The sequence below is a fragment of the Streptomyces sp. NPDC079167 genome (genome assembly GCF_040686735.1).
Classification (GTDB): domain Bacteria; phylum Actinomycetota; class Actinomycetes; order Streptomycetales; family Streptomycetaceae; genus Streptomyces.
In genome coordinates, this window is the sequence record NZ_JBFBLO010000002.1 from 512465 (window position 1) to 567659 (window position 55195).

56 protein-coding genes and 1 pseudogene (2 of these 57 cut by a window edge) are annotated in these 55195 nt (G+C 71.3%); 28 read left to right on the forward strand and 29 right to left on the reverse strand.

The window, feature by feature from the left end:
- Positions 1 to 42 carry the 3' end of a TetR/AcrR family transcriptional regulator gene (locus tag AB0P41_RS06495; protein WP_356714488.1) on the forward strand. Its footprint begins 612 nt before the window's first position, so 42 of the gene's 654 nt are visible here — the last part of the coding sequence; the start codon falls outside the window, past its left edge; the stop codon is at positions 40 to 42.
- Positions 43 to 62: 20 nt separating this feature from the next.
- Here AB0P41_RS06495 and AB0P41_RS06500 read toward each other — a convergent pair whose 3' ends face one another.
- Positions 63 to 692, reverse strand: a complete 630-nt coding sequence (locus AB0P41_RS06500) for a dihydrofolate reductase family protein (RefSeq protein ID WP_365930481.1) — start codon at positions 690 to 692, stop codon at positions 63 to 65.
- Between the two features lie 183 nt (positions 693 to 875).
- Between AB0P41_RS06500 and AB0P41_RS06505 the strand changes: the two genes are divergently transcribed.
- Positions 876 to 1331 carry a hypothetical protein gene (locus tag AB0P41_RS06505; RefSeq protein WP_365930482.1) on the forward strand — a complete coding sequence of 152 codons (456 nt, stop codon included), beginning with the start codon at positions 876 to 878 and terminating at the stop codon, positions 1329 to 1331.
- A 73-nt stretch (positions 1332 to 1404) separates the two neighbouring features.
- The gene (locus AB0P41_RS06510) at positions 1405 to 2241 is read left to right on the forward strand and encodes an aldo/keto reductase (protein WP_356714491.1); all 837 of its coding nucleotides are present in this window, start codon (positions 1405 to 1407) and stop codon (positions 2239 to 2241) included.
- 6 nt (positions 2242 to 2247) lie between these two features.
- Here the strand turns inward: AB0P41_RS06510 and AB0P41_RS06515 are convergent, their stop codons facing one another.
- The 3 genes from AB0P41_RS06515 to allB form a co-directional block, all read right to left on the reverse strand.
- The gene (locus tag AB0P41_RS06515) at positions 2248 to 2577 is read right to left on the reverse strand and encodes a putative quinol monooxygenase (protein WP_356714492.1); all 330 of its coding nucleotides are present in this window, start codon (positions 2575 to 2577) and stop codon (positions 2248 to 2250) included.
- Positions 2578 to 2664: 87 nt separating this feature from the next.
- Entirely contained in the window at positions 2665 to 3780 is a 1116-nt protein-coding gene (gene alc / locus AB0P41_RS06520; RefSeq protein WP_365930484.1) for an allantoicase, read from the reverse strand.
- Between the two features lie 3 nt (positions 3781 to 3783).
- Positions 3784 to 5127 (reverse strand): allantoinase AllB, encoded by a 1344-nt coding sequence (gene allB / locus AB0P41_RS06525; protein WP_356714494.1) that lies wholly within the window; start codon positions 5125 to 5127, stop codon positions 3784 to 3786.
- A 333-nt stretch (positions 5128 to 5460) separates the two neighbouring features.
- On the opposite strand from allB, the gene AB0P41_RS06530 reads away from it, so the two are divergent.
- The gene (locus AB0P41_RS06530) at positions 5461 to 6264 is read left to right on the forward strand and encodes an IclR family transcriptional regulator (protein ID WP_356714495.1); all 804 of its coding nucleotides are present in this window, start codon (positions 5461 to 5463) and stop codon (positions 6262 to 6264) included.
- 48 nt (positions 6265 to 6312) lie between these two features.
- On the opposite strand, the gene AB0P41_RS06535 is transcribed toward AB0P41_RS06530, so the two are convergent.
- Together AB0P41_RS06535 and AB0P41_RS06540 are read right to left on the reverse strand one after the other, a co-directional pair.
- Positions 6313 to 6993, reverse strand: a complete 681-nt coding sequence (locus AB0P41_RS06535) for an ABC transporter ATP-binding protein (protein ID WP_356714496.1) — start codon at positions 6991 to 6993, stop codon at positions 6313 to 6315.
- Positions 6990 to 8069, reverse strand: a complete 1080-nt coding sequence (locus tag AB0P41_RS06540) for an FtsX-like permease family protein (RefSeq protein ID WP_365930486.1) — start codon at positions 8067 to 8069, stop codon at positions 6990 to 6992. Before AB0P41_RS06540 ends, AB0P41_RS06535 begins: the two co-directional genes overlap by 4 nt.
- Before the next feature lie 110 nt (positions 8070 to 8179).
- Between AB0P41_RS06540 and AB0P41_RS06545 the strand changes: the two genes are divergently transcribed.
- Positions 8180 to 9403 (forward strand): sensor histidine kinase, encoded by a 1224-nt coding sequence (locus AB0P41_RS06545; protein WP_365930488.1) that lies wholly within the window; start codon positions 8180 to 8182, stop codon positions 9401 to 9403.
- On the forward strand, positions 9400 to 10032 hold the full coding sequence (locus tag AB0P41_RS06550; protein WP_365930490.1) for a response regulator transcription factor: 633 nt from the start codon (positions 9400 to 9402) through the stop codon (positions 10030 to 10032). Before AB0P41_RS06545 ends, AB0P41_RS06550 begins: the two co-directional genes overlap by 4 nt.
- Before the next feature lie 44 nt (positions 10033 to 10076).
- Here the strand turns inward: AB0P41_RS06550 and AB0P41_RS06555 are convergent, their stop codons facing one another.
- Entirely contained in the window at positions 10077 to 10397 is a 321-nt protein-coding gene (locus AB0P41_RS06555; RefSeq protein WP_356714500.1) for a DUF5955 family protein, read from the reverse strand.
- Positions 10398 to 10588: 191 nt separating this feature from the next.
- On the opposite strand from AB0P41_RS06555, the gene AB0P41_RS06560 reads away from it, so the two are divergent.
- The 4 genes from AB0P41_RS06560 to AB0P41_RS06575 all read left to right on the forward strand — a co-directional run bounded on the left by AB0P41_RS06560 (position 10589) and on the right by AB0P41_RS06575 (position 14729).
- Positions 10589 to 11194 carry a nucleotidyltransferase family protein gene (locus AB0P41_RS06560; RefSeq protein WP_356714501.1) on the forward strand — a complete coding sequence of 202 codons (606 nt, stop codon included), beginning with the start codon at positions 10589 to 10591 and terminating at the stop codon, positions 11192 to 11194.
- A 255-nt stretch (positions 11195 to 11449) separates the two neighbouring features.
- Positions 11450 to 13069: a malate synthase A gene (aceB, locus tag AB0P41_RS06565; protein ID WP_356714502.1), complete on the forward strand. Its 1620-nt coding sequence runs from the start codon at positions 11450 to 11452 to the stop codon at positions 13067 to 13069.
- 192 nt (positions 13070 to 13261) lie between these two features.
- Positions 13262 to 13678 (forward strand): hypothetical protein, encoded by a 417-nt coding sequence (locus tag AB0P41_RS06570; protein ID WP_365930492.1) that lies wholly within the window; start codon positions 13262 to 13264, stop codon positions 13676 to 13678.
- Positions 13679 to 14066: 388 nt separating this feature from the next.
- Entirely contained in the window at positions 14067 to 14729 is a 663-nt protein-coding gene (locus AB0P41_RS06575; RefSeq protein WP_365930494.1) for a lysophospholipid acyltransferase family protein, read from the forward strand.
- Positions 14730 to 14753: 24 nt separating this feature from the next.
- On the opposite strand, the gene AB0P41_RS06580 is transcribed toward AB0P41_RS06575, so the two are convergent.
- From AB0P41_RS06580 to AB0P41_RS06590, 3 genes are all read right to left on the reverse strand, one after another.
- Positions 14754 to 16100: a hypothetical protein gene (locus AB0P41_RS06580; RefSeq protein ID WP_365930496.1), complete on the reverse strand. Its 1347-nt coding sequence runs from the start codon at positions 16098 to 16100 to the stop codon at positions 14754 to 14756.
- Positions 16101 to 16191: 91 nt separating this feature from the next.
- The gene (locus AB0P41_RS06585; protein WP_356715269.1) at positions 16192 to 16785 is read right to left on the reverse strand and encodes a QsdR family transcriptional regulator; all 594 of its coding nucleotides are present in this window, start codon (positions 16783 to 16785) and stop codon (positions 16192 to 16194) included.
- Positions 16786 to 16870: 85 nt separating this feature from the next.
- Positions 16871 to 17308: a DUF2267 domain-containing protein gene (locus AB0P41_RS06590; protein WP_356715271.1), complete on the reverse strand. Its 438-nt coding sequence runs from the start codon at positions 17306 to 17308 to the stop codon at positions 16871 to 16873.
- A 283-nt stretch (positions 17309 to 17591) separates the two neighbouring features.
- Between AB0P41_RS06590 and AB0P41_RS06595 the strand changes: the two genes are divergently transcribed.
- A complete protein-coding gene (locus AB0P41_RS06595; protein WP_365930498.1) occupies positions 17592 to 18197 on the forward strand; it encodes a GPP34 family phosphoprotein in 606 nt (201 codons plus the stop codon).
- Positions 18198 to 18212: 15 nt separating this feature from the next.
- On the opposite strand, the gene AB0P41_RS06600 is transcribed toward AB0P41_RS06595, so the two are convergent.
- Complete coding sequence (locus tag AB0P41_RS06600) at positions 18213 to 19205, reverse strand: fibronectin type III domain-containing protein (protein WP_365930500.1); 993 nt, start codon at positions 19203 to 19205, stop codon at positions 18213 to 18215.
- 116 nt (positions 19206 to 19321) lie between these two features.
- Between AB0P41_RS06600 and AB0P41_RS06605 the strand changes: the two genes are divergently transcribed.
- On the forward strand, positions 19322 to 19930 hold the full coding sequence (locus AB0P41_RS06605; protein ID WP_365930502.1) for a TIGR03086 family metal-binding protein: 609 nt from the start codon (positions 19322 to 19324) through the stop codon (positions 19928 to 19930).
- Positions 19931 to 19995: 65 nt separating this feature from the next.
- On the opposite strand, the gene AB0P41_RS06610 is transcribed toward AB0P41_RS06605, so the two are convergent.
- Complete coding sequence (locus AB0P41_RS06610) at positions 19996 to 20679, reverse strand: alpha/beta hydrolase (protein ID WP_356715279.1); 684 nt, start codon at positions 20677 to 20679, stop codon at positions 19996 to 19998.
- A 64-nt stretch (positions 20680 to 20743) separates the two neighbouring features.
- Between AB0P41_RS06610 and AB0P41_RS06615 the strand changes: the two genes are divergently transcribed.
- Positions 20744 to 21544: a chitosanase gene (locus tag AB0P41_RS06615; protein WP_365930504.1), complete on the forward strand. Its 801-nt coding sequence runs from the start codon at positions 20744 to 20746 to the stop codon at positions 21542 to 21544.
- Between the two features lie 95 nt (positions 21545 to 21639).
- The gene (locus tag AB0P41_RS06620) at positions 21640 to 22506 is read left to right on the forward strand and encodes a chitosanase (RefSeq protein WP_365930506.1); all 867 of its coding nucleotides are present in this window, start codon (positions 21640 to 21642) and stop codon (positions 22504 to 22506) included.
- A 62-nt stretch (positions 22507 to 22568) separates the two neighbouring features.
- On the opposite strand, the gene AB0P41_RS06625 is transcribed toward AB0P41_RS06620, so the two are convergent.
- From AB0P41_RS06625 to AB0P41_RS06665, 9 genes are all read right to left on the reverse strand, one after another.
- Positions 22569 to 24029, reverse strand: coding sequence for a nucleobase:cation symporter-2 family protein (locus AB0P41_RS06625; protein ID WP_356715284.1), 1461 nt, complete (start codon positions 24027 to 24029; stop codon positions 22569 to 22571).
- Positions 24030 to 24257: 228 nt separating this feature from the next.
- The gene (locus AB0P41_RS06630; RefSeq protein WP_365930508.1) at positions 24258 to 25646 is read right to left on the reverse strand and encodes an 8-oxoguanine deaminase; all 1389 of its coding nucleotides are present in this window, start codon (positions 25644 to 25646) and stop codon (positions 24258 to 24260) included.
- Between the two features lie 45 nt (positions 25647 to 25691).
- Positions 25692 to 27092, reverse strand: a complete 1401-nt coding sequence (locus AB0P41_RS06635; RefSeq protein WP_365930510.1) for a nucleobase:cation symporter-2 family protein — start codon at positions 27090 to 27092, stop codon at positions 25692 to 25694.
- 64 nt (positions 27093 to 27156) lie between these two features.
- Entirely contained in the window at positions 27157 to 28080 is a 924-nt protein-coding gene (gene pucL, locus AB0P41_RS06640) for a factor-independent urate hydroxylase (RefSeq protein ID WP_365930512.1), read from the reverse strand.
- 6 nt (positions 28081 to 28086) lie between these two features.
- Entirely contained in the window at positions 28087 to 28479 is a 393-nt protein-coding gene (gene uraH / locus AB0P41_RS06645) for a hydroxyisourate hydrolase (RefSeq protein WP_365930514.1), read from the reverse strand.
- Positions 28480 to 28529: 50 nt separating this feature from the next.
- Positions 28530 to 29036, reverse strand: coding sequence for a 2-oxo-4-hydroxy-4-carboxy-5-ureidoimidazoline decarboxylase (gene uraD / locus AB0P41_RS06650; RefSeq protein ID WP_356715295.1), 507 nt, complete (start codon positions 29034 to 29036; stop codon positions 28530 to 28532).
- A gap of 154 nt (positions 29037 to 29190) precedes the next feature.
- Positions 29191 to 29568: a helix-turn-helix domain-containing protein gene (locus tag AB0P41_RS06655; RefSeq protein WP_356715297.1), complete on the reverse strand. Its 378-nt coding sequence runs from the start codon at positions 29566 to 29568 to the stop codon at positions 29191 to 29193.
- The gene (locus AB0P41_RS06660) at positions 29565 to 29816 is read right to left on the reverse strand and encodes a hypothetical protein (protein WP_365930516.1); all 252 of its coding nucleotides are present in this window, start codon (positions 29814 to 29816) and stop codon (positions 29565 to 29567) included. The genes AB0P41_RS06655 and AB0P41_RS06660 overlap by 4 nt, the downstream gene beginning before the upstream one ends.
- A 115-nt stretch (positions 29817 to 29931) precedes the next feature.
- Positions 29932 to 30774, reverse strand: coding sequence for a GntR family transcriptional regulator (locus AB0P41_RS06665; protein WP_365930518.1), 843 nt, complete (start codon positions 30772 to 30774; stop codon positions 29932 to 29934).
- A 249-nt stretch (positions 30775 to 31023) separates the two neighbouring features.
- Here AB0P41_RS06665 and AB0P41_RS06670 point away from each other — a divergent pair, with 249 nt between their 5' ends.
- From AB0P41_RS06670 to AB0P41_RS06705, 8 genes are all read left to right on the forward strand, one after another.
- The gene (locus AB0P41_RS06670) at positions 31024 to 32289 is read left to right on the forward strand and encodes an extracellular solute-binding protein (protein WP_365930520.1); all 1266 of its coding nucleotides are present in this window, start codon (positions 31024 to 31026) and stop codon (positions 32287 to 32289) included.
- Positions 32290 to 32419: 130 nt separating this feature from the next.
- A complete protein-coding gene (locus tag AB0P41_RS06675; protein WP_356715429.1) occupies positions 32420 to 33298 on the forward strand; it encodes a sugar ABC transporter permease in 879 nt (292 codons plus the stop codon).
- Complete coding sequence (locus AB0P41_RS06680) at positions 33295 to 34134, forward strand: carbohydrate ABC transporter permease (RefSeq protein ID WP_356715306.1); 840 nt, start codon at positions 33295 to 33297, stop codon at positions 34132 to 34134. The genes AB0P41_RS06675 and AB0P41_RS06680 overlap by 4 nt, the downstream gene beginning before the upstream one ends.
- A gap of 52 nt (positions 34135 to 34186) precedes the next feature.
- Positions 34187 to 35749, forward strand: a complete 1563-nt coding sequence (locus tag AB0P41_RS06685) for a beta-N-acetylhexosaminidase (RefSeq protein ID WP_356715308.1) — start codon at positions 34187 to 34189, stop codon at positions 35747 to 35749.
- Positions 35750 to 35782: 33 nt separating this feature from the next.
- A complete protein-coding gene (locus AB0P41_RS06690; protein WP_365930523.1) occupies positions 35783 to 37213 on the forward strand; it encodes a cellulose binding domain-containing protein in 1431 nt (476 codons plus the stop codon).
- A 157-nt stretch (positions 37214 to 37370) separates the two neighbouring features.
- Positions 37371 to 38210 carry a TIM barrel protein gene (locus AB0P41_RS06695; protein WP_356715312.1) on the forward strand — a complete coding sequence of 280 codons (840 nt, stop codon included), beginning with the start codon at positions 37371 to 37373 and terminating at the stop codon, positions 38208 to 38210.
- Between the two features lie 44 nt (positions 38211 to 38254).
- Positions 38255 to 39148, forward strand: a complete 894-nt coding sequence (locus AB0P41_RS06700; protein WP_356715314.1) for a 2-hydroxy-3-oxopropionate reductase — start codon at positions 38255 to 38257, stop codon at positions 39146 to 39148.
- Between the two features lie 185 nt (positions 39149 to 39333).
- A complete protein-coding gene (locus AB0P41_RS06705) occupies positions 39334 to 40791 on the forward strand; it encodes a catalase (protein WP_365930525.1) in 1458 nt (485 codons plus the stop codon).
- A 267-nt stretch (positions 40792 to 41058) separates the two neighbouring features.
- On the opposite strand, the gene AB0P41_RS06710 is transcribed toward AB0P41_RS06705, so the two are convergent.
- A complete protein-coding gene (locus tag AB0P41_RS06710) occupies positions 41059 to 41496 on the reverse strand; it encodes a DUF6083 domain-containing protein (protein WP_365930527.1) in 438 nt (145 codons plus the stop codon).
- Between the two features lie 210 nt (positions 41497 to 41706).
- Positions 41707 to 43491, reverse strand: a complete 1785-nt coding sequence (gcl, locus tag AB0P41_RS06715) for a glyoxylate carboligase (protein ID WP_356715320.1) — start codon at positions 43489 to 43491, stop codon at positions 41707 to 41709.
- A 258-nt stretch (positions 43492 to 43749) separates the two neighbouring features.
- Between gcl and AB0P41_RS06720 the strand changes: the two genes are divergently transcribed.
- Both AB0P41_RS06720 and AB0P41_RS06725 read left to right on the forward strand, forming a co-directional pair.
- Positions 43750 to 44487: a hypothetical protein gene (locus tag AB0P41_RS06720; protein WP_365930529.1), complete on the forward strand. Its 738-nt coding sequence runs from the start codon at positions 43750 to 43752 to the stop codon at positions 44485 to 44487.
- 71 nt (positions 44488 to 44558) lie between these two features.
- Positions 44559 to 44780 carry a hypothetical protein gene (locus tag AB0P41_RS06725; protein ID WP_104784478.1) on the forward strand — a complete coding sequence of 74 codons (222 nt, stop codon included), beginning with the start codon at positions 44559 to 44561 and terminating at the stop codon, positions 44778 to 44780.
- Between the two features lie 22 nt (positions 44781 to 44802).
- Here the strand turns inward: AB0P41_RS06725 and AB0P41_RS06730 are convergent, their stop codons facing one another.
- Positions 44803 to 46410: an AMP-binding protein gene (locus AB0P41_RS06730; protein ID WP_365930531.1), complete on the reverse strand. Its 1608-nt coding sequence runs from the start codon at positions 46408 to 46410 to the stop codon at positions 44803 to 44805.
- A complete protein-coding gene (locus AB0P41_RS06735) occupies positions 46407 to 48083 on the reverse strand; it encodes an AMP-binding protein (protein ID WP_365930532.1) in 1677 nt (558 codons plus the stop codon). Before AB0P41_RS06735 ends, AB0P41_RS06730 begins: the two co-directional genes overlap by 4 nt.
- Positions 48084 to 48198: 115 nt before the next feature.
- Between AB0P41_RS06735 and AB0P41_RS06740 the strand changes: the two genes are divergently transcribed.
- Complete coding sequence (locus AB0P41_RS06740) at positions 48199 to 49050, forward strand: helix-turn-helix transcriptional regulator (protein WP_365930534.1); 852 nt, start codon at positions 48199 to 48201, stop codon at positions 49048 to 49050.
- Positions 49051 to 49074: 24 nt separating this feature from the next.
- Here the strand turns inward: AB0P41_RS06740 and AB0P41_RS06745 are convergent, their stop codons facing one another.
- Entirely contained in the window at positions 49075 to 50193 is a 1119-nt protein-coding gene (locus AB0P41_RS06745; protein ID WP_365930536.1) for a winged helix DNA-binding domain-containing protein, read from the reverse strand.
- Positions 50194 to 50298: 105 nt separating this feature from the next.
- Between AB0P41_RS06745 and AB0P41_RS06750 the strand changes: the two genes are divergently transcribed.
- Positions 50299 to 51168: a DMT family transporter gene (locus tag AB0P41_RS06750; protein ID WP_365930538.1), complete on the forward strand. Its 870-nt coding sequence runs from the start codon at positions 50299 to 50301 to the stop codon at positions 51166 to 51168.
- 9 nt (positions 51169 to 51177) lie between these two features.
- Here AB0P41_RS06750 and AB0P41_RS06755 read toward each other — a convergent pair whose 3' ends face one another.
- Together AB0P41_RS06755 and AB0P41_RS06760 are read right to left on the reverse strand one after the other, a co-directional pair.
- Positions 51178 to 52209 (reverse strand): glutathione S-transferase C-terminal domain-containing protein, encoded by a 1032-nt coding sequence (locus AB0P41_RS06755; protein WP_365930540.1) that lies wholly within the window; start codon positions 52207 to 52209, stop codon positions 51178 to 51180.
- Positions 52206 to 53702 carry an MFS transporter gene (locus AB0P41_RS06760; protein ID WP_356715336.1) on the reverse strand — a complete coding sequence of 499 codons (1497 nt, stop codon included), beginning with the start codon at positions 53700 to 53702 and terminating at the stop codon, positions 52206 to 52208. Before AB0P41_RS06760 ends, AB0P41_RS06755 begins: the two co-directional genes overlap by 4 nt.
- Before the next feature lie 122 nt (positions 53703 to 53824).
- On the opposite strand from AB0P41_RS06760, the gene AB0P41_RS06765 reads away from it, so the two are divergent.
- On the forward strand, positions 53825 to 54229 hold the full coding sequence (locus AB0P41_RS06765; RefSeq protein WP_356715338.1) for a VOC family protein: 405 nt from the start codon (positions 53825 to 53827) through the stop codon (positions 54227 to 54229).
- 82 nt (positions 54230 to 54311) lie between these two features.
- Here AB0P41_RS06765 and AB0P41_RS06770 read toward each other — a convergent pair.
- Positions 54312 to 54458: pseudogene (locus tag AB0P41_RS06770) on the reverse strand (helix-turn-helix domain-containing protein); the annotation flags it as partial.
- Positions 54459 to 55009: 551 nt separating this feature from the next.
- Here AB0P41_RS06770 and AB0P41_RS06775 point away from each other — a divergent pair.
- Positions 55010 to 55195: the 5' end (the start) of an endonuclease/exonuclease/phosphatase family protein gene (locus tag AB0P41_RS06775; RefSeq protein ID WP_365930542.1), read on the forward strand. 2229 nt of this gene lie beyond the right edge of the window; 186 of the gene's 2415 nt are visible here — the first part of the coding sequence; it begins with the start codon at positions 55010 to 55012; its stop codon lies off the right edge, out of view.

A 55195-nucleotide genomic window follows, 5' to 3' on the forward strand; every position in this document is an offset into this window, starting at 1 on the left:
ACCGACCCTTCCGCGCTGCCGGCTGCCCCCGTGACGACGTAGCCGCCGCACGTCGGGCCGTGTCACACACCGGGCGGGTCGAAGTCCCCGAACCGGGCAGGCCCGGCGGGCCGGTAGGTGTGGATCGCGATGCCGCTTCCGGTGGTCCGGGCAGCGGTCAGCTCGAACGCCGTCGGCTGCCCGCCCTCCGCGAAGAGCCGCCTGCCGCCGCCCAGGTAGACGGGGTGGACGAGCAGGTTCATCTCGTCGACGAGGTCGTGCGCCATGAGCGACTGCGCGAGGGTCCCGCTGCCGTGGATCTGCAGTTCGCCCTCCGCCGTCCGCTCCTTGAGCCGGGCGACCTCGGCCGGTACGTCATGGGAGATCACCGTGGTGTTCTCCCACTCCGGCTCGGTCAGGGTGGTGGAGACGACGTACTTGGGCAGGGTGTTGAGCCGTGCGGCGATCGGATCCTCCGGATCGGTGACCCGGGGCCAGTACCCCGCGAAGATCTCGTACGTGCGCCGTCCGAGAAGGTAGGCGCCCGACCGGTCGAAGACCTCGGTGATGAAGGTCCCCATCTCCTCGTCCGCGAAGAAGGGCACCTGCCAGCCGCCGTACCCGAACCCGCCGCTGGTGTCCTCGGCCGTACCTCCGGGCGCCTGCATCACGCCGTCGAGCGACACGAACACGTTGAGAATCAGTTTCGCCATGGTCCCGCTCCTTCGCCTCGCGCCAGGGGTCGTGGGCCCCGGCGGTCCCTCTGCTTCCACCTGTTCTGACACCACTTTCGGGCGAAATTCATCGGTACGCCCGGCGAGGCCCCGTCGCGATCCCACGGTCACAGATCGACTACATCGCCGACATCTCGCACACGCCTTCGATACACAGAGCGCATGCGCACCCCACACATCTCTCGTGCCGTACTCTCCGCGCTCGTCGCCCTGGCCGCACTGACTGCCTGCACCCAGGAGCCGGAGGCGAGGTCCGAAGCCGTACCGTCCTCGTCCCCGCCCGCCGCCTCCCCCACCGCACCGGTGGACACGGGGGCACTGGAGTCGTCCGTACGCGCGTATGTGACGGCCTACTACGCGCCCGACGCCGACGCCGCCTACGCGCTTCTCTCCACGCGCTGCCGCAAGGACGTGTCCGAGGCGCAGTTCGAGGCGCTCGTCGACCGGGCGACGCAGACGGCCGAGCAGATCGGGAAGACGTACACCCTCCAGCGGCTCTCCCTGGACGACGTCCATCCGGAGAACGCGGTGGTGACCTACGGCGTCGGCGACCCGAAGTACGACGAGAGGTCGACCTGGGCCCGGGAGGACGGCGTCTGGCACAACGACACCTGCTGAGGGCACCTCGCGCGCCGGGGCCGGCGGCCCGTCCTACGCTGGCCGGGACGGTACGCGAACGAAGAGGGAGACCATGAGCCCGACACCGACCCCGGTCCGCAACCTCCACGACGGCAGCACCGTGCCCGCGGTGGGCCTCGGCACCTGGCCACTGGACGACGCCGCGGCCGAGCAGGCCGTCGCCGGGGCGCTGCAGCTCGGCTACCGCCTCGTGGACACCGCGCTGAACTACGGGAACGAGACCGGCACCGGCCGCGGCATCGCGAGCTCCGGAGTGCCGCGGCAGGACGTCTTCGTCACGACCAAGGTGCCCGGCCGTCACCACGGCTACGAGGAGACGCTGGCCTCCTTCGAGGAGTCTCGCGGCAAGCTCGGCCTGGAGTACGTCGATCTGTATCTGATCCACTGGCCGCTGCCCCGGGTGGACAGGTACGTCGACACCTGGAAGGCGATGATCAAGCTCCGTGAGGACGGCCTCGTACGCTCCATCGGCGTCTCCAACTTCACTGCGGAGCACCTGGACCGGCTGGAGCGGGAGACGGGTGTGCTTCCCGTGGTGAACCAGATCGAGATGCATCCGCTGCTGCCGCAGGCGGAGCTGCGGGCGGTGCACGACGCGAAGGGCATCGTCACGGAGAGCTGGAGTCCGCTGGCCCGGGGGCGCCAGGTGCTCGAGGCGCCCGAGGTGGTCGCCACCGCCGCGGCCCATGGTGTGACGCCGGGCCAGGTCGTGCTGCGGTGGCACACGCAGCTGGGGGCGGTGCCGATCCCGAAGTCCGCGGATCCCGGGCGGCAGCGGGAGAACCTCGACCTGTTCGGCTTCGAGCTGACCCGGCGGGAGCTGGATCTGATCGGGGCCCGGCCGCCTCACCGCTTCGGCGGGGACCCCGACACGCACGAGGAGTTCTGACCTCGGTCACCGGTTGCGCGGGGTGACCTCCGACATGCGGGACCAGTCGTCCCCGGGGATCTCGACGTTGATGATCTCCGGCACCTCGCTGACGAGCTCCGACATGGTGTCGATCGCCTTCTTGAAGTGCGCGGAGTTCACATGCGCCGCACCCGCCTCCTGCGAGGCGAACGCTTCGAGCAGGACGAACTGGTCCGGGTTCTCGACGCTGTAGGACCAGTCGAAGAAGAGGTTGCCCGGCTCCTGGCGGGTGGCGAGGGTGAAGTCCTCGACGGCCGGGAGCCAGTTGTCACGCTCGGCGGTACGCACGGTGAACTTGACGGCGATGAAGATCATGGCGACTCCTGGTCGGGGCGACGGCGTCCCGACCAGGGTCCCATATCCGTACGGCCGGGCATGAACCGGCACACCAGCCCCGGGCCGTCAGCCGCCGAGCGCCTCGTGACGGGCGGTCAGCCGCGCCGCCCCCTCCTCGGTGAGCGAGCCGAAGAGCCGCAGCCGGGAGATCCCGCCGTCCGGGAAGATGTCGATCCGGACGTGCGTGGAGCGCGCGGGCTCCGGCAGGACGAAGCGGTGGTTCGTGTCGGGCTGGAGCCGGGTGCGGGGCAGGATCTCCGACCACTCGCCGTCCTCGCCGTCCCTGACCGAGATCTCCGCCCAGCCCGCCGCGTTGCCCTTGAGGTACGCCGTGTCGATCTCGACCGCCCGGATCTCCGACTGCTCCGCCAGCCGGTAGCGGATCCAGTCGTTGCCCTTGTCGCGCCGGCGGCGGGTCTCCCAGCCGTCGTCCATCTTGCGGGAGCGGCCCGGCGCGATGGTGTTGGTGGCCGGGGAGTAGAAGCGGTCCGAGGCGTCCTCGACCTGGCCGCCGTTCTCCAGGGCCGCCAGGTCGAACGTACCGAGCGCGGTGAGCCAGGCCGGGTCGGGGGCCACCTCGCCGTGGACGCGCAGGCGGGCTATGCCTCCGTCGGGGTGCTGGTTCACCCGGAGGTGGGTGAACCGCTGCCCCGCGTCGACGGCGAAGCCGTTGGCCGCGTGACCGCCGACGGGCGTACGGGGAACGAGTGTCGTCCACCTCACGCCGGGCGCGAGAAGGTCCTCGGGGGACGGGGAGCCGGGCATCGAGGCCGCCTCGACGGAGACCGACTGCGGGTAGTTGCCGCGGAAGTGAGCGGTGTCGACGATCAGCCCTCGCACCACCCCGGGAGCGCCGAGGCGCACGAGGGCCCAGTCGTGGTCCTCGTCGGTGGGGTGCGGCTCGGCGGCGCCCGTACCGCGCCGGCGGCGGGTCTCCCAGCCGTCCATGATCTTGCCCTTGTGTCCGAAGCGCTCGGGGTCGAACTCCGCGGGCCCCGGCTTCAGCAGGTTCTCGCGCTCGGCGAAGAACTCGTCGTTGGCGGCGATGACCCCTGCGCCGAGACGCCGGTCGGCGAGGTCCACGAGGTGGCTGAAGGGGAAGTCGGCGGTGCGGTAGTCGGCGTACGGGTCGCCTCCCCCGTACGGGCTCGCGTCGCCGGTGAAGCGCGGTGTCGCCGTCATGGGTCAGCGGTTCCTTTCGAGGAGGCGGCCGGTGGGTTCGGCGAGTACGCCGTCGGCCGCGATCCGCGTGCCGCGCAGCCAGGTGGACCGGACGACGCCGTGCAGGGTCTTTCCCGCGTAGGCGGTGACCTGGTTGCGGTGGAAGAGTCCGGCCGGATCGACGGTGAAGGTCTCGTCGGGGGCGAGAACCGCGAAGTCCGCGTCCCGCCCGGCCTCGATGGCGCCCTTACGGGTGAGCCCGGCGAGGTCTGCGGGGGCGGCGGACATCCAGCGGGCCACGTCGTCGAGGGTGTGGCCGCGCCGGCGTGCCTCGGTCCAGATGGCGGGCAGGCCCAGCTGCAGCGAGGAGATCCCTCCCCAGGCGGAGGCGAAGTCCGGGGTCTTGAGGTCCGTGGTGCAGGGCGAGTGGTCGGAGACGACGCAGTCGATCGTGCCGTCGGCGAGGCCGGCCCAGAGCGCGTCCTGGTTCGCGGCCTCCCGGATGGGCGGGCAGCACTTGAACTCGGTGGCCCCGTCGGGGACTTCCTCGGCGGTCAGGGTGAGGAAGTGCGGGCACGACTCGACGGTGACGCGTACGCCCTCGCGCTTGGCTGCGGCGATCAGCGGCAGGGCGTCGCTGGAGGAGAGGTGCAGGACGTGTACGCGGGCGTTCAGTCGCTTGGCGTGGGCGATGAGGCCCTCGATGGCGGTGTTCTCCGCGTCGCGGGGGCGGGAGGCGAGGAAGTCGGCGTACTTCTCCCCGCTCCGCTGCGGGGCCTCGGCCAGGTGGTGGGGGTCCTCCGCGTGCACGATCAGGAGTCCCCCGAAGCCCGCGATCTCGGCCATCGAGCGGGCCAGCTGCTCCTGGTCCAGCTCGGGGAACTCCTCGACGCCCGAGGGCGAGAGGAAGCACTTGAAGCCGAAGACCCCGGCCTCGTACAGCGGGCGCAGGTCCTTCGTGTTGGAGGGGATCGCACCGCCCCAGAATCCGGTGTCGACATGCGCCTTGGGGCCGGCCACGCCCTGCTTGACGCGCAGGTGCTCGACCGTGGTGGTCGGGGGGAGGGAGTTGAGCGGCATGTCGAGGAGGGTCGTGATGCCGCCCGCCGCCGCGGCGCGGGTGGCGGTCCAGAAGCCCTCCCACTCGGTGCGGCCGGGGTCGTTCACATGGACGTGGGTGTCGACGAGGCCGGGCAGCAGGACGTCGTCCCCGAAGTCCTCGACGCGGGCACCGCCGGGCACCTCGGTGTCGTACGGCAGGACCGCCTCGATCTCGCCGCCGGCGACGAGGACCGCCGCCGCGCGGGTTCCCTCGGGGGTGACCACGCGCGTCGAGCGGAGTACCTGCTTCTTGTCCACTCCGGACACCTGTGCTCCTCACGCAGACTTCAACGATTTGTTGAAGGAGTCTTCACTCGGGACAGCGGCCCGTCAAGACCCCTCCTCGCCTGCCGGCGGGCTGGTGGAGCGTCCCTGGCATCGATTGGATATTTCCACGAAGTAGAAGTTCTTTTTCGACAGGCGAAACGTAGGATAGGCCATGAGCGGCACCACCGCGCTTCGTGCCGAACGCGGCCCGGACCGCCGACACCAGGACAAAACAGGTCCTGACCGGCAAGGACGCCGCACCGGGAGCAGTGGGCCGATCGGGAACAGCCCGGTAGGCTGCTGCCTTGCCTCCGCTTCGAAAGGACCGTTGACGTGCCGCCGTCCCACGCCAGCACATCCGACTCCAAGCCCGCCGGTCCCAGCGGCGGCGTGCAGTCCCTCGAGCGCGCCTTCGATCTCCTGGAGCGCATGGCGGACGCCGGGGGCGAGGTCGGGCTCAGCGAGCTCTCCGCGAGCAGCGGACTCCCCCTCCCGACCATCCACCGGCTGATGCGCACCCTGGTCGTCTGCGGCTACGTGCGCCAGCAGCCGAACCGGCGTTACGCGCTCGGCCCCCGCCTGATCCGCCTCGGCGAGTCCTCGGCCCGCCTGCTGGGCACCTGGGCGCGGCCCTACCTCCAGCGGCTGGTCGAGGAGACCGGCGAGACGGCGAACATGGCGCTGCTCGACGGGGACGAGATCGTGTACGTCGCGCAGGTGCCCTCGAAGCACTCGATGCGGATGTTCACGGAGGTCGGCCGACGGGTGCTCCCCCACTCCACCGGTGTGGGCAAGGCCCTCCTCGCGGACACCCCGGCGGACGAGGTGCGGGCCCTGCTGGCCCGTACGGGCATGCCGGCGGCCACCGAGAAGACGATCACCACTCCCGACGGCTTCCTCGACGCGCTCGAACAGGTGCGGAGGGCGGGCTACGCGGTGGACGACAACGAGCAGGAGATCGGGGTCCGCTGCCTCGCGGTCTCGGTGCCGGACTCCCCCACCTCGGCCGCCATCTCCATCTCAGGGCCCGCGGGCCGGGTGACGGAGACGGCGACCGAGCGGATCGTGCCGATCCTGCAGCAGATCGCGAAGGAGCTCTCGGAGGCACTGGCCAGCAGCGGCGGCGCGGCGGGCTGAACCTACCGGGGCGGCCCGACGGGCTGAGCTTCTCAGAGCGGCGGCCCCTCAGGCCGGGGCGAGCGCCGAGAGGCGTCCGTCCTCCATGCTCACCGTGGTGTCCACCCGGTCCAGGTGCGCCCGGTCGTGGGTGACCATGACCGTGGCCGTCGAGCGCTCCCGGGTCAGCCCGAGCAGCAGGTCGAGGACCGCCGCGCCGCGTTCGTGGTCGAGCGCGCTGGTCGGCTCGTCGACGAGCAGCACCGCGGGTTCGTTCATCAGGGCGCGGGCGATGTTGATCCGCTGGCGCTGACCGCCGGACAGCTGGTGCGGTCTGCGGCCGGCCCGGTCGGCCAGGCCCACCGAATCCAGGAGTTCCAGCGCGCGGCCCCGGGCCGCGCGCACCGAGCCGTGCGACAGATGCGCCATCACCTGGAGCTGCTCCAGGGCCGTGAGTGACGGAAGCAGATGGGGCTGCTGGAAGACGATGCCGATGCGGTCGCGGCGCAGTGCGGCCTTGTCGGCTCGGCCGATCCCGGCGGTCTCCGTACCGGCGACGACGACGCGTCCGCGGTCCGGGGTGACGAGCGTGGCCGCCACCGCGAGAAGGCTGGACTTGCCCGAACCCGACGGTCCGACGACCGCAGTGAGCGTGCCCGCCGGCACCTCCAGGGAGACCCGGTCGAGTGCGGTGAGCCGGGCGTCGCCGTCGGGGTAGGTGAGGGTGACATCGGTGAGGGTGAGGGTCATCGGGCGCTCCCGAGTGCGGTGAGAGGGTCGACGGCGGTGATCCGCCGGATGGACAGGGCGGCCCCGAGCGCGCCGAGGACGATCATCACGCCGGCCGGGAAAAGCACGGTCGACGCGTCGAGGACGAACGGCACCGCGCCACCGTCCCCGCCGACCAGCGTGCCGATCCCCGCGGCGAGCGCGGTGCCCACGCCCGTGCCGACGGCCAGCATCACCACGGCCTGCCCGAGCGCGTCCTTCAGCAGATACGGGGTGGAGGCGCCCAGCGCCTTGAGCACGGCCACGTCGCCGCTGCGCTGAATGGTCCAGACCGTGAAGAAGGCGCCGATGACGAGCGCGGAGATGACGAAGAGGAAGCCGCGCATCAGCTGGAGCGAGCCGTTCTCCGCCTGGTAGGAACCGATCGCCGTGAGGGAGTCCTCCAGGGTCAGTGTGCTGGTGCCCGCCGCCCTGTCGCCGGCGGGGATGTCGGCCCCGCCGGTCGTGGTCAGGGCGATCACGGTGGCCTGCCGCCCCGTCCCGCCGATGCGCTGCCAGTCGGCGAGCGAGGTCCACACCACCGGTGTGTGGCTGTACGAGGCGTCACCGCCGACCGCCGACACGGTCATCCGGGAACCACCCAGGACGAGGGGGTCCCCGGCCGTGGCGCCGAGCTCGTCGGCCGCCTTCCCGGAGAGCACGACCCGGCCCTCTCCCACGCCGGCGGGCGCGAGCCCGCCGGCCGGCCGGGCACCGAAGGCCGACACCGCGGCCGTACGCTCCCCGTCTCCGGCGGCGGCGTTCAGCGTCCGGATGCCCAGCGGCCGGGCGGCGGTGACACCCGGCTGCTGGGCCCAGACGCGCCAGGCGCTCTCCTTCACGGCCGAGTCGGAGAAGGACACCGACCGGCCGTCCGGTGGCTCGGCGAACGCGACGCGGTCGGCGTCCAGACCGGTGACGGCCGAGGTGTTCTCCCTTCCCAGGCCGGCCGTGAGGCCGGACAGCAACCCGACGAGCAGCGTGATCAGCACGACGACCGTGCCCATGAGGGCGAACCTGCCTCTGGCGAACCGTAGATCTCTCCATGCGACGAACATGACTCCAGGCTCACGCCCCGGACCTGCGGAAACATCGTGCGCCGGACGGGGCCGACATCAACCTTTCGATTGACCGGCCCGGCGCCCGGCGCGTCTACGCTGGAACGGTCATGGATTCGCGCGCACCCACCTCCGTCACCACCGCCCTGCGGCTCTGTCTGCACGCGCTGCTGGTGGGGCTGCTGCTGCTCGCCGCGCTCCGCGCCACCGGGGACGGCGCTCCGCACGCCACGGCCGTCGTCGCACTGGCGGGTGTGATGGCCGCGTTGTACGCGGCGGGCGCGCTCGCCCCCGTCGTCCGGCCGCACACCCGGGCCGCCGCCGTCTGGCTCGCCGCGCTGGGCGCCGTGTGGCTGGCGTTGCTCGTCCTGTCGTCCGACGCGCTGTGGGTGGCCTTCCCGCTCTACTTCCTCCAGCTGCACCTGCTGCCGGCCCGGTGGGCCCTGCCCGCCGTGGCGGGCACGGCCGCGGCGGCGATCGCCAGTTTCGTGCTGCACGGGCAGCAGGTCACGCCGGGCACCTTCATCGGCCCGCTGCTGGGCGCGGCGGTGGCCGTCGCGACCGTGTTCGGCTACGACGCCCTGTTCCGCGAGAGCGAGCGGCGCCGCGAGCTCATCGACGAGCTCGTCTCCACCCGGGCGGAGCTCGCCGACGCGGAGCGCGCCGCGGGCACGCTGGCCGAGCGGGAACGACTGGCCCGGGAGATCCACGACACCCTCGCCCAGGGGCTGTCGAGCATCCAGCTCCTGCTGCGGGCCGCCGAGCGTTCGCTTCCCGGGGACTCCCCGGCGACCGCGCACGTCCGGCGGGCCCGCGAGGCCGCCCAGGACAACCTGGCCGAGGCCCGCCGCTTCGTCCGGGCCCTGACCCCTCCGGACCTGCAGCGGGGTTCCCTGGCGGCGGCGCTGTCCCGTCTCTCGTCGCGCAGCTCGGCAACTGACCTCACGGTGCGGTTCGCGGTCAGCGGCACCCCGGCCGAGCTGCCCACCCCGTACGAGGTGGCGCTGTTGCGGACCGCGCAGTCGGCGCTGGCCAACACGGTGCGGCACTCGGGTGCGCGACGGGCGGAGATCACCCTCAGCTTCATGGAGACCTCGGTGGCCCTGGACGTGGTGGACGACGGACGGGGTTTTGACACGGCCGCCGAGCCGGTGACGAGCAGCGGCGGGGGCTTCGGACTGCCCGCGATGCGCGCACGGGCCCGTTCGCTGGGCGGGACGCTGAGTGTGGAGTCGGGCCCCGGACAGGGGACGGCCGTCGCCGTCACCCTGCCGCTCCCGTCGGCCGGCGGGCCCGCGGAGGGCACCGGAACCACGGAAGGCAGGGCGGCGTGACGGGCCCGGTCAGGCTGCTGCTCGCCGACGACCACCCGGTGGTCCGCGCGGGGCTGCGCGCGGTCCTGGACACCGAGCCGGACTTCCAGGTGGTCGCGGAGGCCGCCACCGCCGAACGGGCCGTCGCCCTGGCCGCGACCGGCGTCTGCGACGTGGTCCTGATGGACCTGCAGTTCGGCTCGGGCATGCACGGGGCGGAGGCCACCGCGGCGATCACCGCCGCCCCGGACGCGCCCCGCGTGCTGATCCTCACGACGTACGACTCGGACGCCGACATCCTGGCCGCCGTCGAGGCGGGCGCCGGCGGCTATCTGCTGAAGGACGCCCCGCCGGAGGAGCTGGCCGCCGCCGTGCGGACGGCTGCGGCCGGCCGCTCCGCACTGGCGCCGGCGGTCGCCCACCGGCTGATGGACCGCATGCGGACCCCGGCTCAGGCTCTGACCAGGCGTGAGCTGGAGGTGCTCCAGCTGGTCGGCGAGGGCCTGTCGAACCAGCAGATCAGCAAGAGGCTCTTCCTCAGCCAGGCGACGGTGAAGTCGCACCTGGTGCACATCTACGGGAAGCTCGGCGTCGACTCACGCACCTCGGCCGTGGTCGCGGCGGCGGCGCGGCGGCTGATCCGCCGCTGACGTCAGCGGCGCTGACGCCGCAGGCGCCGCCGTCAGCTCCGACGTCACGGGCGACGGCTCGGCGGCTCCCCGAAGAGCTCGATTGCGACCCGCACGTCCCGGAGGCCCGGGGCCAGCGCGCTGACCGAACCGATCGCCCCCGCGACCAGCAGCAGCGAACGGCGCAGCCTGGGTATCTCGGGCCTCCCGCTGACCGCCATGGCGTCCAGCGCGGCCAGCTCGTCCTCGGCGATACCCCGGTCCGGGAACTCGGCGGGGTGTCCGGCGAGTTCGCGGCGGAGCCGGGAGACGGCCGTACGCAGCTCCGTCACCCTCGGGTCCTCGCCGCTCCCCGTCAACCGCTCCTGCCCCACGCTTCGCAACAAAGCACTCCCCCTCGCACGTCATTGTGCCGGTGTGTCGACCTGCTCCCGGGCGGCGGTCAAGTGCCCGGGCCCGTCCGCAAGTTAACGCCACCGGAGGTGGCGTGCGCCACTGTGCGGACAAGGAAGCAGCGTACCTCCGGGGTCTGACAGCCACTCCTCCGGTACGCACGGCGGAGTGGTATCCAGGGCACATGGCTCACACACAACCGATCCCCGTCATCGCCGGAGTGCTGCTCGCCGCCGGTGGCGGCCGTCGCCTCGGCGGCCGGCCGAAGGCCCTGCTGGAACACCGCGGCCGTCCCCTGGTCGAGCACGCGGTCCGGTCACTGCGCAACGGCGGGTGCGGACCCGTCCGCGTCGTCCTGGGTGCGGCGGCCGAGGAGGTCCAGGCCCTGGCGGACCTCTCGGCATGCGAGGTGACGGTGAACCCGGCGTGGGAGGAGGGCATGGGCACCTCCCTGCGGGCGGGCCTGGGCGCCCTCGCCGGTTCGGACGCGGACGCGGCTCTCGTGCTCCTGGTCGACCAGCCGGGCATCGGGGCGGAGGCGGTGGCGCGTGTGCGCTCGGCCTACCGCTCCCGGGAGTCGCTGGCGGCTGCCGCGTACGACGGGGAGCGCGGCCATCCCGTGCTGTTCGGGGCCGGCCGGTGGGCGGACATCTCCGCGGCGGCGGCCGGCGACCAGGGGGCGCGGGCGTACCTGCGGGCGCATCGCGATGCGATCACGCTCGTCGAGTGTTCCGATGTGGCTCAGGCGTACGACATCGACACGGTGGAGGACCTGACGCGCCTGGAGTGAACGGACCGTGCCGGACCTGGCACGGGGCGCCACCGGAGCGGCACGTCTGTCGACCCGGAGAATCTCGATATCAACAAACCATTGAACTTCCACCATGAGGAAACTAATATCCACTGATCAGAAGCCCATGGTTCCGCTTCCGGTTCCTCGGCGGTACCCATGGCCGTATCTCGGAGCCCTGGCACCCCGTGCCGTCCCGGGCGACCCGGCGGCCGTGGGATGCCGCCGCACCACCCGCTGAAGGAGTGACAGCTCATGTCCGCACCAGCGCCGTCCCCGCTGGCCATCGTCGACGCCGAGCCCCTGCCGAGGCAGGACGAGGTCCTGACCGATGCGGCCCTCGCGTTCGTGGCCGAGCTCCACCGGCGGTTCACGCCCCGGCGTGACGAACTGCTCGCCCGCCGGGCCGAGCGCCGCGCCGAGATCGCCCGCACCTCCACGCTGGACTTCCTGCCGGAGACGGAAGCGGTCCGTGTGGACGACACCTGGAAGGTCGCCCCGGCTCCGGCCGCACTGGACGACCGCCGGGTGGAGATCACCGGTCCGACCGACCGCAAGATGACCATCAACGCCCTGAACTCGGGCGCCAGGGTCTGGCTCGCCGACTTCGAGGACGCGTCCGCCCCCACGTGGGAGAACGTGATCACCGGCCAGCTCAACCTGATCGACGCGTACACCCGGAACATCGACTTCACCGACCCGAAATCCGGCAAGTCGTACGCCCTCAAGCCTGCCGAGGAGCTCGCGACCGTCGTCACGCGCCCGCGCGGCTGGCACCTGAACGAGCGCCACCTCCAGCTCGACGGCACCCCGGTGCCCGGCGCGCTGGTCGACTTCGGCCTCTACTTCTTCCACAACGCCCAGCGCCTGATCGACCTCGGCAAGGGCCCGTACTTCTACCTGCCGAAGACGGAGTCGCACCTCGAGGCACGCCTCTGGAACGAGATCTTCGTCTTCGCCCAGGACTACGTCGGCATCCCGCAGGGAACGGTCCGCGCGACCGTCCTGATCGAGACGATCACCGCGGCGTACGAGATGGAGGAGATCCTCTACGAGCTCCGCGACCACGCCTCCGGGCTGAACGCGGGCCGCTGGGACTACCTCTTCTCGATCGTCAAGAACTTCCGCGACGGCGGCTCGAAGTTCGTCCTGCCGGACCGCAACCTGGTCACGATGACCGCCCCGTTCATGCGGGCGTACACCGAACTCCTGGTCCGCACCTGCCACAAGCGCGGCGCGCACGCCATCGGCGGCATGGCGGCGTTCATCCCGTCCAGGCGTGACGCCGAGGTCAACAAGGTGGCCTTCGAGAAGGTCAAGGCGGACAAGGACCGCGAGGCGAACGACGGCTTCGACGGCTCCTGGGTGGCGCACCCGGACCTGGTCCCGATCGCGATGGCCTCCTTCGACGCGGTCCTCGGCGACAAGCCGAACCAGAAGGACCGCCTGCGCGAGGACGTCTCGGTGGCGGCCGGCGACCTGATCGCCATCGACACGCTGGACGCGAAGCCCTCGTACGACGGCCTGCGCAACGCGGTCGCGGTCGGCATCCGCTACATCGAGGCGTGGCTGCGGGGCATGGGCGCGGTCGCCATCTTCAACCTGATGGAGGACGCGGCCACCGCCGAGATCTCGCGCTCGCAGATCTGGCAGTGGATCAACGCGGACGTGGTCTTCGAGAACGGCGAGCACGCCACCGCCGACCTGGCCCGCAAGGTCGCCGCCGAGGAACTGGCCGTGATCCGCGCGGAGGTCGGCGAGGAGACCTTCGAGTCCGGCAAGTGGCAGCAGGCCCACGACCTGCTGCTCACGGTCTCGCTGGACCAGGACTACGCGGACTTCCTGACGCTGCCGGCGTACGAGCAGCTGGGCTGACCGCACCCCGCGAAGCGCCGCACCCCGCGATCACCGCGCGGGGTGCGGCGCGCCGCATCAGCGCCCGAGCCTGGGACCGTCATCCCCCGTTCCGGTTGCGTCGGCGGCGAAGGGGCACTCCCCGTCGGCCGGCCCGACGGGCTGAGCCCGGTGTAGTTTGACGATCCGTTCGAACGGCGCGAGGGGCTGAGAATGAGCTGGAAGCAGGCGCACCCAGGCATCCAGCTGCCCGAGGGGTCGTGGTGGGACTGGGACGTCATCGCCTGGGACGCCGGTGAGCTCCGTCTGGCGGCCGGGTACGACCTCAGCTACCACCACGGCTTGGAGCTGGTCTTCGGCGATCTCGTCTTCGCCGGCTGCCCGGCGATGTTCAGCGATCCGGAGTTCCGGGCGCCGACGAGCGAAGAGCGGGAACGAGCTGCGCGTCAGTTCGGTGAGGAACCGCCGGTCCTCGTCGCTTTCGAAGCCGACGCGGGCGGCCGGGAGCCCGTCTCCTGTCTGATCGCCGCGGAGCGGCTGGAGATCGTGCACGAGTCCGTCCTGAGGTACTGGCGGAACGACGCGGCCCCTGGCCAGCGCTTCGCTCCGTGGGTGCGGCCGCCGGCGTGACCGACGGCCGCACCACCGGTAGAGGCACGGTGCGCGTCAGCGGACCGACTGCCCGGCCGTGGACGGCCGCCGCAGGAGCAGAACAGCAGTACACAGGGAAGGCGTACATCCAGGACAACGCTCTCCCCGGCAGGTGTCCAGGTGCGGTCGATCGGGAGCACCTCCGCGGTGAGCATCCGCAGTATCTCGTCGGGCGGCACGACGTACCTGGATTCGCCGATGCCGACGACGAAGTCGTAGACGCCGTCGACCAGGGGCCGGGACCGTGCCGGTCCGTGGCCGTCCGCTCCTGGCGCCGGGCCGCGGAAGATGAGTGCGGCTACTCAGGCTCCGGGCGCTGCCGCCGCCGACGATGGGGAGCGACATCGCCGAGCTCAGGAGATCCGACATGCTCAGCCGCCTCGCCGACGCCCTGGTGCCCGCCGTCGGCCGCCTCACGGTCACCACCGACGCGGACGCCGAACTCGCCCCCGGCAGCATCGTCGTCGCCAACCACACCTCGCTCGCCGACCCCGCCGTCGTGCTCGCCGCGCTGTACCGCCTCGGGGTCCGGCCGGTCGTCATGGCGGCTGCCGGACTGTGGCGCGTCCCGCTGCTCGGCCGCGCTCTCGCCCTCGAAGGGCACATCCCGGTCCACCGGGGCGGCCCGCGCGCGGCGGACGCCCTGGACGGAGCCGTCGAGGCGCTGGGGCGCGGGCGGCTGGTCCTGATCTACGCCGAGGGCGGCCTGCCGCGCCGGACGGACGCCGCGGAAGCCGCTCCCGAAGCCTTCAGAAGCGGACTGTCCCGGCTGGTCCGGCGCAGCGGGGCCCCGGTGGTGCCCGTGGGCCAGGCCGGCGCACGCCGGGTCACCTCGGGGTCCACGGCCAAGCAGCTCGCGGGCCTGTTCACCGCACCGCTGCGCCGCCCGGAGTTGCACGTACACGTGGGAGCGCCCCTCGAGTTGACGGCGGACGGTGCCGCCAGGACCGAGCAGGCCCGTACAGCGGTGACGGCCGCCTGGCGCACGGCCGCCGCCCGGCTCGGAGAGCCCGCCGCGCTCGCCGCTTGAGCGGCTGCCGTGCAGCCGGCCGGCTCACCCGCCGGACGGGATGTCCACGTAGTCCTTGAAGAGCAGCGACACGGTGTGGCGGTCGGAGGGCCAGTTGGGCACGGCGATGGTCTCGTCCACACCGGTCCCGCGCATCGTCTCCGTCACGGGGATCGTTCCACGGGCCCGCGTGTCGGCCGGGAGGGAGAGGTCGGTGGCCGTCAGGAACGGGATCCGGTCGAAGGGCGGCAGCGCCGCGTCGAGCCGGCTGATCCCGTCGCATCCCTTGTCGAACGCGAACAGGCCCAGGATCTGCCGTAGTTGTGGGGAGACCGCCGCGTTGAGGACATCGGTCCCGGCGATGCGGAGCCGGTCGTCCTCGGCCGTCCCGGCCCGCCACTCACGCGCGCGGACGATGGTGAGCGCCGTGTGCGCGGGGCAGACGTCGATGGAGTCCGCGACACCGCCCGGCGGGGAGACGAGCAGGCGCACGAAGCGGTCGCTGCGCTCGAAGGGCTCGAAGTAGAAGTGGGCGGTGCGTTCGCCGGAGCGGATGAACGCCAGCTCGTAGTGTCCGCGTCCGTTCACTCCCAGCGGGCCGAAGGCTCCGTCCGCGCCGGTCCGTACGACGTGCTGGGGGAGGAGGCCGGCCCGGGCGCCGGTGGCGGGGTCGAGCCGCCACACTTCGAGGCGGCCCGCGAGCCCCTTGTTCTGCGGGAAGTGCACGGCGCGCCCGGCGATCTCCACGGAGGCGTGCGGCTCGGGCAGGACCCGGGTGGTGAGCGGTTGCCTGCCGCGGAGGAACGCGTAGATGTGGGCGAAGCTCTCGGCGGAGGTGGCGCTCTCCGTGTGGCTCGCCTCCGGCTCGTGGACGTTGAGCGCCCCGCCGATCGATCCGTTGGGCTGGAGGCTGCTCCAGACGGCGAGGGTGGGCACCCCGCCGGGCTGGGCGGCGGCCGTACGGCCGTCCAGGTTCACGTACTTGGCGACTTCCGCCGCCCTCTCCGGCACGGAGAGGTAGGCGTGCGCCACCCGTGTCCCGCGCGAGTGGGCCAGGATGTCGACCTTCCGCGCGCCGGTGCGCGCCAGGACCGAGTCGACCAGGTCCTCCAGCCCGGCGACCGCGTGGTCGTCGGTCGCCACGGAGGTGTCGTACTCGTGGACGTACAGCAGGTCGTCGCGGTAGCCGTTGCCGGCGAACCGCTTGGCCTGGGACTGCCACTGCTGGGCCGATCCCTCCTGGCCGTGTACGAAGATCACGGGGTTGACCGTGGCGCGCGGGGCGGTCGCGGCCCGCGTCGGGGGCGTCAGGGCGGTGAGGGTTGCGACGAGTGCGAGAAGCACCGCGAGTAAGGTCGCCCGGCCCGTCCGGGCCGGCTGGGAGCGGGTCATCGTGTCCTCCGGGTTGCCGTCGTCGGAGTCGGAAACTACGGCCGGTGCCGTCGGGCCCACCAGTGGCCGGCCCGAGGGTGAGACAGCGGTCTCAGATCGTGCCCGGTGACGCTCGGCGGGTTTGCTGGAGTACGGCGCGGGCAGTGCGTTCGGCCAGGGCGAGGTCCGGACGGCGGCTGCTCAGCAACTCGGCGTACAGGGCGGATTCGACGACCCTGACGTAGAGGTACGCCAGGTCGTCGATGCCCGAACGGGGCCAGAGCCGGTCCCTCTCCCCCGCCTCCAGGAGGATGCCCCGCTGGGCCAGGACGGCCCGCCGGTGGACACAGCCGCCGGTCAGCAGGCGCCGCGCCGTCTCGGGTTCCGCGCGCAGGAAGCCGGTGAAGGGGGCGGAGCCGCGCAGAGCCGTGACGAAGTAGCGGGTGATCTCCAGGACGCCGTCCACACCCGTCCGGGTACGCCTACGCCGTGCCCGGTCCAGGAGCTCTTCGGCCAGCTCCCATAGCACGTCGGCCAGGAGCGCGTCCCGGCTGCCGACCACGCGGTAGAGGGTGGCCCGGCTGACCGCGAGGTCCTGGGCAAGCGCGTCCATGTCCACCGTGCCGTGCCGCAGGAAGGACCCGCAGGCCCTCCGCACGACGTGGCCCCGGGTCACCACACGCCGGGAAGCCCGCGCACCTCGCATGCCGCCCGCCTCCTCCGCCGGCCCCACCACCACCGGGGGCCGGTACCTTAGCGCGCGGGCGCCGGAGGGGACGAGCGGTGGTTCCCTACTCCCCGGCCTCGCGGGCCCGCGCCGTGGGCAGCAGCCCGCCGATGTCCGCGGGCAGGGCGGCTGTCAGCTTCTCCATCAGCTCCGGCGCGACTGCCGCGTCCAGGACCTCGAGGACGGCCGCGGTCTGCTCCAGGGCGACGTCCTCGGAGACCCCGGCTCGCCAGGCGACCCGCCCCGCGAACGCCGTGAGGTCGAAGCGCTCGCCCGATCCGCTGCGCTCCGGCTCATGGGCGGGCGCCCCGGTCTCTCCGGCCTCGTCGGTCACCGAAGCGGCCAGCGCCGAGGGCAACTGCGCGAGCAGGTGCCCGGTAAGCCCGTCGGGCAGCCGTTCGGCCAGTGTCCGGAGCACCGCACCGGTCACCCGCTCGGCACCGCCCCGGCCGGACAGCCGCGCCCGGGCCTGGACCTTCCCGATCAGCTCCTCGTACTGCATGTGGCCATCCCCTTCGCCGAGGGCGCCCGGGGCGTCGGCTCCGGGCACCCGGAATCGGGCAATTACCCCGATGGGGGAAATAATACGCGGCTGCCGCCGGGGCATCAGGCGATCACCGGCACCATGACACCGTCCGGTGAGGCGAATCGGCTCGGGCCTGGCCGGAAGCCGCCCGGTCGGAGCCATACTGATCGTGACGGTCGCCCTCGCCGCGAACCGGCTCCGGACAGGGGGCGGGCCGGCGGGGACGCACTTCAGTCGATGCCTCCGAGGGGAGCCGTACATGACCACGGCGAAGGACCTGTTCATCATCACCATGGACCCGCGGCCGGAGCACGCCGTGGGGCAGGGCGACCTGTCGCTCGCGCTCGCGGGAGCCGAGCTGATCGATCTCATCGGCACGGGGGCCGTCACCGTGGACGGTGACCGCATCGTGCCGGGTGAGCCTCGGACGCCGGACGACGCGCTCCTCGGAGACGCCGCGGCACGGCTCACCCGGCAGCCGCCTTACGAGCGGATCGACGACTGGCTGTGGCGCCGGGGGCAGGACCTCTCGGCCGCGTACCAGGCCGGCCTGGAGAAGGACGGCGAGCTGACGCGGAAGCGGAGCGGCCGGTCGCCCTTCGGCTCGGAACACGTCGAGCCGGCCGATACGCCCGGCCGCCGCCGCGCGGCCGGCCGCCGGGACGCCGGGGAACCCGTGCTGGCCGCCCTCGCCTCCGCCGTGGGCATCGACGGCGGCGGGACCGATGACGAACCGGGCCTCGACGACGAGGCGGTGACGACCGTGGTGGCAGCGGTTCACGACGCGGTGATGGAGCTGGAGGCCGTACGCCAGCGGCGGACCATCGAGAACGCGGCCTTCGCCAACCTCTGGCGGGGTCCGTGAGCGCCCGGCCTCCGGTCAGCCGCGCAGCACCACCGTGCGCTGGGCCGAGAAGTCGCCCCACGTCCCGTCGGGGAGCTTGGGCCGGAGCTTGAGCGAGTACCGGGTGCCGGGCGGGTCGGTCAGGGTGAGCCGGTACGTCGCCCGGCCCTTGGGCGGCGTGCCGCCCCAGACGATCGTGGTGGTCAGCTTTCCGTCCAGGAAGAGCTGGTAGGCGGGAATCGTACCGCCGGTGTCCGGCTGGTCCCAGGAGAGGTCGACGAGGTACTCCTCGCCCCGCGCCGTCGTCGCCGTCCGCAGTCCGGTGGGTGCCGTGCTCGCCGGCGCTCCCGGGGCGGACGGGGTGGTGAGATCCAGCGCGTCACTGTCCGGCGAGGAGCGGTCGGCGGCGTCGCGGGCGCGGACGGTGAAGGTGTAGACGGTGCCGGGGCGCAGCCCGGTGATCCGGGCCGTGGTCCGGGTGCCCGGGACGCTGTGGATCCTGGAGTCCTCCTGGTAGATGTCGTACGAGGTGACGCCCACGTCGTCCGTGGAGCCGCCCCAGGACAGGGTGACCGTCCGGCCGCTGTCCGCCTTGCCGCGCAGCTCCGTCGGTCCGGTCGGCGCCTCCTCGTCGGCGGGCGCGGCGGCGGGCGTGGTGACGACGGCCGCGGCGCTCGGCGCGGAGAGGTTCCCGGCGGCGTCCCGGGCCCTGACGGTGAAGGTGTAGGCGGTGGAAGCGGTCAGACCGTCGATGTCGGTCATCAGCTTCGTCGCGTCCACCGAGGCGGCCTTCTTCCCCTCGCGGTAGACGTCGTAGCCGGTGATCCCCTCGTTGTCGGAGGCCCGCTCCCACATGACGTGTGCGGAGGAGGCGCTGCCGGCCTGCGCGGTGACACCCCTGGGGGCCGTCGGGTTCTTGGTGTCCGCTTCCGCGGGTCCACCGCAGGCGGTGAGGCCGGCGAGGAGCAGCGCGGCGGAACAGGCCAACGCGGTGCGTGCGTGGGGGCGTTGCACGGTGATGCCTTCCATCCGACAGCAATGGTCCAGACCTATATGCCATGCGGACGGGGCCGCCGACAAGGGGGCGGACCGGAACGTTCCGCGATGTCCCGATGAGTTCCGGGCGCGGAGACGGTCCGAAGAGTATGGAAACGAACAACGTGACCGCGCCCGGCATCGATCTCGGACCGGCGGCGCGGCTGATCCAGGAGCTGATCCGCGCCGTCGACGACCGTCAGCTGGACGGCCCCACCCCCTGCCCCGACTACGCGGTACGGGAGCTGCTCGGGCACCTGCTGGGCCTGACCGTCGCGTTCCGCGACGCGGCACACAAGAAGTCCGGCCCGACGACCGGTACCCCGCCGACCTCGGCCCTGCCGGTGCTGCCCGACGACTGGCGTACGGCGCTGCCGCCCCTGCTGGACGAGCTGGTCGATGCCTGGCGCTCCCCGGCCGCGCTGGAGGGCATGACCCGGGCGGGCGGCGTGGATCTTCCCGGGCAGGTCGCCGGGATGGTCGCGCTCAACGAGCTGGTCGTGCACGGCTGGGATCTGGCCAGGGCGACGGGGCAGGAGTTCCGGGCCGACGAGGCCAGCCTGCGCTCCTCGGAGGCGATGCTGGCCCCCGGGGACGACGACAGGACCGGCCCTGACGCGATCTTCGGCCCGCCGGTTCCGGTCCCGGCCGACGCGCCGCCGGCCGACCGGGTGATCGCGCTGAGCGGGCGCCGGCCCGACTGGCGGCCCGGCGACTGACGGCGTCGCGCGCGGGGCCCGGCGGTGGAGTCGCCGCCGGGCCGGCGGCCGGAGGGCCGGGCGGCTCAGCTGGTGAAGAACTCGGTGATCTGCTGGGCCACCTGGTCCGCGTGCTTCTTGTGCACATGGTGGCCGCCGCCCAGGGTGAGCAGCCGGCAGTCGGGGATGAGCGAGGCCATGTCGGCCAGTCGCCCCTGCGGCATGCTGCTCTCCGGGCCCCCGGCGATCATCAGGGTCGGAGCGACGATCTGCCCCAGCTCCTGCTCCCACCGGGGGTCCGGCTCGGCCACCTGGGCCCGGACGGCCGGCACGACGTTCTCGTCGTAGTCGACCGGGTCCCCGGGACGGTTGTCGGCCACCAGCTGTCCCGGGAACGGCGGCGGGGTCTCGACCAGCACCAGGCGCTCCACCCGGTCCGCGTGCTCCTCGGCGAGCAGATAGGCGACCACTCCGCCCATCGAGTGGCCGACGAGCCCGACCCGGTCGAGCTCGCAGGCGTCGAGGAACTCCAGGACGTCGTCCCGCATCTGCTCGAAGCCGTACTCGTCGGGCCAGTCGCTCTCGCCGTGGCCGCGCAGATCGATGGCGTACACCCGCCACTCCTCGCCGAGCAGGGTGCCGACGGCCTCCCAGCTCAGGGACGAGCCGCCGAGGCCGTGCAGGAGGACGACGGGCGACCCGAAGGGGTCACCCCACGTCCGGTACGCCAGCCGTACTTCGCCGACGTCCACAACAGACTGATCTTCCATATCGCGAACGCTACAGGCGCCCCGCCCCCGCCTGCGCCACCCCCCGGCCTGGCACGCTTGGTGCGTGAAGCACAGACGTCTCGCCCTCGCCGCCGTCGCGGCCCTCGTACTGACCGGCTGCTCCGGGTCCGGTTCCGGCTCCCCCGAGAAGGGGCTCGACGACCCGGCGCAGAAGGACATCGCGATGCGGCTCGTGTCCAGCGCGGAGAACTCCACGCTGGACTGGAAGGGGCAGTACGGCTACGTCGAGGACATCGGCGACGGCCGCGGCTACACCGCCGGCATCATCGGATTCTGCTCCGGCACGGGCGATCTGCTGAAGGTCGTCGAGCGCTACACGGCGAAGCGTCCGGAAAACGCGCTCCAGGACTTCCTGCCGGCGCTGCGCGCGGTGAACGGCAGCGATTCGCACGAGGGACTCGGCGACGCCTTCACCGGGGCCTGGTCGGAGGCCGCGGCCGACCCGGCTTTCCGGTCTGCGCAGGACGCGGAGCGGGACAGCTCGTACTTCGACCCGGCGGTGGAGCGCGCCGAGGGCGACGGGCTCAGCGCCCTGGGGCAGTTCATCTACTACGACGCGTATGTGATGCACGGGTACGCCGACACCGACGGCACGGTCGGCTTCCGGACGATACGCGCCCAGGCCCTCGCCGAGAAGGACCCGCCCTCCGAGGGCGGCGACGAGGAGTCCTATCTCCACGCCTTCCTGGACGCCCGGGTGGCAGCGATCCGCAAGGAGCCCTCCCACAGCGACACCAGCCGGGTGGAGACCGCCCAACGCGTCTTCGTACGCGAGGGGAAGCTCCAGCTGGAGACCCCGCTGGCATGGAAGGTCTACGGGGAGAGCTTCCACATCGACGGCTGAACCGGGCGCACACGGGGACTTACCGCGCGCCCCGAATGCTGATAGGAAAGCTTCCTAACAGAACATCGGAACGACGAACTCCCTTGGGAGGACCGGTGCCCCACCCCCACAACAGCACCTCACGTCGCACCACCCGAACCATCCGCACCGCCGGACTCGCCGTGCTGGCCCTCGGGCTGGCCTTCACGGCGGTCCCGGCCACCGCTCACGCCGGCGCCCCCACGCCGCCGGCCGCACACCTGGAGGCAGCCGCGACCGGACTCGACGACCCCGCGAAGAAGGACATCGCGATGCAACTGGTCTCCAGCGCGGAGAACTCCACGCTGGACTGGAAGGGGCAGTACGGCTACATCGAGGACATCGGCGACGGCCGCGGCTACACCGCCGGCATCATCGGATTCTGCTCCGGCACCGGGGACATGCTCGACCTGGTGGAGCTGTACACCGAGCGGAAGCCGGGCAACGTCCTGGCCGCGTACCTGCCGGCCCTGCGTGCGGTGGACGGCACGGACTCGCACGAGGGGCTGGACCCCGGCTTCACCGGCCACTGGGCCGAGGCCGCGTCGGACCCAGCCTTCCAGCAGGCGCAGAACGACGAACGCGACCGGGTCTACTTCGACCCGGCGGTGCGCCAGGGCAAGGCCGACGGGCTCGGCACGCTCGGCCAGTTCGCGTACTACGACGCCCTCGTGATGCACGGCGGCGGCAACGACAGCGCGAGCTTCGGCTCGATCCGGGAGGCGGCACTGGCCCAGGCGAGCCCGCCGTCGCAGGGCGGCGACGAGGTGGCCTACCTCGACGCGTTCCTGGACGCCCGGGTCCGGGCGATGAAGCAGGAGGAGGCCCACTCGGACACCAGCCGGGTGGACACGGCCCAGCGGGTGTTCCTGCGGAACGGCAACCTGGATCTCGATCCGCCGCTGGACTGGCAGGTCTACGGCGACAGCTTCCACATCGGCTGACACCGGCCGCACGTGGTGCGCGTACGGGCCTCCTCGGAGGTTCCCGTACGCGCACCGGTGTGTCAGGGGGCGACGGGCAGGGCCATCGGATCCTTCGGCTGTTCGGCGTCCGCGGCTTCCGCCTCCGGTTCCTCGTCCGGCGTGCGGCCCCAGTGGTTGAAGGCCAGGTTCAGCACGATCGCCACCACGCAGCCGGTGGAGATGCCCGAGTCCAGGACGACGAGCAGGTCCTCGGGGAAGGCGTGGTAGAAGCCCGGCGCGGCGATCGGGATGAGGCCGACGCCGACGGCCGCCGCGACGATCAGGGCGTTCTCGCCCTTCTCCAGGGCGGCGGTGGCCAGCGTCTGGACACCGCTCGCGGCGACCGACCCGAAGAGCACGATGCCGGCACCGCCGAGGACCGGGAGCGGCACGAGGGCGATGACGGACGCGGCCACGGGGACGAGCCCGAGCAGCACCAGGATGACCCCGCCCGCCGCGACGACGAACCGGCTGCGGACCTTCGTCATGGCGACCAGCCCGATGTTCTGGGCGAACGCACTGCACATGAAGCCGTTGAAGAGCGGGCTGACGGCGCTGCCAAGGGTGTCGGCGCGCAGTCCGCCCTCGATGGTCCGCTCGTCCGCCGGACGGCCGACGATCTTGCCGAGGGCCAGCATGTCGGCGGTCGACTCGGTCATGCAGACCAGCATCACGATGCACATCGAGATGATGGCTGCGATCTCGAACTGCGGTGCGCCGAAGTGGAACGGCGTCGGGAAGCCGACCACGTCGGCCTCGCCCAGTGCCCCGAAGTCGGTGATGCCGGCGGGGATCGCGATCAGGGTGCCGATGACCAGGCCGAGCAGGATGGCGATCTGCTGGAGGAAGCCCCGCAGCAGCTTGCGCAGAGCCAGCACGATCACGAGGGTGACGGCGGCCATCGTGATGTTCGTCATCGAGCCGTAGTCGTCGGCCGTCGCGTTGCCGCCCTGCGACCAGTTGAAGGCCACCGGGAGCAGGGAGACGCCGATCAGTGTGATGACGGTACCGGTGACGACGGGTGGGAAGAACCGCACGAGTTTGCAGAAGTACGGGGCGAGGACGAAGCCGAGGAGGCCGGCGACGATGATCGCTCCGAAGATGACGGCGATGCCGTCGTGCCCCCGGTCCTTGCCGATCGCGATCATCGGGGTGACCCCGGCGAAGGAGACGCCGTTGACGAACGGCAGTTTGGCACCTATTCGCCAGAAGCCGAGGGTCTGGAGCAGGGTGGCTATCCCCGCGGTGAAGAGGCTCGCCCCCATGAGGAAGGCGGTCTCCTTGGCGCTGAGACCCACGGCGGGCCCCACGATCATGGGCGGGGCCACCACACCCGCGTACATCGCGGCGACGTGCTGAAGGCCGCTGGTGAACATCCTGAGGGGCGGAAGCGTCTCGTCGACCGGGTGCTTCCGGTCGGGTTCTCCTTCTCCTGGACCTACTGCGGGTGGGACTGCGTCTGCTTCGACTGCGTTCTTGCGAAACCTGGGCGTAGCTGCCACGGCTTCCTCCGGTCGGGTACACGTCGGGCGACGTGGGTATCAGGGAGGTGGTGCTGAGTGGTGCGTTGGTGCAGGTCGTGCAGCTGGTGCGGGCAGCTTGGAGCTCACCTGTGCGGGTGCGCGTACATGGCGTACGCGCACCCGCACAGGCTGCCGTGGACCTGAGGGGTCCACGGCGGCCGGCCGAGGGCCGTCCCCCTCGGCCGGCCTGTCAGGGGGTACGCGGCATCAGGCTCCTGCGGCGATCTGCGCCAGTCGCCTTGCCTCGTCGCGGGTCGCGCGGGCGATGGTGTCCTCGTCCTCGGTGGTGAGGTGGTTGTCCTCGACGACGGTGCTGCCGTTGACGAGGGAGAGGGTGACGGGGGCCGCGGCGCCGAAGACCAGGGCGGTCACGGGGTCGGCGATGGAGGCGTGCGCCAGGGTGTCCAGCTTCCAGAGCACGAGGTCGGCGAGCTTGCCCGGTTCCAGCGAACCGATCTCCTCGGCCCGGCCGAGGACCTGGGCGCCCCCGTACGTCCCCAGGCGCAGCGCCTGGCGCGCGTCGAGCGCCTTCTCGCGGTGGGCGCCGAGCCGGTTGATGAGGAGGGCGTTGCGCAGTTCGGTGTGGAGTTCGCCGGACTCGTTGGACGCGGTTCCGTCGACGCCGAGCCCGACCGGGACACCGGCGGCCAGCATGTCGGGGACGCGGGCGATGCCGGCGGCGAGGCGGGCGTTGGAGGACGGGCAGTGCGCGACGCCGGTGCCGGTGCGGGCGAAGGCGGCGATGTCGGAGTCGTTCATGTGGACGCAGTGCGCCATCCACACGTCGTCACCGAGCCAGCCCGTCGACTCGAAGTAGTCGGTCGGCCCCATCCCGAACAGCTCCTTGCAGAACTGCTCCTCCTCGACGGTCTCCGAACCGTGGGTGTGCAGGCGCACTCCGCGACGGCGGGCCAACTCGGCGCCCTGACGCATCAGTTCGGTGGAGACGGAGAAGGGCGAGCAGGGGGCGACAGCGATCTGCGTCATCGCGCCGAACGAGGTGTCGTGGTGGGCGTCGATGGTGGCCTCGGTGGCGGCGAGCGCTCCGTCGAGGCTCTCCACGGCGAAGTCCGGCGGCAGCCCGCCGTCCTTCTTGCTGCGGTCCATGGAGCCACGGGCGAGGGTGAAGCGTACGCCCATGTCGCGGGCGGCGCCGATGATCGCGCCGGAGAGGTCGCCGGAGTCGCGCGGGTAGACGTAGTGGTGGTCCATCGCGGTGGTCACCCCGCCGCGGGCCATCATCGCGAGAGAACCCTGGGCGGCCGCGCGTGCCATCGGCTCGTCGAGGCGCGCCCACGTCGGGTACAGCGCGACCAGCCAGTCGAAGAGGTTGTGGTCGGTCGCCAGGCCGCGGGTGATCCACTGGTAGAAGTGGTGATGGGTGTTGACCAGGCCCGGCGTGACCAGGTGACCGGTGCCGTCGACGCGCCGTACGACGCTCGTGAGGCCCTCCGGGGCCTTGCCCGCGCCGACGGACTCGATGCGGTTGCCCGCCACGACGACGTGCCCGGACGCGTATTCGGTGTCGTGGGCGTCGACCGTGGCGATGGAACAGTTCTCGATGACGATGCGCTGCGGGTCTGCCGATGCTGCCATGGCGCTTCCTTCTTCTTTCCGGGGATGTACGGGCACGGCAGGACCCTAGGAGGATTTGAGTGCCACAGCGTTACGGCTGTGGGTGCCGAGATGGTGGAAGAACAGATTGAGCAGGACCGCCACGAGCGCTCCCGCACTGATCCCGGAGCCGAGCACGGTCTGCGCCCAGGACGGGAATCCCGCGTAGAAGCCGGGTGCGGCGAGGGGGATGATGCCCGCGCCGAGTGCCACGGCCACGAGGATGATGTTGGAGCTGTCGTCGAGCCCCGCCTCGGACAGGGTCCGGATGCCGCTCACCGCGATCGAGCCGAACAGGACGATGCCGGCGCCGCCGAGCACGGGCATCGGGACGAGGGAGACGACCGCCCCGAGGACGGGGAAGGCGCCCAGGACGATCAGGGCGCCGCCCGCGGCGGCGACCACGTACCGGCTGCGTACCCGCGTCAGCGACACGACACCGACGTTCTGGGCGAAGGCGCTGGTCGGGAAGCCTCCGAAGACCGGGCCGAGGAGGGTGGCGATGCCGTCGGTGCGCAGACCCCGGGTGATGGTGGGGCCGTCGGTGCGCCGGTCGCAGATCTCACCCAGCGCCAGCATGCCGGCGGACGACTCCGTCATCAGCACCAGCATCACGATGCACAGGGAGAGGATCGCGGCGGGCTGGAACTCGGGCGGTCCGAAGGCGAAGGGTGTGGGCAGCGCGGCGACGGGTGCGGAGCCGAGCGCGGAGAAGTCGGCGAGTCCGAACGGGATGGCGGCCAGTGTGCCGATGAACATGCCCGCGAGCAGGGCCACTTGCTTGACGAAGCCGCGTCCGAAGCGCTGGATCAGCAGGATGACGACGAGGGTGAAGGCGGCCAGCGCCAGATACTTCATGGCGCCGAAGTCGCCGGCGGTGGCGTCGCCTCCCTGGGCCCACCCGACGGGCACCGGCATCAGCGTGACGCCGATGAGGGTGATGACGACCCCGGTGACGAGCGGCGGGAAGAAGCGCAGCAGCCGTCCGAAGAACGGGCCGACGGCCAGGCAGAAGACACCGGCGACGAGCACCGCCCCGTAGATCGCGGGGAGTTGGCGGCCGGGGGCGCTGGTCTCCGCGATGGCGAGCATCGGCGCGATCCCCGCCGAGGACGCCGCGTTGACGAAGGGCAGCCGGTTGCCGGCGAAGCGTCCGGCGCCGAGGGTCTGCAGGAGGGTGGCCAGTCCGGCGATCAGGAGACTCGCCGCGATCAGCCGGGTCATGCCGGCCGCGTCGAGTCCGACGGCCTGCCCGATGATGAGCGGAGGGGTGACGACGCCCGCGTACATGGCGGCGATGTGCTGGAGCGCGGCGGGGACGAGCCGCGAGGGTGGAAGCTTCTCGTCCACCGGGTGAACTGCCGTGCCGGCAGAGGTCGGTGGTGCTTTACACGGGCCTTTCGCCGGCCCCGTTGCAGGCTGTGCCATGGAATTTCCCTCCGGGATGACCGGCCACCGCCCGCAGCGGGGCGGCGGCCGGTTCAGCACCGCGTCAGAGGTTGGTCATGTCGACCGGGATCTTCGGCTCGACGCCGTCCCGGAGCACCGTCGCCTCGATGAGGCCGTAGGGACGGTCGGCGGCGAAGTACACCTCGTTGTCGTTCTTGAGGCCGAAGGGCTCCAGGTCGACGAGGAAGTGGTGGTTGTTCGGCAGCGAGAAGCGGATCTCGTCGATCTCGCTGCGGTTGTTGATGATGCGCGAACCCATCTGGTAGAGGGTCTGCTGGAGCGAGAGGGAGTAGGTCTCCGCGAAGGCCTGGAGCATGTGCTTGCGCGTCTGCTCGTAGGACTTCTCCCAGTTCGGCATGCGCTCCTGGTCGCTGGTCCAGTTGTAGCGCCACTTGGCGGAGACGTCGGTCGCGAGGATGCGGTCGTACGCCTCCTTCAGCGTCGTGTACTTGTCCTTGACGTAGCCCCAGAACTCCGAGTTGGTGGAGTTCATGACGGAGAGGTCCTTGAGGCCGGAGATGACCTCCCACTTCTCACCGTCGAAGGTGATCTGCGTGGTGCGCGTCTCCTGGCCCTTGCGGACGAAGGAGTGCTTGACCTCGTCGGCGCCGATGAACTTCGAGTTGCCGTCGGAGGTCGCGATGCGCTCCCAGGAGTACTCCTCGACCCGGATCCGGGCGACCTTGATCGGCTCCTGCGAGGACACGAAGTGCCGCGCGAGGTGGATGCCGAACTGCTCGGCGGACTCGATGCCGTGCTCCTTGGCGAACGCGAACACCGTGTTCTTGGTGGTGTCGGTCGGCAGGACGTTGGCGTTGGAGCCGGAGTAGTGGACGTCGTCCATGTCGCCGGAGAGGGCGACGGAGACGTTGAGGTCCTTGATGTGGTGGGTGTCGCCGTCCCGCGTGATCTTGACGACGCGGTTCTCTGCTTTGCCGTACTGGTTCTGGCCGAGAATCGTGGGCATTGTCTGCTAGCTCCCTCGGTAAACGGAGTAGCCGAACGGGTTGAGCAGCAGCGGTACGTGATAGTGCTCGCCCGGGGTGACGGCGAATGCGATCGCCACCTCCGGGAAGAACGCGCCGCTGTCCCTTACGCGGGGGGCGTCCTGCTGCGCCTCGGCTTGCTTCTTCGCGGTGAAGTACGACTCGGTGTCGAAGACGAGCCGTACGTGGGTGGTTCCTTCCGGCAGGGCCGGCAGGTTTTTGCAGCGCCCGTCCGCGTCGGTCGCGGATCCGCCGAGCGTCACATACTGCGCGTCGCCGCCGCTGCGGGCGGCGAGGGAGACGGTGACGGCTTCGGCGGGACGGCCGACGCTGGTGTCCAGGATGTGGGTGGACACCGATGCGGTGGTGTCGGTGCTCAAGACCGTCACGCTCCTTGCTCTGAAGAGTGCTGTACGGGGTGCCTGGCCCCTCAGGAGTCCTGCACGAGGCGGGTCAGGCGGATTCGGTTGATCTTGCCCAGTTCGGCGCGGACGATCTCGCGTTCCCGCTCGGGCGAGTTGCCGATCCGGGCCTTCACCGCGTCGCGCATCTGTTCACCGGTGGCTCCGGTGGCGCAGATCAGGAAGACATGTCCGAACCGCTCCTGGTAGGCCAGGTTGAGTTCGAGCATCTCCTCCTTGAGCTCCTCGGACGCACCGGCCATCCCCCGCTGTTCGCGGGCGGAGGCCGGGTCTCCCGGCTTGGGGCGGCCGATCGGCGGGTGGCCGGCCATGGCCTCGGCCAGGTCCTCCGGTGAGAGCTCGGCCAGGGCGGCGTCACTCGCGGAGAACAGGGCTTCCGTACCGGCGTAGGGCCGGTGGGCAAGGACGGAGCTTCCCCACGCCGCACTCGCACACACCTCGTGCAGGGCGGCTGCGGCCTCTTCGGCCGCCAGGGTGTTGAACCGGGCGAGGCCCGGTGTGGAGCTCGTAGTCACGGGAGCCTCCGTGGCTTTTTTCGCTGTGCGTTGTCGGGCTGCGGATAGCTAACGCCCTCCGCAACACCACGTCAACAGTTTGTTGAAATTCCGCGAACAAGAGATGCCGCCGCCCGAGTTCCCGGACGACGGCATTGCACCGCATTACGCGTCGCTACTCACCCTTGGTGGCATTGTCCCGGTTCAGATAGTTGTAGACGGTGAAGCGGGAGACGCCGAGCGCGCCCGCCACGGTCTCCACACCGTGCCGCACGGAGAAGGCACCGCGTGCCTCAAGGGTGCGTACGACGCCCTGCTTGGCCTTCCGGTCCAGTTCGGCCAGCGGCATCCCGTGCCGCCGTTCCATCGCGGACAGGATGTGGTCGAGCGATTCTGAGAGCTGCGGGAGCCGTACGGCTATGACGTCGGCCCCCTCCCACGCGAGGAGTACGTCCTCGGTGGTGGCCTGCTCCGGGGCGAGCAGCTCCGCCCCCATGGCGTCGACGAGCGGCTTCACGGCGGTGACCAGCGGGTGGTCGGCCGGTTCGGTCACGGGGTGTCCTCCCCGATCACGTTGAGCTGGAGGGAGACCCGGGTGGCGCCCGAGGCCAGGGCCCTGCGCAGCAGGGAGTCCACGGCGGTGAGCACCTCGTCCGCGCCTCCTTCGGCCGTGTTCCCGAAGGGGCCCACGTCCACGGCGTCCAGGTCTGCGGTCTGGACGACCTCGCGGGCCACCACCGCGTGGGCGGGTGCCTCGTCGAGATCGAAGGGCTCGGTGGTGAATTCCACCCTCAAGCGCACGGTGCCTCCCTCATGTCCCGCCGCGTCCCTCGGCTCGCACGGCTCGTCCCGACCCTAAGGCACGGGGCGGCGGGCCCGGAGGGCGCGAACGGGTCCCTCCAGGCGGGACCGCGCCTCACGGCCCGGCCTGGATGTCCCCCCGGGTGGACGAGGCGATCGGGTCGCCGTGCGTGAAGTCCCCGGGCGGGATCCCCGGATGGTGCCCGTCCCTGACCAGCGGGGCGGTGGCGGCGGCCGGGCCGAGCGCGAGCCGGGAGACGATCCGGTAACGGTCACCCCGGTAGAGCGAGTGGACGTACTCCACGGGCAGCCCGGCGGTGTCCGAGGTCAGGCGCTCGAAGAGCAGGGCGGGGGAGAGCTCGGGGACCTCCAGGAGCTGGGCCTCCGCACGCGTGACGACCGTGGGCTCGATGGCCTGGACCGCCTCGCGGACGTGCACCCCGTGAGTGTGGCGCAGATGCTCGTAGAGATCGCCGTCCTCCAGCTCCTGGGCGGACAGGCCGGGCACCAGCGCCGCCCTGATGTGCAGGTGCTCGATCGCCATCGGGGCACCGTCGACCAGTCTCAGCCGTGCGACGTACACGATCTCGTCGGCGGGCGACATCCGGAGCTTGCGGCCGACCCGGGCGCCGGCCTGGAGGGTGGTGAACTCCAGCAGCCTGCTCGACCAGGCCCCGGCCGCCTGCGGCACGCTCAGCGAGAGGTCGGCGGAGACCAGCTCCTGGGTGATCTTCGCCGGGGCGACGAACATCCCGCGTCCGTGTTCACGGACGAGCAGACCGGCGGCCACCAGCTCGTCGACGGCGGCCCGCAGGGTGGGCCGGGAGACGCCGAGCAGGGCGCACAGAGCCCGCTCGGACGGGATGGCGTCGCCGGGACTGCGGCTCTCGATCAGCTCGAGGACCGCGTCGCGCACCCGTTCCCGTTTGAGCACCGTCCCCGGTACGTCGGCTTTCATGCGTTCCCCTTCGCGCGTCCCGCTCCCTTTACCAGTTGGGCGAACGATGGCCACTGGTCAGGGAGAGTCTAGCCACCCTCGTCGGCATGAACAGAGGCGGATCTCGATCAGATTCCCCAAAATCCCTTTATACAGGAGGGGTTGACGACCCCATTGGTCTATGCCACCTTCATCCCCCATCAAGAGGTGAGCTGTCCAGTGGACTTCACTGGTCAGGTGGTCAGGTCTCTGCTCCCGTTGAGGTGAACCGTGAAGTACCGCTTGCTTGCCGGTGTGTCCGCGCTCGTGACGGCCGCCGCTCTCAGTGCCTGCAGTTCTGGTGGGGACAACACCGACGAGGCCGGGGGCGTGACGACGGTCGACGTCTGGCTGATGCGCGACAGCGTCTCGGCCGCGTTCCAGAAGGAGTTCACCGAGGGGTTCGAGGCCGCCCACCCCGACATCGACGTCAGGATCCAGATCCAGGAGTGGGACGGCATCGGCCAGAAGATCACCGCCGCCCTGGCGAGCAACGACGCCCCGGACGTCATCGAGGCTGGCAACACCCAGGTCGCCCAGTTCGCGGAGAGCGGCGGACTCCTGGACCTCAGCGACAGGAAGGACGAGCTGAACGGCGCGGACTGGCTGAAAGGGCTGGCCGAGCCCGGTGCGTACGAGGGGAAGCAGTACGGCATCCCGTACTACGCCGCCAACCGGGTCGTGATCTACCGCAAGGACCTCTTCGAGAAGGCCGGTCTCGACGCCACGGAGATCACCACCCGCGACGCGTGGATCGATGCCACCACGAAGCTGAACAAGGGCGGCACGCAGGGCATCTATCTGCCGGGCCAGCTCTGGTACGCGCTGGCCGGCTTCGTCTGGGACGAGGGCGGGGACCTGGCGACCGAGTCCGGCGGCACGTGGAAGGGCGCGCTCGACACACCCGAGGCGCAGCGGGGCATGGCCTTCTACGCGGAGCTCCAGGCGCTCGGCAAGGGCCCCAAGGACTCCGACGAGGACGATCCGCCGCAGGCAGAGGTGATGGCGCAGGGGCAGGTGGCGCAGGTCATCTCCACTCCCGGCGGGGCCAATGTGGTCGTCGAGAACAATCCGGAGCTCAAGGGGAAGCTGGGCTTCTTCCCGATCCCGGGGAAGACGGCCGGCACTCCGGGTGCGGTGTTCACCGGTGGCTCCGACCTGGTCGTCCCCGCCGCCTCCGGTCACCCCGAGGCGGCCGTGACCTTCATCAAGGAGCTCACGGGCGACGTCTGGCAGAAGAAGCTCGCGGTGGCCATGAGCTACGTGCCCAACCGGACCACCCTCGCCTCGGCCGTGGCGGGCGACCCGGGTGCCTCGGCGATGGCCGTCGGTGCGGCGAACGGACACGCGACGCCGAACACCCCGGGCTGGGCGGCCGTGGAGGCCGAGAACCCCGTCAAGGACTACATGACGGCCGTCCTCACCGGCGGTGACGCCTCCGAGGAGGCGGCCAGGGCCTCCGCGGACATCACCCGTGCCCTGAACGCCGGTTCCTGATCCGGTCCGTCCGTTTCCCGTCACCGAGAGGAGGCCCGCCGTGCCGGATGTGCGTGAACGGCCCGCTCCCCACGTCCGCCGTCCCCCGAAGGCGCCACCGGGGCGGCGGCCGGGGCGGCCCCCGCGCGACCTGTGGCCGTACGCCCTGATCGCACCGGCGATCGGCGGCACGCTCTATCTGCTGGTGTACCCGCTGGTGCGGGCGGTGGTGATCTCCCTCCAGGACTTCGGGCTCCGCCAGCTGATCAGCGGTGACGCCGAGTTCGTGGGCCTGCGCAACTACCGGACGCTGCTGTCCGACCCGCGCTTCTGGGAGGTGACCGGCCGCACCTTCGTCTTCATGGCCGTCAACGTCGTACTGATCATGGTCATCTCGACGCTGGTCGCGCTGATGACGGAGCGGCTGCGCCGGGCCGGCCGTACGGTCGTGCTCTGTTCGCTGGTGCTCGCCTGGGCCATGCCGGTGGTCGCGGCCACGACGGTCTTCCAGTGGCTCTTCCACTCCGAGTTCGGCATCGTCAACCAGTCGCTGACCGCGCTCGGCTTCGGTTCCTTCGACCGCTACCCGTGGTTCGCGAACGGCACGGCGTCGTTCACGATCCTGGTCCTGCTGATCGTCTGGCAGTCCGTGCCGTTCGCGGCGGTCACCCTCTACTCCGCGCTGACGACCGTCCCCGCCGAGCTGTACGAGTCGGCACGCCTGGACGGCGCGTCCGCCTCCCGCGTCTTCCGCTCGCTCACCTTCCCGATCCTGCGGCCGATCTTCATGCTGGTCCTCTCCCTGGAGGTGATCTGGACCTTCAAGGCGTTCGTCCAGATCTGGGTGATGACGCGCGGCGGCCCGGGCGACGCCACCACCATCCTGCCCGTGTACGCGGTCCAGACGGCGCTCTCCAGCCAGCGCTACGACCTGGGTTCCGCCGCGTCGATGATCACCGTGGTCCTGATGTCCGGGGTGCTGGTCCTCTACTTCCGCCAGATGTTCCGTCAGGAGGACGAGCTCCGATGACCCTGCTGCGCCCCCGCGTCCGGCGGATCCCGCTGAACGCCGCCGCCGTCGTGACCGTCGTGGTCTGCCTGTTCCCGGTGTACTGGATGATCTCCACCGCGTTCAAGCCGTCCCGGGACATCCAGTCCGCCGAGCCCCGGCTCGTGCCCTACACCTGGACCCTGGACCACTTCCGCCGGGCCGTGCAGGCGGACGGCTTCGAACTGTTCTGGCGCAACAGCGTCCTGGTCACGCTGGGGGCCGTACTGCTCTCCCTCGTCGTGGCGCTCGGGGCGTCGTTCGCCGTGGCGCGCCTGCGGTGGAAGGGCCGGCGGCAGTTCATGCTGCTGGTCTTCGTCGCCCAGATGGCGCCCTGGGAGTCCTTGGTCATCCCGATCTACATCATCTCCCGCGACACGGACATGCTCGACCGGCTGCCGACCCTGACCCTCGTCTACTTCATGATCACGCTGCCGTTCACGATCGTGGTGCTGCGGGGGTTCCTCGCGACCATCCCGCCGGAGCTGGAGGAGGCCGCCCAGGTCGACGGCTGCACCCGGACCGGCGCCTTCCTCAGGGTGGCGCTGCCGCTGCTGGCCCCCGGCCTGATGGCGACCTCGCTCTTCGGATTCATCACGGCGTGGAACGAGTTCGCGTACGCCAACTTCCTGATCATCAAGCAGCAGGACAACCGCACCCTGCCGGTCTGGCTCTCCTCCTTCCAGAACACCTTCGGCACCGACTGGGGCGCCACCATGGCCGCCTCGACACTCTTCGCGCTGCCCGCGCTCGTGATCTTCCTGCTGCTCCAGCGCCATGTGACCTCCGGCTTCGCGGCCGGCGCCGTCAAGGGATGAGCCCGTCGGCGTACTCGTGAACCGTCCGAAACCCCTGTCCCGGAGGCCCTCCGTGCCCGCATCACGCCCCGAGTTCTCCCTCCTCCCCCGCCCCGGCAAGGTCTCGCCGCGCCCGGGCCGCTTCGTCCTCGGCCAGGACACCGCCGTACGCGCCCTGCCGGGTGCGGAAGGGGCGGCGGATCTGTTACGCACGCTCCTCGGCCCGACCACCGGCCTGCCGCTGTCGCCCTCGCCGGACGGCCGTGTCGTCCTGGCGCTCGATCCGCAGCTCGGCGGACTGGGTGACGAGGGGTACGGCCTGACCGTCGGGCCGCAGGCGCTCCTGCTGCGCGCGGCCCGCCCGGACGGGCTGCTCCGCGGCGTCCAGACGATCCGGCAGCTCCTGCCGCCCGAAGCCCTGTCGGGCGGTGCGCGGGGCATCTCCTGGGAACTGCCGTGTGTCGAGATCAGCGATGTGCCGGCCCATCCCTGGCGCGGCGCGATGCTCGACGTCGCCCGGCACTTCCAGCCCGTCTCCTACCTCCACCGCTACGTGGACCTGATGGCGCTGCACAAGCTGAACGTCCTGCATCTGCACCTCACCGACGACCAGGGCTGGCGCATGCCGGTCGACGCCTACCCCCGGCTGACCTCGGTGGGCGGGCACCGGGCCCAGTCCCTCTCCGACGGGGTGCCGCACTCGGGTGCGTACACCAAGGCGGAGCTGCGCGGCCTGGTCCGCCACGCACGGGAGCGGGGGGTGACCGTCATGCCGGAGATCGAGATGCCCGGCCATGTGCGCGCGGCCCTCGCGGCCTACCCGGGCCTGGGGAACCACCCGGAGCGGAGGCTCGACGTGTGGACCCGCTGGGGCGTCTGCGACACCGTGTTCGGTGTCCACGAGGAGGTCCTCGACTTCTGCCGGACCGTGCTGGAGGAGGTCATGGACCTCTTCCCGTCCCCGTACATCCATGTCGGCGGCGACGAGTGCCCGACCACCGAGTGGGAGGAAAGCCCGGCGGCGCGGTCCCGTGCGGCCGCCGAGGGGCTCGACGCCCCGGGGGATCTGCACGGCTGGTTCATGGGGCGGATCGGCTCGTTCCTCGTGGAGCACGGCCGGCGACCCACCGGCTGGGCCGAGACCGGCGGCGAACTGCCCCCCGAATTCACCGTGATGACCTGGCGCGATCCGGAGCACGCCCGCACCGCCGCCCGGCGGGGGCACCAGGTGGTCACCGCGCACCACCGGGCCACCTACCTGGACTACGCCCAGTCCACGGATCCGGACGAGCTCCCCGCCCAGGACGGTGACCCGGTGCCGCTCCACGCGGTCCACACGAACGACCCGGTGCCGCGGGGCTGGGGGCCGGACGAGGCCTCCCGTGTCCTGGGCACCCAGGCGCAGCTGTGGACCGAGTACGTGACGACGCCGGACCGGATCGAGTACCTCACCTACCCCCGGCTGTGCGCCCTGGCGGACCGTGCCTGGTCCGGCGGGCGCGGCGACTGGGCCGGGTTCGTCGAGCGGCTGCGCCACCACACCGCCCGGCTGGACGCCCTGGGCGTCCGCTACCGGCCCCTCACCACGCGGTCCCTGGCGGCCGCGTCCGCAGGTACAGCGCGACCCCCTCGGTAGCCCATCCCCCACCGTTCCGGAGAGGAACACGCCATGAGGACATTCCGCAGGAGCCGTATCCGCGCGGCGGCGGCCGCCGCCGTCACCCTGGCCCTGGGCTGCACGGCCCTCGCCGCCCTGCCCACGACCGCCGGTGCAGCGGCGGCCGGCGGGCTCGTCGTCCAGTACCGCACGAGCGCGTCGGGCGCGACGGCCGACCAGAGCGAACCGTGGCTGAAGGTACGCAACACGGGGAGTGCGAGTGTGCCGCTCTCCGATGTCAAGGTCCGGTACTACTTCAAGGGCGACTCTGCGTCCGCGGCCTACCGTTTCGCCTGCTCGTGGGCGGTGAAGGGCTGCGCGAACATCACCGGCACCTTCAAGACCCTGCCGAATCCGACCGCCACCGCCGACCGCTACCTGGAGATCGGCTTCACCGCCGGCGCGGGCGCCCTGGCCCCCGGGGCGGACACCGGTGACATGCAGCTGCGCTTCCACCGCGCGGACTGGCAGCCGCTGGGGCAGAGCGACGACTACTCCTTCGGCGCCGAGCGGAACACGTACGGCGACTGGGCCAGGATCACCGCGCAGCTGGGGTCGGTCACGGCCTGGGGCGAGGCCCCCGGGGGCAACGGACCCACCGACCCGACGGATCCCCCCACCGACCCGCCGGCCGACGGGCCGAGGCTGTTCGACGACTTCGACTACACCGGGCACACCGACCCGAGGATCGCGGCGAACGGCTGGAGCGTCCGCTCGAACTCCGGCGGTCCCGGGGTGCCGGGCGCCGTCTGGGCTCCGGAGAACGTCACCTTCAGCAGCCAGGCGGGCAATTCGGTGATGAACCTGGAGACGTCCACAGGGGGCACGGGTGCCTCGACGGAGCACACGGAGATCCTCACGAAGTCCTCGAAGTTCCGCAACGGCACCTACGCGGCCCGGGTGAAGTTCAGCGACGCGCCGAGGTCGGGCCCCGACGGCGACCACCTCGTCCAGACCTTCTTCACCATCAACGACCTCAAGGCGCCGATGGCGGACGACTACGCGGAGTACGACTTCGAGTACCTGCCCAACGGCGGCTGGGGCGAGCCGTCGAACATCCTCTACACCACGTCCTGGGAGACCTACCGGCCCGACCCGTGGGAGGCCGTCAACCAGCACAGCGAGGCACGGCAGAGCTACGCGGGATGGCACGACCTGGTGGTCACCATCGACGACAGCGCCATCACGTACTACGTCGACGGTCAGCCCTTCGGCACGCACGGGGCGGCCTATCTCCCGGAGCGCCCGATGTCGATCAACTTCAACCAGTGGCTGATCGATCTGGCCGGGCAGAGCAGCACGACTCCGCGCTCGTACGACCAGCAGGTGGACTACGTCCTGCACGTGAAGGACCAGGTCCTCTCCCCCGCCCAGGTATCGGCTCTGGTGAGCGGTTACCGGGCGGCGGGCACGACGTTCCAGGACACGGTGCCGGCCGTCTGACCAGGCACGGATGAGCGGTCGCGGGGTGGAGGGCAGGACGGCCCCCACCCCGCTTCCGTGTGTCCGGAATTCGGTTTCCCTCTTGACAGCCTCACCACACGCCAGGCAATCTTCCGTTAAGCAGAAACTAACTTCCGCGATACGGAAGGAGCGCATGATGGGTTACTCGGACCAGCGCTTCGATGTGAACCTCTCGATCCTCTTCACCGAACTCCCGCTCCTGGAGCGCCCCGCGGCGGCCGCCGCCGCGGGCTTCACGGCGGTCGAGCTCTGGTGGCCCTGGATCGAGACCCCCACCCCCGCGCAGGCCGAGCTCGACGCCCTGAAGAAGGCGCTCGACGACGCGGGCACACAGCTGGTGGGGCTGAACTTCTACGCGGGCCGCCTCCCCGGCCCCGACCGCGGGGCGCTCTCGCTGCCCGGCGAGGAGTCGGACCGCTTCCGCGCCAACATCGACGTGGCGGCGGACTTCGCGGCCTCGGCCGGCTGCAAGGCGCTCAACGCGCTCTACGGCAACCGCGTCGAGGGCGTGGACCCGGCCGTCCAGGACGAACTCGCCCTGGAGAACCTGGTCCTGGCCGCCCGTGCGGCCCACCGGATCGGGGCGACGCTGCTGATCGAGACGCTCAACGACACCGAGTCGCCGCTCTACCCCCTGGTCAGCGCACCGGCGGGCGTCGAGATCGTCGACCGTGTCAACGAGGCGACGGGACTGGGCAACGCCACGTTCCTGCTGGACCTTTACCACCTGTCGATGAACGGCGAGGACCTCAGCCAGGTGATCAAGACGTACGCCGCGAAGACCGGCCACGTCCAGATCGCCGACAACCCGGGGCGCGGCGCGCCCGGCACCGGCTCGCTCCCGCTGGAGCGTCTCCTCGACGAGCTGACCGAGGCCGGTTACGACGGCTGGGTCGGCCTGGAGTACAAGCCGGGCGACCGGCCGAGCGCGGAGGCGTTCACCTGGCTCCCGGCCGAGCACCGGCCGGCCCGCTGAGGCCCGTCCCCTCCCGCACACACGCTTACCGGAAGGCAACCCTCATGAGCAGCAACCTCCCCAAGGTCGCCTGGATCGGGCTCGGCATCATGGGCTCGCCCATGTCGGAGAACCTGATCAAGGCCGGATACCAGGTGACCGGCTACACCCTCGAGCAGGACAAGATCGACCGGCTGGTCGCGGCGGGCGGCAAGGGCGCCGCCTCGATCGCGGAGGCGGTCCGCGACGCCGATGTCGTGATCACCATGGTCCCCGCCTCCCCGCAGGTCGAGGCCGTCGCGTACGGCCCCGACGGCATCCTGGAGAACGCCAGGCGGGGCGCCCTGCTGATCGACATGTCGTCGATCACCCCGCAGACCTCCGTGGACCTGGCTTCGAGCGCGAAGGACAAGGGCATCCGCGTTCTGGACGCCCCGGTCTCCGGCGGTGAGGCCGGAGCGATCGAGGCCGTCCTGTCCATCATGGTCGGCGGCGAGCAGAGCGACTTCGACGCCGCGAAGCCGCTGCTGGACGCGCTCGGCAGGACGATCGTGCTGTGCGGCCCGCACGGCTCCGGCCAGACGGTGAAGGCGGCCAACCAGCTGATCGTCGCGGTCAACATCCAGGCCTGCGCCGAGGCCGTCGTCTTCCTGGAGAAGTCCGGGGTCGACCTCGCCGCGGCGCTCGACGTGCTGAACGGCGGCCTCGCCGGCTCGACCGTCCTGACCCGCAAGAAGGACAACTTCCTGAAGCGGGACTTCGCTCCCGGCTTCCGGATCGACCTGCACCACAAGGACATGGGCATCGTCACGGACGCCGCCCGCAACGTCGGCGCGGCACTGCCCGTCGGCGGGGTCGTGGCCCAGCTCGTGGCGTCCCTGCGCGCGCAGGGCGACGGCGGCCTGGACCACTCCGCGCTGCTGCGCTCGGTCGAGCGGCTCTCCGGCTCCCAGGTCTGACACTCCCGGCCCTCCACAGGGGCCCCATGAACTCCGGGTCGCGGTGGCGCTGACACCTGTCCTGTCGCGCCCAGGCGCTGCCGCGGCCCGGAACCTCCTCCTCCAATTTCAACAAACTGTTGACGCTTCGATACCGGCGAATCTACGCTCCTGAGGCCGTCAGCAGCCCCGTACGGAAGGCCTCCATGTCCCAGCGTGTGCTCACGACCGAGTCAGGCGCCCCGGTCGCCGACAACCAGAACTCCGCCACGGCCGGCGCCGGCGGGCCGATCCTCGTACAGGACCAGCACCTGCTCGAGAAGCTCGCCCGCTTCAACCGTGAGCGCATCCCGGAGCGCGTCGTCCACGCCCGCGGTTCCGGCGCGTACGGCTACTTCGAGGTGACGGACGACGTCACCGGCTTCACCCGCGCCGACTTCCTCTCCGAGGTGGGCCGCCGCACCGAGACGTTCATCCGCTTCTCGACCGTCGCCGACTCGCTGGGCGGCGCGGACGCCGTCCGTGACCCGCGCGGCTTCGCCCTGAAGTTCTACACGAACGAGGGCAACTACGACCTCGTCGGCAACAACACCCCGGTGTTCTTCATCAAGGACCCGGTGAAGTTCCCCGACTTCATCCACTCGCAGAAGCGTGACCCGTTCACGGGCCGCCAGGAGCCGGACAACGTCTGGGACTTCTGGGCGAACTCCCCCGAGGCGACGCACCAGATCACCTGGCTGATGGGCGACCGGGGCATCCCCGCCTCCTACCGTCACATGCACGGGTTCGGCTCGCACACGTACCAGTGGACGAACGCGAAGGGCGAGGCCTTCTTCGTCAAGTACCACTTCAAGACCAACCAGGGTGTGCGCTCCCTCTCGGCCGAGCAGGCCGCCGAGCAGGTCGGCAAGGACGCCAACTCGCACCAGACGGACCTGCTCCAGGCCATCGAGCGCGGAGTCAACCCGTCCTGGACGCTGCACGTGCAGCTGATGCCGGCCGCCGAGGCGGCGGACTACCGCTTCAACCCGTTCGACGTGACGAAGGTGTGGCCGCACGCCGACTACCCGCTCCAGCGCGTCGGCCGGCTGGTGCTGGACCGCAACCCGGACAACGTCTTCGCCGAGGTGGAGCAGGCCGCGTTCTCCCCGAACAACTTCGTGCCCGGCATCGGTCCCTCGCCGGACAAGATGCTGCAGGGCCGGCTGTTCGCGTACGCCGACGCGCAGCGCTACCGGCTGGGCATCAACCACACCCAGCTCCCGGTCAACGCGCCGAAGGCCGCGACCGTCGACAACTACGGCCGCGACGGGCTGCACGCCACCCGGTACGGCTCGCGCCAGGACAAGAACTACGAGCCCAACTCGTACGCCGGCCCCGCGCAGACCGGAGACGCCCTCGCCTCCCCGCTCGCGGTGCACGGCTGGACGGGCACGCACGAGGCGCCCCTGCACGCGAAGGACGACGACTTCTTCCAGGCGGGTGAGCTCTACCGGCTGATGTCGGCGGACGAGAAGGACCGTCTGGTCGCCAACATCGCCGGCGGACTCTCCCAGGTCACCCGCGACGACGTGATCGAGAAGAACCTCGCCCACTTCCACGCCGCCGACGCCGACTACGGCAAGCGCGTGGAGGAGGCGGTCCGCGCCCTGCGCGAGGACTGAGCCTCCCCGAGGCCCTGCCCGTGCCGCGCGCCCGGATGAGGGGTAGCACACGGTACGGCCAGGACGAGGCCGCGGCGGCGGACGACGCCAGTGCGGTGGCGAAGGGTCCGGTGGCCCGGTTCCAGACCTGAGGGAACCGGTTCCGGCGGGCCCGCTCGCCGCCGCCGCGGTCGCTGTGAACGGATCGGATCGCAGGGGTGCGGTGCACGCGTGGGGCGTGCACCGCACCCTTGTCGTCGTTCGCCGCGGTCGCACGGCCCGGCGCGGTCACCCCGCGTCCGGGAGCCCCTCGTCGGGCAGTTCGAACAAACGCTGCATCCGCTGCCTGTTGTGCTCACGCAGGGCCGTCATCCACGGCCAGTGGTCTTCGCGCGCGAGGTAGGGGCAGGCGATGCGGTGCGGGATGCGGCACCTGGCGCCGGGGAGAGGTTCGGCGTCCCACAGGTTCAGCGCGGTTCCGGTGGAGGTGATGACCCAGCGCCGTCGCGGAGGGACCGTGTGGGCCGGGACGAGGATGCGGCGTTCGAGAAGGACCCAGTGTCCGGCGTACTCGGTGGCGTACCTGTCCTGCGGGAGGTCGCAGAACGGGCAGTCGGGCGGATCCGGCGGCCCTGGAGCGGTGGCGCCTTCGAGCAGCGCCTGGAAGGCGTCGGAGATGCGGTCGGGCGGGTCCGGGCCGGGCGAGGTGTTCTCGGGGTCCCCCATGGACCCATGATCCGGGCGCACCGGCGGTGCGGGTAGGGCGAGATCCGGCCGCGCAGGACGGTGCGGGAACTGCACACGTGCCATGGAACGCCCCATGAGGCACACCAGGACGCGTCCGGCCCGCACCGCCTGGCCGGGCGATGACGGCCCCGGGCACACGACAGCGGCCCCCACGACCACTGCGGTCGTGGGGGCCGGCGCCGGTTCCGGTCAGGACACCGTCAGCGGGCGGACCGCAGTCGGTGCGTGGCCCGGCTCGGAGGCCACGTCCTCGAACTCGTTGACCGACGCGATGTCGGTGCCGCTCATCGAGATGTTCGTGACCCGCTCCAGGATCGCCTCGACGACGACCGGGACCCGGTGCTCCGCCGCGAGCTTCTTGGCCTCCTCGAAGGCCGGCAGCAGCTGGTCCGGCTCGGTCACGCGGATCGCCTTGCAGCCCAGGCCCTCGACGACCTTGACGTGGTCCACGCCGTAGACGCCCAGCTCCGGTGAGTTGAGGTTCTCGAACTCCAGGTTGACCTGGAAGTCGATGTCGAAGTTGCGCTGCGCCTGCCGGATGAGCCCCAGGTAGGAGTTGTTCACCAGCACATGGACGTACGGGATGCGGTGCTGCGCGCCGACGGCGAGCTCCTCCAGCATGAACTGGAAGTCGTAGTCGCCGGAGAGGGCGACCACGGAGCCGTCCGGGTCGGCGGTGGCGACGCCCAGCGCTGCGGGGATCGTCCAGCCCAGCGGCCCGGCCTGGCCGCAGTTGATCCAGTGGCGCGGCCGGTAGACGTGCAGCATCTGCGCGCCCGCGATCTGGGAGAGGCCGATGGTGGAGACGTAGCGGGTCTCCGGGCCGAACGCCCGGTTCATCTCCTCGTACACCCGCTGCGGCTTCAGCGGCACGTTGTCGAAGTGCGTGCGGCGCTGCAGGGTCGCACGGCGTTCCTGCGTGGACGCCGCCCACCGCGTACGGTCCTTCAGCTTGCCCGCGGCCTTCAGCTCACGCGCCACCTCGACGAAGAGCTCCAGTGCCGCCTTCGCGTCCGAGGCGATCCCGAGGTCCGGGGCGAAGATCTTGCCCAGCTGGGTGGGCTCGATGTCGACGTGGACGAAGGTGCGTCCCTCGGTGTAGACGTCCAGCTTGCCGGTGTGGCGGTTGGCCCAGCGGTTGCCGATGCCGAGGACGAAGTCGGACTCCAGGAAGTTCGCGTTGCCGTAGCGGTGCGAGGTCTGCAGGCCGACCATGCCCGCGTTCAGCTCGTGGTCGTCGGGGAGGATGCCCCAGCCCATCAGGGTCGGGACGACCGGGACGCCGGTCAGCTCGGCGAACTCCACCAGGAGTTCCGACGCGTCGGCGTTGATGATGCCGCCGCCCGCGACGAGGAGCGGCCGCTCCGACGCGTCGAGCATCTCGACGGCCCGCTCGATCTGCCTGCGGCTCGCGGCCGGCTTGTGGACGGGCAGCGGCTCGTACAGCTCCGGGTCGAACTCGATCTCGGTGAGCTGCACATCGATCGGCAGGTCGATGAGGACAGGACCGGGCCGGCCCGTGCGCATCAGGTGGAAGGCCTGCTGGAAGACGCCCGGGACCTGCGCGGCCTCCAGGACGGTGGTTGCGGCCTTCGTCACCGGCTTGGCGATGGACGCGATGTCGACGGCCTGGAAGTCCTCCTTGTGGAGCACGGCGGTCGGCGCCTGGCCGGTGATGCAGAGGATCGGGACGGAGTCGGCGATGGCCGAGTAGAGGCCGGTGATCATGTCGGTGCCGGCGGGCCCCGACGTCCCGATGCAGACGCCGATGTTCCCGGCCTTGGCGCGGGTGTAGCCCTCCGCCATGTGGGAGGCGCCCTCGACATGGCGGGCGAGGGTGTGCTGCACCCCGCCGGAGGCCTTGAGAGCCGCGTAGAACGGGTTGATCGCCGCACCCGGCACACCGAACGCGTTGCTGACGCCTTCGCGCTTGAGGATCTCAACTGCCGCTCGGGCAGCGGTCATACGAGGCATGAGTGCTCCTGCTCGGACCTGGTGGAGTCGGGCTCTGTCGCGCCACCTGAGAGCACTAATTCCACATTACGGAAACTTCTTTCTGCTATGTGAAATCAATTTAGGGCGGTCCGGGACGGCCGTCAAGGGAGGGCAGGCAAAGCGGCCGAGAGCATCGGTCCGAAGTGCGCGAATCACTCCCCGGAGCGTCGCTGCTCGTGGACGATGGAGGTACGGAACGCAGTCGCCGCCCCAGGGGCGGAAGAAGGGGGGCAGCACATGGAGTCCGTACCGGTGCGCTGCCCGGTCTGCCGCCGGGACCACGCGTACATCACGCCGGTGTACCCCTGCCCCTGCGGCTCCCCGACCGCCCCGCCGCTGATGCGCGGCGCTCCGGCCGTGCTCATCACCCACCGCACCTGGAACGACGACTGGGTGAGCGTGCGGTGCCACTCCTGCGGACGCCGCGACCAGTGGCCGCACCCCGAACTCTGCTGCCCGTGCGGCGCGGTGCTGCGGATCCCCGTGCGCCCGGTGGCCACGCGGGGCACCACGCCGCCGCCCACGGCGGGGGGTCCGTCCGGCCCGGCCCACATACCGCTGCCGCGCACGGCCGCACATCCGCGTCCGTCGTTCAGACCCCTGGTGATACGGACGGCCCGCGACGCGGTGAACACCGCGGCGCTCTACCTGAGATGGCTGGGCTTCCGCGACGTCGTCCAGCCCGAGGTGCGGCCCAGCTCCCGGATCGACCTCAGGGCTGCCGGTCTCATCGCCCAGGTCGACGCGACCACGCGCCCGACCGCCCTGCGTGACGTCGAGTGCCTGTGGCTGAACGCCCTCAACACCTCGGTGTCCGGCGTGCTGTTCTCCCTCGCCGGTTACACGGACGAGGCCCGCTCACGTGCAGACGGTCTCGCCATCCCGCTGTTCGTCCTGGATCTCACCGGCACACCGCAGCCGGTGAACGGCCCCGCCGACGAACTGATCAGCGTCGGCCCGGCTCCCGCCGAATGATTTCGGTCACCTGTGCCGTGCCGACCGCATATGTTCGAGCTGTTGTCAGAATGAGGACGTAGAGTGAAGGCATGGTCTTAACTCCTCGGCTTCCCACCCACTCCGCCCCCGTCTTCCTGACCCAGCCCGTCCACCCGTCCGTCGTCGAGGCCAACGACGCCATCCGCGCACTCGTCGACTCACGGGCCGGTCAGGACTGGACGCCGGTGGAGGCCGCGGAGTACGAGATACTGCTCATCGAGTGGGCGGCGGCGACCCAGGGCATAGGCTCCGGCGTCATAGAGGCCGCCTGACCCCGCGGCCCCCCGGCGCGGGCTACGCGCCGTACCCCTCCCGCAGTTCGACCTTCCGGACCTTGCCGCTGACGGTCATGGGGAACGCGTCCAGAACGCGCAGACCGCGCGGGATCTTGTAGTGCGCCAGCTGATCCCGGCAGTACGCCGTCACCTCGTCGAGCGTCGGCGGGTCGGCCGGGTCCCGCGGAATGACACAGGCCAGGATCTCCTCGCCGTACCTCTCGTCGGGCACTCCGACCACCTGGACGTCGGCGATCTTCGGGTGTCCGTAGAGGAACTCCTCGATCTCACGCGGATACACGTTCTCTCCCCCGCGGATGATCATGTCCTTGATCCGGCCGACGACCTGGACGTAGCCGTCCTCCCGCATCGTCGCGAGGTCCCCGGTGTGCATCCAGCGTCCCGCGTCGATGACTTCGGCGGTCCGCTCCGGCTGGTCCCAGTAGCCGAGCATCACGCTGTACCCCCGGGTGCACAGCTCACCGGCCTCACCGCGCGGGAGGGTCACCCCCGTCACCGGGTCGACGACCTTCACCTCGACGTGCGGCATCACCCGGCCGACCGTCCCGGTACGGCGCTCCAGGTCGTCCTCCCGCCGGGTCTGGGTGGAGACCGGTGAGGTCTCGGTCATCCCGTAACAGATGGACACCTCGTCCATGTGCATCTGGGCGACGACCCGTTTCATCACCTCGACCGGGCAGGGCGATCCGGCCATGATCCCGGTCCGCAGCGAGGACAGGTCGTACGAGGCGAAGTCGGGCAGGCCGAGCTCCGCGATGAACATGGTGGGCACCCCGTAGAGCGAGGTGCAGCGCTCCTGCTGGACGGCGGCCAGCACGGCGGCGGGGTCGAATGAGGGCGACGGGATCACGATGCAGGCGCCGTGCGAGGTGATGCCGAGGTTCCCCATGACCATGCCGAAGCAGTGGTAGAACGGCACGGGCAGACAGACCCGGTCCTGTTCGGTGTAGGCGACCAGCTCCCCCACGAAGTAGCCGTTGTTGAGGATGTTGTGGTGCGAGAGCGTGGCGCCCTTGGGGAATCCGGTGGTGCCGGAGGTGTACTGGATGTTGACCGGGTCGTCGCACGACAGTTCCGCCTCACGACCCGCCAGCTGCCCGGCCGTCACGGACTCCGACGCGGCGGTCAGCTCGTCCCAGGACGGGTCGCCGATGTAGTGGACGGACCGCAGTGCGGGGCAGGCCGGGCGCACCTGGCCGACGAGCGCGCGGTAGTCGCTGGTGCGGTGGGCGAGCGAGGCCACCAGGACGGAGATCCCGGCCTGCTTCAGCACGTACTCCAGCTCGTGCGCGCGGTAGGACGGATTGATGTTGACCATGACCGCGCCGATGCGGGCCGTGGCGTACTGGACGAGGACCCATTCCGGGCAGTTGACCGCCCAGATCCCGACCCGGTCGCCCTTGGCCACCCCGGAGCCCATCAGTCCGCGGGCCAGCTCCTCGACGGCGGCCCCGAACTCGGCGTACGTCCACCGGCGTCCGGACACCACGTCGACCAGGGCCTCCCGGTCCCCGTACGCCTCGACCGCCCGGTCCAGGTTTCGTCCGACGGTGTCGCCGAGCAGCTCCGTGGAGCTGGTTCCGTGGGCGTAGGAAAGGCCGCTCATCGCAGGTCCCCCTCGTCGAACTCGGTGCCGCCGCCCTGCGCGGTGCGCTCCCGCAGCTCGATCCTGCGGATCTTCCCGGAGACGGTCTTGGGCAGCTCGGCGAACTCCAGCCGGCGGATCCGCTTGTACGGGGCGAGGACCGCCCTGGAGTGCTCGAACAGCACCTTGGCGGTGGCGGGGCCGGGCTCCCAGCCCGCGGCGAGCACGACGTACGCCTTCGGGACGGAGAGCCGCACCGGGTCGGGGGCGGGGACGACCGCCGCCTCGGCGACCGCCTCGTGCTCCAGCAGGGCGCTCTCCAGCTCGAACGGCGAGATCTTGTAGTCGGAGGCCTTGAACACGTCGTCGGACCGGCCCACATAGGTGATGTAGCCGTCCTCGTCCCGTGAACCGATGTCCCCCGTGCGGTAGTAGCCGCCCGCCATGGCCTCGGCCGTGCGCTCCGGGTCTCCGTGGTAGCCCGTCATCAGGCCGACGGGGGCCGCGGACAGGTCGAGGGAGATCTCGCCCTCCGCCACGCCCGGTTCGCCGGTGACCGGGTCCAGCAGCTCGACCTTGAATCCGGGGCTGGGCCGTCCCATGGAGCCGGTCTTGAGCCGCTGCCCGGGGGTGTTGGCCACCTGCACCGCGGTCTCCGTCTGACCGAAGCCGTCGCGGATGGTGACGCCCCAGGCGCGCCTGACGCTCTCGATGACCTCGGGGTTGAGCGGCTCGCCGGCCGCGACGACCTCACGCGGCGGCGTCCTGAGCTGCGCGAGGTCGGCCTGGATGAGCATCCGCCAGACCGTCGGCGGGGCGCAGAAGCTGGTGATCGCGGAGCGTTCCATCTCCGCCATCAGCCGGGCGGCGTCGAACCGGGTGTAGTTGAAGATGAATACGGTGGCCTCGGCGCTCCACGGCGCGAAGAGGTTCGACCAGGCGTGCTTCGCCCAGCCGGGCGAGGAGATGTTCAGATGGACGTCACCGGGCTTGAGCCCGATCCAGTACATCGTCGACAAGTGGCCCACGGGGTACGAGACATGGGTGTGCTCCACGAGCTTGGGGCTGGCCGTGGTGCCCGAGGTGAAGTAGAGCATCAGGGGTTCGTCGGCGTCTGTGCCGCGGTCCGCGGTGAAGGTTTCGGGTGCCTCGTCGGCGCCGCCGTAGGAGATCCAGCCCTCGACGTCGGTGCCGACCGAGATCCGGGTGTAGTCGCCGGGCACCTCCGCGAACTTGGCGGTGTCCGCGGACCGTACGAGGACGTGGCGGACCCTGCCGCGTTCGACCCGGTCACGCAGATCGGCCGGCCCCAGCAGGGGGGTGGCGGGGATGACGACGGCGCGCAGCTTCATCGCGGCCAGCGCCGTCTCCCACAGCTCGGTCTGGTTGCCGAGCATGACGAGGATGCGGTCGCCGGCGGCCACGCCCTGGTCCCTCAGCCAGTTGGCAGCCCGGTTGGAGCGGGCGGCCATCCGGGCGAAGGAGACCTCGGTGCGGCCGCCGTCCTCCTCGACGATGTGCAGGGCGGTGCGGTCGTTGTCCTCGGCGATGACGTCGAACCAGTCGAGCGCCCAGTTGAACTGGTCGGGGCGGGGCCAGCGGAAGCCCTCGTACGCCGTGGTGTAGTCCTCACGGTGCTCGATGAGGAAGTCCCGGGCCGCCCGGAACGTCTCCGTCGCATTCGTTGCCGGCATGTGCTCTCCTCGTCGCGAACCCGTTCTTCGGCCGTAACATCATGTAAACAGTGACCCAGGTCTCACCACCCCCGGACGGGGGTGGTCCGACAGGGCTCCGAGGGGACGGAGAGTCATGGGCGTACCGGAACCGGGCGAGGCGACGGAGCTGCGGGCGGCCATGCTCAGGCTGCGCCGGACGAGCGGGCTGCCCGTGGTCTTCGGCGGGCTGCTGTCCGACGCCCGCCACGCCCGGATCGCCGAGCTGAGCGGGGCGCAGACCCCCGCGCTGCGCGGGCTCGTCATCTCGGCGGGCAGCGGGCTCGGCGGAAAGGCGATCGCCCTGTCGCGGCCATGCGCGGTCACGGACTACCCGTCGTCGCGCCACATCAGCCACGAGTACGACGCGGCCGTCGCGGCCGAGGGCCTGCGCTCCGTCGTCGCGGTGCCCGTCGTCGTACGCCGGACGGTGCGCGGTGTGCTGTACGGGGCACTGCGCGAGCCGCTCACGCTCGGGGACCGTACGTTCGACGCGGCGGCGTCGGCGGCCCGCGACGTGGAGCAGTCCCTGGCCGTACGGGACGAGGTGCAGCAGCTGCTGGCGGCCACCCGGGAGCAGATCGCCGATCCGGGCGTGGACCCCCGCTCCTGGGAGGACGTACGTGAGGCGCACCGCGAGCTGCGCGCCCTCGCACCGAAGATCGTGGACCCGGCGCTGCGCGGCGAACTGCTCGCGGTGTGCGGACGGCTCGCGTCGGCCGCGGGCGCGGACCGGCCACCGGCGGCGGGGCGGGTACGGCTGGCGCCCCGCGAGGCCGATGTGATCGCCTGCGTCGCGTCGGGCGCGACGAACGCGGTGGCGGCCGAGCGGCTGGGGCTGCGGCCGGAGACGGTGAAGAGCTATCTGCGGTCCGCGATGCGGAAGCTGGGCGCGCACACCCGGCTGGAGGCGGTGGTGGCGGCCCGGCGAGCGGGGCTGCTGCCGTGAGTGGGGCCGTGCGGACCGGGCGGCTCAGTCCCCGAAGTCGACGAACGTGGCGAAACGGATGTCGTGGGCGGGCGCCGGGGACATCACCGTCAGCATCTCCACGGCCTCCTGGGTGATGTCCTCGCGGGTGGCCCGGTCGAGCGTGCCCAGAGCCTGCACCGTGACGGTCGCGGTGTCCGGGGTCTCGTCCAGGCGCCAGATCGCGGCGAGGAAGCCGTCGGCCAGGACGGTCCCGTATGCCTGGTTGCCCATGCCGTTGCGGCCCTTGTACGCGGGCGGGATCACCCGGGTCCGGTCGGCGTGGCCGAGCAGGACGTTGTCGAACTCGGGGAGGAAACGGGGCGGGGCCGGGGTGTCGGGGTCGGGGCGCGGGGCGTCGGGCAGGTCGAAGAGCTCGACGCCGTTCTCGTCGCGGAAGGTGACGAGCCGGGGCCGCAGGCGTTCGAAGACCTCGCGCATCCGGGTGAGCCCGGCCCACGTCTGCATGTCCTTCACCGAGGCCGGGCCGAAGGCGCCGAGGTAGCGCAGCACGGTCCCGTCGGGTGAGGCGGCCGGCTGCGACGGTGTGCCGAGCCAGTGCTCGGCGGTCGTCAGGGCGACCTGGCCGCTGCGCCCCCACAGGCCACGCGGGGTCACCTGGACCAGCGGCAGCCGGCAGCGGGCGGCGACCGCGAGTGCCCGGGGGTCGGCGTCCGGCCAGTGGAGGAGGAGTTCCTCCCGCAGCTCCTTCATGGTGCGGGGCCGTTCCTCGACGAGCTCCCTGGCGAGCGAGGAGAGCCGGTCCAGGTCCACTCCCGTGAGCCCGCTCCGGAAGATGTTCAGCTCGCGGTCGCGCGCGGGCTGGACCAGGGGGCGCAGTGTGAGGGCGTCCTCGGCGGTGTGGGTGTGGAGGGTGGAGCGCAGGCTGACGATCCTGACGACCTCACGGGACTCCATCAGTTCCGAGAGCGCGGCCGGGGCGAAGCCCTCCAGCCGGGAGCAGAGCTGGAAGTACGGCGGCCTGGTGTTCTGTGCCTGCAGGCCGACCAGGCGGCCGACCGCCTCCTTCACCGGCACGGCGGTGCGGCGGAGCAGCAACTGACGGTCCATCGTCGCTCTGTTGAGCGCGCGGGTGGAGAGCACGGGAGCGTGTCTGGCGGCCATGGTGCGCAGACTACGCGTGGCCTGTGACACCGGCCCCTGACCGGCGACACTCGCACAGGGGCGGGGCACCGCCGCCGGGAAGGCACCGGCCCTCATGATGGGGCGGTGATCAGCGTCCTGTTCGCCGTTCTGACCGCGCTAAGCAACGGCACCGCATCGGTACTGCAGCGCCGCGCCGCCATCGAGGTGCCCGACAGCGAGGCGATGCGCCTGTCGCTGATCGGGCATCTGCTGCGGCAGAGGGTGTGGCTGGCCGGGATCGGCCTCGTGCTCGTCGCCGCCGTCTGCCAGGCGGTGGCTCTGGCCACGGGCCCCATCGCCGTGGTCCAGCCGATCTTCGTGATCGAGCTGCCCGCCACGCTGCTCGTCGCCGGGTTCGTGATGAGGGTCGGGGTGCGGCGTCAGGTCTGGCTGGGGGTGGCCGCCGTGACCGTGGGCCTGGCCCTCGGCATGGCGGCCGCCGCGCCGGTCGGTGGCAGCGAGTCCGTGCAGGGTGCGGCCTGGATCCCGGCCCTGGTGGCCACCGGGATCTTCGAGGCGGCGCTCGTCGCCTCGGCGCTCGGTACCTCGGGCAACACCCGGGCCGCACTGCTGGGGCTGGCCTCGGCGTGCGGGTACGCGCTCACCGCCGCGCTGATGAAGGACGCCATGTCACGGCTGGACGCCGACGGCGTGGCAGGGCTGCTGACCGCGTGGCAGCTGTACGCCACCGCGGCGGCCGGCGTGGGCGCGCTGTTCCTCCTGCAGAACGCGCTCCAGGCCGGCTCACTGGTGGCGGTGCAGCCGATGCTGACGCTCGGCGACGCGCTGATCAGCGTCACCTACGGGGTCACCCTCTTCGGGGAGGAGCTGCGGTCCGGGTGGTGGCTGCTGCCCCAGCTGATCGGGGTGGCGCTGATCACCGTCGGCTGTGTCGTCCTCGCGCGCTCCCCGCTGGCGACCGCGAAACCGGCGCCGCCACCGCGCGTGAAGTGACCGGCCGGGTCAGGGCCGTCCTCGCGCCGGGACCTCCTCGCCCGGCGGCACGGGTCCGGGCGGGGTGCCGTCGCCGAACGGCCGGCCGCCCAGCTGCTCCCGGTGGTGCGGGGTCAGCCAGCCCGACAGGTCGGGGCCGAGCGGCACGATCCCGGTCGGGTTGATGCCGGTGTGCACCTGGTAGTAGTGCCGTTTGATGTGGTCGAAGTCGACGGTGTCCCCGAAGCCCGGGGTCTGGTAGAGGTCACGGACGTACGCCCACAGGACGGGGTCCTCGGCGAGCTTCGAGCGGTTGCACTTGAAGTGGCCGTGGTAGACGGCGTCGAAGCGCACCAGGGTGGTGAACAGCCGGATGTCGGCCTCGGTGATCGTGTCGCCGACCAGGTAGCGCTGCCCGGCGAGGCGTTCGGAGACCAGGTCCAGGCGGCGGAACACATCGACGTACGCCGACTCGTACTCCCCCTGCCCGGAGGCGAATCCGGCACGGTAGACGCCGTTGTTGACGTCCCGGTAGATACCGTCCATCACCTCGTCGATCTCGTCGCGGAGCCGCTCCGGGTAGAGGTCGGGGGCGCCGGGGCGGTGCAGGCCGGTCCATTCGGTGGCCAGGTCCAGGGTGATCTGCTGGTAGTCGTTGGTGACCAGGGCCTTGGTCGGTACGTCGACGATCGCGGGCACGCTGACCCCGCCCGGGTAGCCGCGCTCCCGTGCGTCGTAGGCCTCGCTCAGGTAGCCGATGCCGAGCACCGGGTCCTTGCCGGCCTCGTCGAGGGTGAAGCGCCAGCTGCGGTCGTCCTGGATGGGGTCGGCGACGGCCACCGAGAGGGCCCGCTCCAGCCCGAGCAGCCGTCGCGAGACCAGTGCCCGGCTCGCCCAGGGGCAGGCCCGGCTGACGACCAGGCGGTAGCGACCGGCCTCGACGGGCCAGCCGTCACGGCCGTCTGCGGTGATGCGGTCGGCGAAGTGGCTGCGGGAGCGCTTGAACGGCTTGTGACCGTACGCGGTGTTCCCGCCCTGCTCCCGTTCCTCGGTGCCGCTCATGGTGTTCCTCTCGTGGCATCGGTGGCGTCGGACGTCCGGTCACGTCTCCTTCCCCGTCTGCCCGCCGCGACATCGGCCAGAGCCACGATCAGCCCCGCGAGGACGAACGCGACCGAGACGAGGAGTCCGTGGTCGTAGGCCGCTGCCCAGTCACCGTCGCCCAGCTGGGCGAAGAAGAGCGAGCCGACCGCGGCGATCCCGATGGCGGAGCCGACACGCTGGCTGGTCTGGAGGGTGCCGCCGGCGCTGCCCCCGTTCTCCACCGGCACCTCGGAGAGGGTGAGGGTCTGGTTGGGTGCGATGACGAGTCCGCTGCCCAGGCCGGCCAGCAGCAGCGGGGCCGCCATCGCGAGCCCGGCTCCCCTGCCGGGCACCAGGTGCGCGGCCAGCGCGGTGAGCCCGAGCCCGACGGCCACCATGGTGAGGCCCACGACGATCAGGGGCCGTCCGAAGCGGCCGACGAGCCGGCCGCCGATGCTCGCCGACGCGCCGGCGCCCAGGGCGAACGGTGTGATCGCGAGGCCGGCCTCCAGTGCGCTGTAATGCAGCCCGGACTGCAGGTAGAGCGTGCTGATGAAGAAGATCGAGGTGAAGCCCGCGAAGTACAGCAGGATCATCAGGCAGCCGAGCCAGAAGGACCGGAGCCGGAAGAGGGACAGATTCAGCACCGGCTGGACGTCGCGTCGCGCACAGCGGGACTCCCAGGCGACGAACGCCGCGAGGAGGACGGCGGCCACCACCACCAGCAGCCACTTGCCGTTGCCCGGCCACTGCTGGGCCTGGACGAACGGCAGCAGCAGGGCGATGACCCCGGCCCCGAGCAGCAGCACGCCGACGGGGTCCAGGTCGCGCGGGCGTACGCGGCCGGCCGACGGGGTGTCGGGGAGCAGCCGCCGCGCCAGCAGGAGGCAGACGACGCCGATCGGCAGGTTGACGTAGAACACCCAGCGCCAGCCCTCCTGTGCTCCGGCCACCTGGATCAGGAGGCCGCCCAGGAGGGGGCCGACCGCGGTGGAGATACCGACGACGGTGCCGAACATGCCGAAGGCGCGGCCCCGCTCGCGGCCGGAGAACATCTGCTGGATCAACGCGGAGATCTGGGGTGAGAGCAGCCCGCCGGCCGCGCCCTGGAGGAGCCGGGCGATGACCAGCCAGAGACTGGACTGGGCGGCACCGCAGGCCGCAGAGGCCAGGGTGAAGAGGGCCAGCCCCGCCATGAAGACCGCGCGCCGCCCCCGTGCGTCGCCGAGGCGTCCGCCGGGGACGAGGACGAGGCCGAAGGCGAGCGCGTAGCCGGACAGCACCCACTGGAGATCGGACTCCGGGGTGTCGAGGCCCTCCTTGATGGACGGCAGCGCCACATTGACGATGGAGACGTCCAGCAGCGTCATGAAGCCCGCCACCAGACAGACGGCGAGGGCACGCCAGCGACGGGGGTCGGAAGGGCCGGGGCCGGGCGTGCCCGTGGGCCGGTGCTCCGTACTCTCTGCCATGTCCCGCACCTTAGTTCGCCTCCGACCGGTCATCATCCCGGGCGCGCCGTGCGGCGGGGGGGGCGAGCCCTCGCCTGCCCCGGAGCACGCTTGTCATCCCCCATCGGGGGTAGCCGTGGGGCATGACTGTGGGGAAAACGAGCGTTCTGGTCCTGGACTGCGGCGAGCCGGTCGAGCTCGCGGACTTCTATGCGAACCTCCTCGGCGCGGAGACACGGATCGGAAGCGATCCCGACTTCGTGGAGATCGTCGGCAACACCGGTGTGCACCTGGCCGTCCGCCGGGACCACGGATACGCGCCGCCGAGCTGGCCGCGTCCCGAGGACTCCCAGCAGGCGCATCTGCGCATCCTGGTGGACCCGGGGGACATGGACGAGGCCGAGCGCGAGGCGATAGGCCTCGGCGCCCGGCCCGTGGACACCGGGGACAGCAACAGCGGCCCCCGTGATGTCCGCGTCTACAACGATCCGGCGGGGCACTCGTTCTCGCTGGCCGTGTATCCGGCCCGACGGGCGGAGAACCGCTAGGCCGTCAGTGCGGCCAGGCCGATGCCGGTGTGGCGGCCCTCGCCGATGTCGACGGTGTCGAACAGACGGTTGGCGGGGAGAGGAGCCGTGCCACGTGGCCCGTCACCGAGGCGGGTGAGAGGCCGGTGAGCCGGGCGACCGTGGAGCGAGCCACCGGGCCGTGGTCGAGGATCGCGCCCAGCACGGAACCCGTGCCGGGGGCACGGCGGGCGGGTACGGACGGGGGGATCTCGGAGCGGCGCGGGGGCCGGGTCCGGCGGGTGGGAGAAGGCAGACGTGTCACAGGTCTTCCAGGTCCTCGATGGCAGCGGGCGTGGAGGTGAGTGCCCCGGAACGGGGGCCTCCTGACGGAACCCGGCGGCGTCGTGCCGGCCGGCGTCCCGCTGAGCCGTTACGGGGCGTCCCGCGCGAGCCGGGGGAGAAGGATCCTCCAGGGGCGCGTGGACCAGGGGGTGTTCAGGCCCGGTGACACGCCGCGGAGCACACGCGCTTCAGGTCGACATGACCTCGCGTCGTCAGATGTGCGGATCGCTGCATGTCACGCAACGTATCCGGAACGCCAGGAGGCGGTCAAACACCTGACCGCATGGTGGACTCCCGCACCGGCTGCTGGCGGAGAGCGGTGGCGGCCCGTAGCGGGACCCCCGGCGCCGTACCCGCGTCGCGGCACCGAGCGGTGCACGGCGGTGATGACGCCCGGAATTAACCTCCGGTCTCTTGCCACGGTCGTTCTACGCGCATAGTTTTTGGCCCCTCACTACTCAACTGGGGGCAGTTCCCGTGCACATAGCCAGACCCGGCTCCGCCCTGCTGGCCACCGCCGTCGCCGTGACCCTGTCGGTGACCGCGCTGCCCGCCGCCTTCGCGGCACCGTCGTCGTCGGCCGTCATCTCCGAGGTGTACGGCGGCGGGGGCAACTCCGGCGCGACGCTCACCCGTGACTACATCGAGCTGGCCAACGCCGGC

Excerpts from the sequence above, each read along its gene's own strand:
- alc (WP_365930484.1), bottom strand. The coding sequence starts at position 3,780 with ATGACGGCGACACCGCGCTTCACCGGCGACGCGAGCCCGTACGGGGGA.
- AB0P41_RS06580 (WP_365930496.1), bottom strand. The coding sequence starts at position 16,100 with ATGACCCGCTCCCAGCCGGCCCGGACGGGCCGGGCGACCTTACTCGCG.
- aceB (WP_356714502.1), top strand. The coding sequence starts at position 11,450 with ATGTCCGCACCAGCGCCGTCCCCGCTGGCCATCGTCGACGCCGAGCCC.
- AB0P41_RS06740 (WP_365930534.1), top strand. The coding sequence starts at position 48,199 with ATGGGCGTACCGGAACCGGGCGAGGCGACGGAGCTGCGGGCGGCCATG.
- AB0P41_RS06590 (WP_356715271.1), bottom strand. The coding sequence starts at position 17,308 with ATGCAGTACGAGGAGCTGATCGGGAAGGTCCAGGCCCGGGCGCGGCTG.
- AB0P41_RS06515 (WP_356714492.1), bottom strand. The coding sequence starts at position 2,577 with ATGATCTTCATCGCCGTCAAGTTCACCGTGCGTACCGCCGAGCGTGAC.
- AB0P41_RS06595 (WP_365930498.1), top strand. The coding sequence starts at position 17,592 with ATGACCACGGCGAAGGACCTGTTCATCATCACCATGGACCCGCGGCCG.
- AB0P41_RS06765 (WP_356715338.1), top strand. The coding sequence starts at position 53,825 with ATGACTGTGGGGAAAACGAGCGTTCTGGTCCTGGACTGCGGCGAGCCG.
- gcl (WP_356715320.1), bottom strand. The coding sequence starts at position 43,491 with ATGCCTCGTATGACCGCTGCCCGAGCGGCAGTTGAGATCCTCAAGCGC.
- AB0P41_RS06560 (WP_356714501.1), top strand. The coding sequence starts at position 10,589 with ATGGCTCACACACAACCGATCCCCGTCATCGCCGGAGTGCTGCTCGCC.
- AB0P41_RS06725 (WP_104784478.1), top strand. The coding sequence starts at position 44,559 with ATGGTCTTAACTCCTCGGCTTCCCACCCACTCCGCCCCCGTCTTCCTG.
- pucL (WP_365930512.1), bottom strand. The coding sequence starts at position 28,080 with ATGCCCACGATTCTCGGCCAGAACCAGTACGGCAAAGCAGAGAACCGC.
- AB0P41_RS06585 (WP_356715269.1), bottom strand. The coding sequence starts at position 16,785 with ATGCGAGGTGCGCGGGCTTCCCGGCGTGTGGTGACCCGGGGCCACGTC.
- AB0P41_RS06570 (WP_365930492.1), top strand. The coding sequence starts at position 13,262 with ATGAGCTGGAAGCAGGCGCACCCAGGCATCCAGCTGCCCGAGGGGTCG.
- AB0P41_RS06745 (WP_365930536.1), bottom strand. The coding sequence starts at position 50,193 with ATGGCCGCCAGACACGCTCCCGTGCTCTCCACCCGCGCGCTCAACAGA.
- AB0P41_RS06700 (WP_356715314.1), top strand. The coding sequence starts at position 38,255 with ATGAGCAGCAACCTCCCCAAGGTCGCCTGGATCGGGCTCGGCATCATG.
- AB0P41_RS06755 (WP_365930540.1), bottom strand. The coding sequence starts at position 52,209 with ATGAGCGGCACCGAGGAACGGGAGCAGGGCGGGAACACCGCGTACGGT.
- AB0P41_RS06600 (WP_365930500.1), bottom strand. The coding sequence starts at position 19,205 with ATGGAAGGCATCACCGTGCAACGCCCCCACGCACGCACCGCGTTGGCC.
- AB0P41_RS06535 (WP_356714496.1), bottom strand. The coding sequence starts at position 6,993 with ATGACCCTCACCCTCACCGATGTCACCCTCACCTACCCCGACGGCGAC.
- AB0P41_RS06575 (WP_365930494.1), top strand. The coding sequence starts at position 14,067 with ATGCTCAGCCGCCTCGCCGACGCCCTGGTGCCCGCCGTCGGCCGCCTC.
- AB0P41_RS06665 (WP_365930518.1), bottom strand. The coding sequence starts at position 30,774 with ATGAAAGCCGACGTACCGGGGACGGTGCTCAAACGGGAACGGGTGCGC.
- AB0P41_RS06605 (WP_365930502.1), top strand. The coding sequence starts at position 19,322 with ATGGAAACGAACAACGTGACCGCGCCCGGCATCGATCTCGGACCGGCG.
- AB0P41_RS06610 (WP_356715279.1), bottom strand. The coding sequence starts at position 20,679 with ATGGAAGATCAGTCTGTTGTGGACGTCGGCGAAGTACGGCTGGCGTAC.
- AB0P41_RS06680 (WP_356715306.1), top strand. The coding sequence starts at position 33,295 with ATGACCCTGCTGCGCCCCCGCGTCCGGCGGATCCCGCTGAACGCCGCC.
- AB0P41_RS06540 (WP_365930486.1), bottom strand. The coding sequence starts at position 8,069 with ATGTTCGTCGCATGGAGAGATCTACGGTTCGCCAGAGGCAGGTTCGCC.
- AB0P41_RS06630 (WP_365930508.1), bottom strand. The coding sequence starts at position 25,646 with ATGGCAGCATCGGCAGACCCGCAGCGCATCGTCATCGAGAACTGTTCC.
- AB0P41_RS06710 (WP_365930527.1), bottom strand. The coding sequence starts at position 41,496 with ATGGGGGACCCCGAGAACACCTCGCCCGGCCCGGACCCGCCCGACCGC.
- AB0P41_RS06545 (WP_365930488.1), top strand. The coding sequence starts at position 8,180 with ATGGATTCGCGCGCACCCACCTCCGTCACCACCGCCCTGCGGCTCTGT.
- AB0P41_RS06735 (WP_365930532.1), bottom strand. The coding sequence starts at position 48,083 with ATGCCGGCAACGAATGCGACGGAGACGTTCCGGGCGGCCCGGGACTTC.
- AB0P41_RS06695 (WP_356715312.1), top strand. The coding sequence starts at position 37,371 with ATGGGTTACTCGGACCAGCGCTTCGATGTGAACCTCTCGATCCTCTTC.
- AB0P41_RS06760 (WP_356715336.1), bottom strand. The coding sequence starts at position 53,702 with ATGGCAGAGAGTACGGAGCACCGGCCCACGGGCACGCCCGGCCCCGGC.
- AB0P41_RS06510 (WP_356714491.1), top strand. The coding sequence starts at position 1,405 with ATGAGCCCGACACCGACCCCGGTCCGCAACCTCCACGACGGCAGCACC.
- AB0P41_RS06635 (WP_365930510.1), bottom strand. The coding sequence starts at position 27,092 with ATGGCACAGCCTGCAACGGGGCCGGCGAAAGGCCCGTGTAAAGCACCA.
- AB0P41_RS06690 (WP_365930523.1), top strand. The coding sequence starts at position 35,783 with ATGAGGACATTCCGCAGGAGCCGTATCCGCGCGGCGGCGGCCGCCGCC.
- AB0P41_RS06505 (WP_365930482.1), top strand. The coding sequence starts at position 876 with ATGCGCACCCCACACATCTCTCGTGCCGTACTCTCCGCGCTCGTCGCC.
- AB0P41_RS06720 (WP_365930529.1), top strand. The coding sequence starts at position 43,750 with ATGGAGTCCGTACCGGTGCGCTGCCCGGTCTGCCGCCGGGACCACGCG.
- AB0P41_RS06500 (WP_365930481.1), bottom strand. The coding sequence starts at position 692 with ATGGCGAAACTGATTCTCAACGTGTTCGTGTCGCTCGACGGCGTGATG.
- AB0P41_RS06730 (WP_365930531.1), bottom strand. The coding sequence starts at position 46,410 with ATGAGCGGCCTTTCCTACGCCCACGGAACCAGCTCCACGGAGCTGCTC.
- AB0P41_RS06705 (WP_365930525.1), top strand. The coding sequence starts at position 39,334 with ATGTCCCAGCGTGTGCTCACGACCGAGTCAGGCGCCCCGGTCGCCGAC.